Genomic DNA, 57671 nt, shown 5'->3' on the forward strand with positions numbered 1-57671 from the left:
CCGTAGATGCGGCTGGTCCATCGGTAGCTGCTCCCCAACCGGCACTATCCTCAGTCGCACAGAGCATCTTCATAGAAGTCTGCCGATCAATCTTAGTCCAAACTTGCAATTGTATTGATAGTGGCTATTGCATAACTGAAATAAAGGAGTGCTCTTAAACAATAGATACGGCATTGCCATATTGCTTTTCTATAATTGCTGTCACCATAAACTATTGTCCATATACAGAGCCGTTTCATCCTCACTTTTCTGCTATTGTTTACTTTGGAGTCAGGCTAGCGGCCACTGTACTACGGATCGTTATCAATGATTGTAGCTTTGTCGGTAAGGCACAGGAAGATACTGGAATGGAGAGCTTTTTCGGCTGATGGCAGCGCTGGCTGATTCTATGCCGTTGAAGATATAAGTATTAACGTGGGAAGATTATTTAATTTACGAAATGCGCGCAATGATCTCGGCAAGAATAGCTTTGTTTAAGGGTTTGGTCATAATGCCATCAAATTCATGTTGCTGGCCTTCTGGAGCCTGCATGGTTACCTGTGATTCGTCTGACGTTAATGCAATAACTTTGCTATTCCATCCTCGCATAGGGTTGGTGTCTTTGACAGTATTTAGAATGTCCCAGCCCGTAGGACCATGCATTTTGAGATCGGTTATAATAATATCCGTTTTATTTTCTTTCAGGTAAGTTATTGCAGCAGTTGAATCTTGATAGATCTTTACATTTTCGAAATGTTGCAATGCTTGTTTTACAAATAGATTATTAATTGCATTATCATCAATAACGACAAAACTTAAATCTTTTGATAATTTGCTCAAATTTGTGATTGGTTTTCTGTTTTTCTTTTCTTCGGTAAATGGGACGACTAATGTAAATGTTGATCCTTTACCTTGTTGACTATTAGCACTTAACGTTCCGTTTAGCTGTGCAGCCATGAGTTTAGAAATATGCAATCCCAATCCAAAACTACTTTTGGATTTTTGATCAGTCATATAATACTGTTCAAAAATATGCTCTTGATCTTTTGCAGAAATACCCTTTCCTGTATCGTTAACTACAATATTTAATTTTGATCCCTGATTTTTGGTGATATAGGCTTTCACTTCTATCGTCCCCTTATCCGTATATTTAATGGCGTTACTGAGGAGGTTGGAAACAATCTGTCGTACCCGATATGTTCCGCTTTTGATTAAGATGTCGCGATCGATATCAATGGAGCTAATAAGTTTTAGTCCTTTTTTATCTGCCTGTGACTGGAGCATTTTAATCACATTGAAGAGTAGTTGAGATGGTGAAAAATATTCAGCCTTTATTTCTAATGTACCAGACTCTAGCTTACCGAGATTTAAAATATCCTCAACGGTATCATTTATCACATGAATATCTTGTGTGATGGCATCTAATAAAATAGGATTGATCCTATTGCTTTCGGCGTTGTTTTTTAGTAAGTCAATAATGCTCACTAAAGAATTGACCGGTGTGCGTACATCATGACTTACATTGGCTAATATACTCGTCTTCTCCTTTGCTGTTTTCAAAGCGTAATCTCTGGCCGCGGTCAGTTTCCGTTCATACACCAGTGTATTGTAGTGGTATGACAAGAGGAGTGTTACCATAATTATCATGAGAATAATAGAAGCGATAACCTGCTTTCCAAAAATGGAGGAGTTTTCACGATAAAGCTTGAAATCTCGAATTTCAGCAGCTCTTAACATTCCATCTTCATGAGTTTTAATTCGTAACAATGCAGTACTAATCGTGTTGAATAAGTTGTAGTTAGATTGTAAAAGTTGCCTTTCTTTCTGCTGAAGCTCCATAAATGAACGGCGAATCTTACTGAAATCTTGGAGATGGAAAATCTCATTTTGCTCTATCAAATTTTGGATTTGGCTATGTATAGCTTTAATTTGGTTAACATTGAAATTTTGCTCCAGCTTATCTGCGACCAAGGTATCATTTTTGGCTTTGAAAATACGGGTGAATAGCTTCTCTTTTTTTCGAACTATCGTATCTTTCATGTTGACATTAAGAGCAGTATCGCGCAATATTTTGTTGACAACTGAATCTGCAAATATTCTATTATTTCCTGGACGGATGTTTTTATTTGTTTTGGTTAAGAGCGAAAGAGAGTCTTTCGCTAGAAAAATCATGTTGTCAACAGATTTTTTAATGCGTGCGAACTCGTCCGAGAGGGAAATATTTTGTTCCAAGGAAGTATTTGTGGAGAAAGTAAGTCCTTTTTGTGAAGATAATTCCGATAGTGAATCAATATAAAACCTGAGCGTATCCAAACTATTGCTGTAGTTCTTTAAATTTTTGGCACTAAAATCCACGGTGTAGGAACGAAACGCATTTCCGGAGTCGTTATATGATGAGAAGAGTTCATAAAAAAGATTTGTCAATTCATTCTTAGAGCTGTATGCTTTATTTAGACGGGATTCGGTCTTTTGGTATTCAATATATTGATAGGTAAATATCGAACCGATATAAGTCAAGGAAAGAATGAGGAAGGCAATTAAAACTGTCCTGATAATAAATAATTTTCTACTGTTTTTCACGTTATTGTTCTTTCACCCTAATAAATTAACTATAGCCTATTTTGTTTAGTTTGGAATTCAAATTTAGCACTTAAAAACCAAATCCAATTGCAAGCTTGTAGACAGGGAGCTACTTTTTGGAAATCTTATGTCATCTTTTGACTGAAAGCTAGCGTAGAGAGACCATTTTGATCATTTGCGGATGAATAGATGAAATTGCACTGTAAGGATATATGCCGGGGATTGTATAAAAGAAGGGGCTATCCAAAAATTGGATAGCCCATCTTTGTAGTGATAGTATAGTATTTTATTTAAGTTCAATCATCTTTTGATTTGCATGCTCTTCTTTTACTTCTTGAAGAATTGCAATTTCAATAGGTGCAATCAAACTTAGAATAATCAATGCAATAAAAGCTACAGGGAAAATAATTCCGATGATTACAGCTAATAGCAGGGAAATATTTAAGTATTCTTGTCCATTCTTGGATGAAACTTTTAAACGGGAGCTTTTGAAGGAATCAAAAAGATCTTGAAAAACTTTAGTAATTGTTTTACTGTTGATGCTGAATGTCGTTTTAGTTGCCATGATGTTTATTTTTTTAAATCTTTATTTTTTATTTGATGATTCAAAGATAGGACGGAAATCGCGCACTGACCACGCTCATTAGGCTAATCTCGAAACAATCTCGGTAAGCACCCGGCTTTTGTCGGTCAATTATAGACCGACGTGTTCTGTTTTTGATTTAGTAGGTCCCGATGAACCCTGTTTATACGCTGGATCATAGTTCCATTCAATATGGTCGGTTAATATTTTTCCATCTTTCGGACGTATTTTCGCTTCCACTGTATTTTTACCCAATTTTAGCTTCACGTTTTCGAAGATGTAATGTACATTGGTCTGACCAATTTTGGCGCCTTTGATAAACTGTCCATTAACTATCAATGTAGGCTCATCTCTGTTGGAATAAACTGTAACAGCTGTGATTTCATTCCCTCTATTCATCATACGGCGTTGTGTGATATATAATACAGGTTCTTTGCTCCAGTTGGCTTTGTACCAATAAAAACCATCCTTCTTCAATTTACGGTCAAAGGACACCAATCCTTTATAATTTCGGGGATTGACATTAAGTGCGGTAATCGGCGTCGCAAAATCAAAAGTATTCCAAACATAGGAGCCTAAGAAAATCGGACTTTTAGCGATTACTCCCCAATGGACTTCATGAAATTTGGTGGCATATTTTTCGGGGAAAAAGGCAGGGTTGCTCCATTGATTGCAAAAGTTACCGATTTCTTCGGCCTGATCTTCGGGAATCGCTTCGGCACCATATTCCGAAAAGATGATTCGGTAATCTTTAAATGCTTCACTGATTCGTTTTGCCCAGGAGGCGACATCATCGTCTTTGGCTGATTTATCTTCCAGTTCGCCGTTGTACCATCCAAAATAATGGTTGATGCCTTGCACGTCTGCATTGTTGTTGACCGGGTGGTCGATGACATTATAACCGCTGACAGAAACGGTATATCGGTCCGGATCTTCGGACTTTGCCAGATCATTTAATTTTGTGGTGAGATCAACGGTGTAGGCCGTAGGTGTATACACTTCGTTGTGCATGCCCCAGATATAAATCGACGGATGATTGAAATTTTGTCGAATCAGTTCTTTCAGTTGTTGTTGAGCATTATTCTCTTCTAATGTCGTTACGCGGTTCACAAATGGAATTTCGGCCCAGATCAATAATCCGATACTGTCGCATTTTGAATAGAAGTATTCCGATTGCTGATAGTGTGCCAAAAGCGGGGTAACCTCAAAACATAAAACGAGCAATTAATGGATGGAAAATATGTTGGTTTACAACACTATTGAAAGCTTATCTGACTTCATCGGATTTCCAATAGGTATATGCTGAATCGGCAAAATAAGGAACGTATCCAGAAAAAACGGCACTTCAATCATTGTCGGTTTAAGTGCCGTTTTCTTTTATATCATTGCTGCTGATGTGATATGAAGTAGTTCGTGTGGGTTATGGATAATGTATTGTGCTCCATGTTGTCTCAATTCATCTTCATCTCGAAAGCCCCATGTCACGCCTATGGCCGTTACCCCGGCATTATTGGCCGTATCCATATCCACAGATGAATCGCCTACATAAAAGCAATCTTGTTTGCTGACGCCCAGTGTTTGGAGACTGTCTAAGACAATCGCTGGATCCGGTTTAGCTGGATGACCAGCGCGATGCCCCAGAATAAGATCAAATTGAATATCGGAGAAATATTGCTGCATCAGCGGGAGGACTGCCTCGTGGTACTTATTGGACGCTACGGAGATGAGATAACCTAAGGATTTCAATTCTTGGAGCATCGGTATAATTCCGGTATATGGTTTTGTGTGTGTTATGGGTTTTTGCTCGTAATAGCTCTTAAAAACGGCAAGTAAGAGCGTTACCGTCTTTGGCGTTCGTGCTTCTTCGGGTAATGCCCTTTCGATAAGTTTCTGTACCCCATTGCCCACAAATTTCTTATAGGCTACGAGTGGATGAATGGGATATCCATACTGTTGCAGAGCTGCGTTACAACTGTCTCCAAGGTCTTGTAATGTATCTAGTAGTGTTCCGTCTAGATCAAATATAATAAGCTTCATCGGTTAAATCTAGCGAAAAACTAGGAATTATTTTTTTTTATTGAAGTTATGCAAACGATTGCTCAATATGCGCAAACGTTTGAGTTGTTTTTGGAGTCGTGATATTCAAGTCTACTTATATACATTTGGTAAACTAACAAGCAGTTATTGCCGTACCAGAATTAGATTTTATTGCCGTAACATATCCTATGATATGCCATGTAGATACGCTTTTACCAATTTAAATTTATAGCCTAAAGTCAAAATCGAATGAGAAGACTATTTTGTTTTTTATTTCTTGTGCCTATGTTTCACAGTAACCATGCGAAAGCTTGGGATAAGTGGAAGTTGCAACAAGACACTTCACAAATCAGTGAAGCGGATCAACAACTTTTGCGAGGAAGGCTCAAAGCCTTATTGCGCAAGCAAGAGGTAAAGGATAGCCTTAACAAAGGAAACGTTGAGACACTGCCTCTTGTGGGAATTCCTCAGTTATTGAAAGGACAAGTCTCTGGACTTTATGTTCAGGAATCTACTGGAGAGCCCGGAACGCCCAAAAATATGGTTATCAGAGGGATAGGAAGTCCACTGCTCGAAGCGAAGGATGCTGTCGGCGTTCAACCAGCGGTGTATGTCAATGGCATACCGATAGCACGGGATAATAATTTTACTTATTCGATTCAACAATATCAATTTAACCGTTTAGGACCAGGTACAGATAATTTTGCTGGAATAGAACTGTCTACGATTGAATCAGTTGAAGTCATCAAAGATCCTGTCTTATTGGCAAAATTAGGTCCTTTAGCAGCTAATGGTGCAATCTGGATTTTGACCAAACCCGGAAAGGAAGGTAAACGGGAAATCAGTTTTGATGGTTATGTTGGATTAGCGACTAAACCAGTCGTAACTCCGGTAAATGCGCAATATGAGAATTTATTTCGCTCGGCCTTTTATGATAAATATGCGTCGGCATCCGATAAATTAAGTTATCCGGGTTATCTGAGTGATGAGACTAATGTAAATTACTATGGGCCGGCTAATTGGGATGATGCATACTATAAAAACACACCGATTTATGGTGGTAATCTGGGTATAAGAGGCGGTGGAGACCGTGCGAATTTTGCTTTTATGGGCGGCTATATGAAAAATGCCAATGCAGCTGATAAGACAAATATTGAACGTTATAATGCCCTTTTTAATGTCAATATGGCGCCCTATAAGTGGTTTAATTTTGGGACAACCATCAATGCTAGCCGCAGTTTGCGTGACCGGAACCGCAGTTTACGAGATCGCTTTGGCGAAGCGGCTTATGTGCCGGATTTGTCCGTTCCAATTTCTCCAAATAAGAATAAGTATAGCGAATATCTTGATGTTTATAAAGGAGCATTGGATAACAATACGGTTAATATGCTCAACTTGGCTGTTAATTTGGATCTCTATCTATTACCTAACCTTAAATTCAATACAAACTTTGGTGTAGATTATTCCGAGGGTAAACGTGAAGCGTTCTTTCCAGGATCACTGATGGAAACAAATAACTATATGTCGAGTTATTTTGGTTTTAATCAGCGTTTGGTGTTCAATAATAGTTTGGACTACAATTTCAAGTTCGAAGACAAACATAAATTTGATTTTAAGCTAGGCTCTGCTTATACCCAAGATCTGTATCGCTACCATTATGGGCGTGCATATGATGGTCCCAATGATTTTATTAAGGTCAATGTGGTTGAGGGAGACTCTCAAAAGGGAAGCTATCTTACGCCGATCGGTGGACTTTATGTCAATCGCTGGTCTAATCGGGAGGATTTTAGATTACATTCGTTGTATTTGTCAGGTCATTACACATGGAATGATCGTTTGGATATTAACGCATTATTACGATATGATGGTTCGTCAACTGTACAACCAGACTCGCGTTGGCTGATGACCCCGGCATTCTCCGCCAATTATCAATTTGTAAAAGAAGGTGAAGCAGAAGTTGTTGACCAATTAAGTGTAAAGGCTTCTTGGGCGCGAATCGGCAAACCCGTCTTTACGAGTAAATATGCTGTTGGCCCCAATTATACGGCTGATTTAAATTGGGGGTCGGAGAAGTCCTTGGTTTCTTATAATGGATTTGCGGTCGCTTCCCGCCCATATTCAGAAGGATGGGTAGGTTATGGTATTCAATGGCCGTATACTGATCATGCTGAGCTGACAATTGACGGGACTTTATTGGAAAAGCGATTGGATGTAAGAGCATCATTATACCAAAAGAAAGATGTGAACCAATTGGTCAATATGCCTATCCCAGCAGAGTATGGATATTCCGGACAGATTATCAATGGTCTTACGGTTCAAAATAGAGGTGTGGATTTGAATGTGGATGGGAAAATATTGAATGATCCTGCTGGATTCCAATGGACTTCATCATTAAATCTAAATTTTAATCAAAATAAGCTAACGGCATTACCAAATGGAAAAACCGAACTGAAAGTTGGAGATCGTTTATTACGTGTTGGACAAGCCGTTGATCAATTTTGGCTATACGAAAATGAAGGAATTTATAATACGGACGCAGAAATTCCTGTTCAAAATGGCCGTAAATTGCAATTTGATGGGGTCGATTTTGCCGCTGGGGACCCACGTTGGAAAGATCAGAATGGAGACTTTGTTATTGATGAGAAGGATCGCGTATTAAAAGGAAATGCTATGCCTAAACTGGTAGGCGGTTTTACTAATCAGTTTAAATTTAAAGGGTTTGAATTGAATATGCAATGGTATTTTGCTTTAGGTCAAAAAGCACTAAATCAGCGCGCAGCATCGAAATATGATTTTATCAATACCGAAAATACCAATTCGCTGGACGGTATTCGCGAAGTATTCCATTGGCAACAAGATGTGGATATTACAAAATATCCGATCTATAATCCATGGAGTCCACTTGTTGCATACCGTGTAGACCAGGATCTATTTCTCGAAAATGCTTCATTTCTTAAACTTAGAGCATTGACCTTAGGTTATGATCTGATTCAATTAAACGGTATAAAGAATAAATTCCAAACGATGCGCCGAGCCTATGTATACATTTCGGGAATGAATCTATTGACGATATCTAAATTTTCGGGAAAGGATCCTGAACTAATTGATTTCAATGGCTACTATACAGGATATGGATTACCACTTTCTCCGATGGTCAGTGTAGGGATAAAATTGGAACTGTAAACCTTAATAATTGAATGTTTAATATGAAAAGATATAATCAATGGGGGAAGTACCTCGTGCTCATGCTGAGTATGTCGGTGTTATTTTCTTCTTGCAATAAAAAATTAGATATAGTAGCCAGTAATGTTGGTGCTGAAGGGCGGGAATGGGCATCTATATCTGACACCAGGGCACATTTAATGGGTATCTATGGCCTGATGCGAGCGGCTATGGTCGATAATTATGGGTACTGGGTTTATGGAGAAATGCGTTATGGTGACTTTAATTCCTATTCGCGGGCTGATTTACGTGTTGTTCAGGAAAATAAGCTTAAAGCTTCTTATCCGCTTATAAAGGACTTGACGGACTGGAGGCGTTTTTACGCTGTGATTAATGCAGCCTCATTATTTATTGAGCGTGCACCGGAAGTTTTGAAAAAAGATAGCCGTTACACGGAGCGGGATCTGAAATATGATATTGGCCAAGCCCGCAGTATTCGAGCGTTGATGTACTTTTACATGGTACGTATCTGGGGCGAGGTTCCTTTATTAAAGGATTCCTATGATAATGGGAGCTTTGCTGAAGTAGCACAATCTTCTGAATCTACGGTTCTTGCATTTGCAGAAGAGGAGTTGCTTAAAGCGGCTGAGGACCTGCCTTATCGATATGCCGTTGGTCAGCAAACTTATTATGGCGAGTCAGAATCTGTCTGGAGCGGAGTTTTGGTGAATAAAATCACAGCTTATTCTATTCTAGCGCATATTGCCGCTTGGCAGGGAAAATATATCAATGCGGATGTCTATTCAAAATTTGTGATTGATAATTATACACAGGCTAATCTGGCTTTGTTAAATGTGCCATCGCTTGTGAGTCCGACAGACGGTTTATTTGGTCCGAGCACACGTGCACAGATTTTAGCGATCCGTTCCTCTTATGAACTTGGAGAGGCAACGAATACAGGTCACCTTGAATCCTTGACCTTGGGTTATCCGATTGTAACGAAAGCCAAACCGGATATTTTTGTTAACCGGGATACAATCAATGCCATCTTTGATGACCCTAATGACACGCGTTTTGGTATTGACTCTGTTTCAGGACTGATTCGAACAAACTATTTCACCAATTATAACGGCGATATACCGATTTTTAGTAAGATCAAAGTGATTCGGAATGGTGAAGGAGACTCTGATTTCTCAATTTTTGGTTCAAACTTAGTGTTTACACGTTTAGAGGAGATTTTCCTATTATATGCAGAAGCCAAGACGGTGCTTAACCAACGGGATGAAGCGATAAAATATTTAAATCAAGTCAAAGCACAGCGGGGATTGAAGCCTTATATTTCATCGTCGCCAAAAGACTTGTTAGGAGAGATATTCTTGGAACGCCGGCGCGAATTGATGGGAGAAGGATGGCGATGGTATGATCAGATTCGTTTTGCCAAAATCAAGAAAAACAATTCTACTTTGAACACTTTGATTGAAAATGGTGGAATTTTTTGGCCGATATCAGCAGATGTATTATCTCGAAATTCGAAGTTGAAACAAAATTCCTATTGGAAATAACCAAAGCACTAACCATGATGAGAAGAATATACTATATAGGATGTTTTTTGTTATGCATCCTACTTGGATTTACCGCTTGTAAAAAAGGGAACACCTACTATGAAAACTATAGCCTGAAATACACCGAGTACAATGGTACGACCCTGCAATTTCTGGAGGAGCAGGGATCAACCTATGACTCCCTGTTATTGGTCTTGGAACGTGTGCCGGATTTGCGGGCAAAGCTTGGTAATGCGTCGGAAAAAACGACATTCTTTGCTTCGACAAATAACAGTTTTACTAATGCAATTGATGCGTTAAATGCCGTGCGTCAAGCCTCAAATCGCTCAAAGATGTATCTGGAAGATATTCCAAAAACCATTTTGGATACCTTGACCTATCACTATGCTTTTGATGGAATCTATGATACAGATGCTTTACGGGACTTTGTTGAAGGAAAAGAAGTACTTTCTATTGATAAATATCGGATGACCATACAATATAAAGTTACTTCCGCCTCTGGAATCGTTGGCGGCGGACAGCAGCAGCTTGTACTCAGTGATATGAACAACTCCATATTTAAAAGGTATTGGCAAGAAAGTAATACATCCGTTGTCAATATCCGAACAACCAATGGTATGCTGCATATTTTGGCACCGAGCCACAATTTTGGATTCAGCAAATTGGCCAAACTCTTAAACAACTAGCATCATGAAGATGAAATTTTATACTTCCATAAGAAATATAGGGATGTTTTGTCTGGGATTATTGATCCTGGGAGCGTGTAAAAAAAATATACCTACCGATCAAGATTCTTTAGGCGAGGATATTGTATATAATACAAAAGAGTTCACCCCGGTGCTAGGTAGAAATACTTTTTATAGCAATATTGTCAGCATTGGACAGAATACCTCACAGCCCTTAAGCTTTAAGATTGTCAATGTACGCGATTTAGATGGGGAACCTGCGACAGTGTTTAATGATAAATTTCCAGTTAAAGTTTGGAAAGAGGCCTATACAGGTTTGGAAAAAAGTATCGCGGAGATCGAAGCAAAAAGAAAAATTGAGTACCGTCCCTTATTAGAGATTCTCGAACATTCAGGCAATATCAACTTTTGGGGGCAGTCTGCCCGCTCGGCTTTTGTTAAGGCACAGCCAGACTCGGGCTATGTATTTGATATTGAAGTTAGCAATACAGGCGGACGACGTTACTTACGTAATTTTAAATTAAAGCCTTTCCGGGAGCAACCGTATGAACCGAGTATTGAGGATCCAATTACAGGTTCGTCTTCTTATCCCTATACCAATGCTATTGTGTCAAATATGATTGGCGAGCGCACAGGAAGGCCATTAGGCTCCGCCGATATTCGAGTTTATTTGAATAAAACCGAAAATACAGGAAAGGGAACAAAAACGTTGACGATCAGTTTTTTGGATTCATTAAACAATCCAATAGATCCCGCCAAGTTTAGTGAGACCGATTGGCCGAAGCTGGTTCATGGATTTAATCCAAGGGTGGTCGATAAGAAAGTAGTTTATGATGTTGCTTACCCGATTCCTTTGGCCCGCGTAGAGACAGCGTATACACTTGCCAACGGAACCGCAGCCTACTTAGTATTTGGGTATAGAAGAAAAGGGAATCTTGGCTATTTGGAATTAGGTGCGTTTGCCATTCCGTTTGCAATATATGAAGAGGGAGATTGGGAGATTCAGTTCCGATTTCCACATGAAGCGCCAAAATTTGATTGATAGTGACCGGTTAACTTAGCTTAAGAATTATGAAACAATTATGTATACTAATACTCTTTTTTACCCATGTGCTGACCAATTCGGCGATGGCACAGTCCACGATGATCAAGGGGACGGTAAAAGGGAATGATAATAAGCCTTTGGCAGGAGTATCCATTAAACTGGAATCTCCAAAAAGGGATCTGGGCAAAACGGGAGACGATGGCCGCTTCGTTATTTCGGTGCCCGCACAAGGTGTTATGTTATTTTCTTATCAGGGATATGCTACGGTTAGACAAGCCGTAAGCGATTCAAAAAAAGAATACAATATCGTGATGCAGATGACTACACATGAACTTGAAGAAACAGTGGTTGTAGGTTATCAGCAACGGAAACGGGAAACATTAACGGGGTCCGTTGTGACCATTTCAGGAAAGGAAATTCAAGATATTCCCTCAGGAAATTTTGTGGATCTTTTACAGGGTAAAGTCGCGGGGATGAATATCCAGAATAATACGGGTAGCCCTGGAATGCGCGGATCGATCGCGGTACGCGGTATTTCCAATTTTAATGTGTCTGGAAGCGGTGATAATACCTTTTTGACACCAACATCACCTTTATTTGTCATCGATGGAGTTCCTATTGATGATAACTCTGGATACGAGTACGGCTTTGAAACAGCAGGGCCTGGTGTATCGCCCATCTCGATGATTCCACCTGAAGATATCGAAGATATTACGGTAATGAAGGATGCACAAGCTACTGCACTTTATGGTTCACGTGGCGCGTATGGCGTTATCCAAGTGCGGACTAAACGAGGAAATTCAAAGATTCCGCTTGTTCAGTATCAATTTCAAGGATTTATGAGTGCCGTGCCCCCATTGCGGAAAGTGATCGGCGGCCGTGGTGAACGTATGGTGCGGATAGAACAAATTTTAATGAATGATTCGACGCTAGCAGCAGCGATTCAGCGGATTAATGATTCTCCGATGCTGGCAGATAGTTTAAATCCGTATTACAACAATTCAACAGATTGGCAATCCTATTTCTATCGCAATACCTATAATCAGACACATAATGTGAACATCTCAGGAGGTGAGCGCGTGTTTAATTATAAAGTGAATATGAATTATTACGATGAAAATGGGATCATCGCAAATACAGGATTTAAGCGATATACGGTACAATCCAATATGCAATATGAACCTAATGACCGCTTTCGCATGATGGCCAATGTGAATGCCAATTTGGGGCAAAATCGAATGGGAAGTGGTAACGCAACGATGCAAACAGGGGTTGGAAAGTCCGCCAATACAACTTCCTTGTACCCTGCTCCGTCACTCTATTCGGGTAGCATGGATGCACTATCTGCACTAAATGTAAACGATGACAATAAAACTGGAAATTACGTTGCTCAAATCGAATTGCAATATGAACCTATTAAAGGTTTAAGAGGAACCACTACCTTTAACTACAATTATACAACTGCAACAAAAGATCGGTTTACACCCGAATTATTGCTAGGAAATAGCTCCGAGGTATATGGTTATTATCAGAACAAGAGTAAGGTGTATAACCGGAACCTATTGTCCTGGGTTAAAATGTTTGGTGAAAAACATATGATCAATGTCTACGGATTCTCAGAAATGGAAATCTCGTCATCTTCTGAAAATCTAAATAAGTTCAGGGGGACTGCCAACGATCAATTCCAAACAGGCATCAGTTACGACACGCGTAAAACTTTAGGTGGTTTACTTAATAATCTTTCTAATTTCCGTTCCATCGCGTATGCTGGTAATTTCTCTTACAACTACGATTCAAAATATATTCTTGACCTTACTTACCGCGTGGATGGTACTTCTGTTACAGGAGGAACATCTCCGTGGTCATCCAATCCTTCTGTTGGTTTTCGCTGGAATTTCAAGAAAGAGAATTTTATGAAAAATCTGGATTGGTGGGACACAGGTTTCTTGCGCGGATCAGTAGGCCGTACGATTTCTCCGACGGGAACTGTGGCTGATCTATATGGATGGTATAAGGTCGATGAAGGTCGTTATAACAATAGACCGACGACGTCCCTTGATCTAAAGAATGCACCGAATACAGGACTCGTTCCGCAGACGACAACACAATGGTCTGTGGCTGCTGAACTCGGTTTTTTCAACAGTGCCTTATACGTTACGTATGAGACCTATTACAAGCAGTCCGATAAAATCTTACGTTCGAAAGCGATCGCGAACCACAATGCTTTTGAAAATGTGCTCACAAATGAAGCCGCAATGGTTAATATGGGCCATGAATTGACAATTAATGTACGGCCACGTTTTCAAAACCAGGACTGGGACTTTACAGGTACAGCAACATTTGCTTTGAATAGAGGTTTTACAACGGCATTGCCGGATGGGGCTAGACAATTAATACAAGCAGACGACTCAGGATTCGATTTGCCACAACTTTTTAGATTGGGAAGAAACCCGCTTACCTTCGTTTTATACGATTATAAGGGTGTATACAAATCGGATGATGAAGTTCCGGTGAACCCGTTGACTGGACAGCGTTACCGTGCAGGCGGGCCACTTTCAGATGGAAAATATTTTCGCGCAGGCGATCCTATTTTTACGGATCTGAATGGCGATTACATTTTAGATGAGAATGATTTAATATTCGTTGGTGATGCGCAGCCAAAAGTGACTGGCGGGTTTAGTTTATACACGCGTTATAAGAACTGGTCTTTACGTACGCAGATCAATTATACGTTGGATCGGGATATTTTGAATACCGCCCTAGCAGACCGTTTTCGTAATTATGATAGACCAACAGGGATTAAAGAGGGCGATTTGAAATATGTTCCAGGCGCTTATGTCCCATTGGATGCTTACAATGTATGGCGTCAGTTGGGTGATAATGCTGATTACCCGAATGTATCTGATTTTACACGTTTGTCACTCTATAACCCATACCGTTACAATTCGACCATGTTTCTGGAAGATGGTTCATGGTTGAAATTAAGCTCAGCGACAGTAGGCTACAATTTTAACCGGATGTGGTTGAAGCGTTATGGTTTGACTTCTGCACGACTCAACTTTACTGCGAGTAATATCTTCACCTTTAGCAATTATTCGGGACCGGATCCGGAGTTGGTGACCGGGGTAGGACGGGATGGATCCAATGGATATCCAAGCAAAAGAACCTATTCGTTGGGGGTCAGTGTACAATTTTAATATGAAAATCTCATGAAAAGAAAGTTTATATATACAGCGTTACTTGGAGTTAGTTTAGTACTAGGCTCCTGTGGTAAGGATTTCTTGAACATTACACAGATTGATAAATTGACAGGTAACAATTACTGGACCAATAAGGGGGATGTCGAGCAATATATGGGTGGAATCTATTCTACATTCCGGGAAGCAACTATGACGAATATTTTCTTTCCAGCGTCTGGAGACTTGCGTTGCGCACCGACTAATCGTACTAGTGCGACAAGTGGGTCAGGCCGGGATTATATTTCCTATTTGCGGAATAACAATCTGTCTATGATTTTTGCCCGTGAAAATGATTTTTCCTATTTCGGTTTTCCAAGAATAACCAAATGGGACACTTTTTATAAAATGGTCCAAAATGCAAATATTGTTTGCTATCAGCTGGATAATAAAGATATGCCATTTTTGTCTGAGCGGCAAAAGAGCGCCTATAAGGCCGAGGCGATCTTTCTTCGCTCTTTGGCCTACTTTTTTATGGTGCGTCTTTATGGGGATGTTCCTTATTATACCGATGTGAATACGAACCCATTGCCACGAACGAATATGGTGACTGTGTTGAAAAATATTTCGGCTGATCTTGATGCAACCTATAAAGATCTTCCCTGGACTTACGATGATCCTTCTGTGGTTGCAGTTAAAGCTATGCGAGGCAGTGCCATTGCATTGAATATGCATATCAATATGTGGATTGCTGGTTTTACAACAGAAGATAAATCCATTAACTATGAGAAGGTGGCTACTCTTGGGAAAGAATTGATGGAGGAAAACGGAGGGGCTTATGAATTATTGGATCTAAAACGAACCAAGGAAATTTTTAAAGGGCGTACCAAAGAAGGTTTATTTGAGATCGTGCAAAACTTTAACTATGGCGAGAGCTTCCATTTATCAGCTTCTTACTCGGATTACGTATTACATGCTCCAAATAAGGTAACATCGAAATCCTATATTTATTATGATCCGAAATTTATGGAAAAAATGTATCCACTGGCGGAAGCGGATCTGCGTAAGACCTATTGGTTTGATAAAGATATTTATTCGACGAATGGTGATTTCCAATGTTTGAAATTCTCCAATGTATTTATGGAAGAAGGTGAGGATAATAATCCAGATGACAATCAGATGATATTTCGTTATTCCGATCCGATCCTTTTGCGTGCCGAAGCCTTAGCAGAATTAAATCGCGACGAGGAAGCGCGTACCGTGGTCAATGTTATTCGTAAACGTGCTGATGCTTCAGAAATTTCAGTGTCCGGCGATGAGCTCAAAGATGCAATCTGGTGGGAGCGAGTTCGTGAACTGTTAGGTGAGGGTAACTTTTATTATGATTTGGTTCGGACCAAGAAGGTCATGAATACGGAGTATACTATGGCACCGATGTCGGTAGGCGCATTTAATGCTGGTGGATGGACATGGCCTATTGATAAGTCTGCAATGGCCAACAACCCATATATGCTTTTAAACAATTATTGGAATTAAGAAAGGAAGAAAGATGAAAAGTTTATTGAAACTAACTCTGTTTTTGACAGTGATGATACTAGGAGTAGTCGCTTGTAAAAAAGATGATTTTATCGATACTGGAGTTCATAATCCAAAATTCGATGGTACAGTTTGGCAGTACCTGGAGTCACGTCCCGATCTATTTGATACGTTGATGGTCGCGTTGAAGATTTCTAAACTGGATGAGGTGTTAAAAAAGGAAGAAGTGACCTTTTTTGCCCCTCCGGATCCAACAATCCTAAAAGCTGTGTGGCGGCTCAACCAAACATTATATGTCTCAGGCCAGGATACAATAACCAAACTGGAACAGATTAAACCAGAGGTTTGGCGGAAATATCTGGGACAATACATTCTCAAAGGAAAGTACTTATCGAAGGATTTTACACAGATTGATACCATCAATCTGGCGGCATACCCAGGCGGGGTTTACAAAAATTACGATGGTTCGGACATGAATATTGGTGTCTTGTACAACGATGTGCGCTCAAATGATCAGGTGATTAAATATGCAGGTTATCGCCAGCTCTATTTCAATTTCCCTTATTCAAGAACTGGTGAATTTGAGGAATATTTGACTCCGTTTATTACAGCACCTGTGGCAACATCGGATATTCAACCGGCCAATGGGGTATTGCATGTATTACAATTTTCAAAGCACACCTTGGGTTTTGTGGGAGCTCTTTTTGCCAATGAGGCATATACGACTGGCGTTTTACCAAATTAACTGATTTGACTGAATAATGATGAAACGATTAAAAACAAAAATAGGATACCAGCTTGGTTTGCTGTCCTGCCTTGCAATAAGTTCCTGCAGTAAGGATATTGCCCTCGGTACAGATCCTTATGCGGGTGGAAAAGGATCGCTTGGCATTGGATTTTATAAAAGCTATTCGGAGCCAGGGACCGCAAAACCCGGGGAATTGGTTGACTTTTATGTGAAAGGCATTGCACCATATCTTGGCAAACTTAACTTCTATGTCAATAATACGAAAATGGAAGTGGTCAGTGCAAAAGATTCTTTGGTGACTATTAAGGTACCGGATCAAATTTCTTCGGGCGATGCGAAGATCGAAGCCGATGGGCAGGTGTTTTATGGACCGCGGCTAGAGATCGATGGTAATGTCTCCAGAGACGTCAACTACGGTATGGTGAATGGTTTTTCCTCGATTGTGACGGATATTCTACCCAATGCGGGCGGTTATATTGTGACGGGAGCATTTTCCAATTTTGAAAATGAAGCCGTTGATAAATCGATTTTTCGCAACCGTATTCATTTTATTGATGGTAATGGAAAATCTTCAGCAGCAATGGCTTTTGGTGAGGGTGCAAATGGATATGTAAACTCGGTTACTAAAATGAGCGATGGGAAGTTTTTGTTAAGCGGATTCTTTAATAAATTCGATAAAACAAATGTCTTTGGTCTTGTTCAGCTTAATCCCAATGGGAGTGTTGATTCTAAAATTGTGGATGTCATTAATACAACAGGGAATCCACTTGATGGGCGAGATACGGTATGTACCTTTAATGCAGGAACTACGGGTAGTGTCTCTAAGGTCTTTGGCATATCAGAGAATCGCGTTATTGCTGTTGGGAATTTTGACGCGCACTATAAGATCGATTACACCTATTCCTCCCGTGGGAATAAACGCCAAATAGCTACAAAAGTAAAGCACATTATGCGCATGAAAGCGGATGGATCTTTGGATTCAAGCTATATGATAAATAATATAGGAGCAAATGCGGCTATTTTCGATGCGGAACTAATTGACAACGAGCGTGTAATCGTTGCAGGGCCATTTACAAGTTTCAATGGGCAACCTGCACGAGGGATCGTCTGTATTAAAGCTGATGGCAGCATAGATCCTTCCTTTAATTTAGGTGGAACAGTTGATCGTGTGTTTGACGTAAGTTATAATGCAAAACTAAAGAAAATTCTGATAGCGGGTGTGTTCAGTGGTTTAGGAACGAATGGGAAAGTAAAAGGGATCGCTGTCATGAATCCGGATGGTAGTATTGATGACCAATTTGTATTGGGCGATATAGGCACAGGAATGGTGACCTTTGCACAAATGCTGAACAATGGGCGGATTGTAGCTCAGGGGACTTTCGATAGCTATAATTCAATTAAGAGATCAAGCTTCCTGGTATTGGAAAAAGACGGTACCTTATTACAGAAATATAATAACCAGTCACCTTTTGAGGGCAGTGCAATTAAAATCATAGAATCGACCTCATCGTTGGGTTTTCCGGCATTATTGATTGGTGGAAGTATTTTGCAATATGGAGCTGATCGCGTTGGAAATGTCTTTAAGATGGAAATCAAGGATTAACCTTTTATGGAACCAGATATGAATAAGTATATAACAATAATAAAAAATACCCTTTGGGGAATTGGAGGAATGCTTTTTTTGGTTGCCTGTAATAAGGATTTTCCAAATCTACTCCAGAATTTTAATGAGGCGAAAGATAGCCCCGAAAGTAAAGATAAGGTTTTGTTGGTTATCGTGGATGGGTTGTCGGGATCTGTTGTACAGGATATTGAACCTGAAAACATGACGCTCATGACACGCAATGGATTGGTAACATATGGCAGTTTAGCTGATCCGACTACGGACTTTAAAGTAACGAATACTTCTGTTGCGGCGTCATTATTGACTGGCGTTAATAGTGATAAAACCGGTGTTACATCTGGAGATATCAGTACGTTAAATCCGCAGTATCCAACCATTTTTGAGCGCTTGAAAAATGAAGTACATCGCTCCAATTTTTATACTTCATCTTCAGCATATGGTACTTACCTTGGTAAAGATGCAACGGTACAGGTAGGAACTGATGATCAGGCTGTAGTGACCGATGCATTAAAGGGCTTACAGACCGATTCTGCCGACTTAAATGTGGTTCATCTTACAAAAGTAGAGCAAGCTGGAGTGGCGAGCGGTTACACAAGTGAGTCGACTGATTATGTCACTGCTGTTCAAAACGCAGATAAGCAAATTAAACAATTGGTAGATGCAATTAAAGGCCGAAAATCAATTTCCAATGAAAACTGGTTAGTGATCGTTACTTCAGGAAAAGGGGGCAAAACTAAAAATTCAGAGAGCGATTTTACGGCATATGGAGATAGTGAGCGGAGTACGTATACGCTGTTATACTCGCCTAAATTTGCGCGGAAAATCATCCCTCGACCGAGTGCAAAAGATATTCCTTTTGTGGGCAACGCAACACGCTACACCTATGCGGCCAATAATCAGGTGTATGGTCAGCTGACTGATCCGAACAAGTTTAATCTAAGTGCAAGTGAAGATTGGACGATTACTTTTTTTACAAAACACAACAGCCCGAATACGACTTATAACTATGCAGTTTTTCTTGCCAAACGCTCGCAGGGATTCAGCGGAAATGGTTGGAATATCTTTTCAGAAAGCGGTGGGTGGGGTTTCAATAGCTCTTTTGCGAATCAGACCTTTGGTGATTACATCAATGATGGAGAATGGCATGCGCTTACTGTTGTGATTAAACGTAGCGGTACGCAAGATTCGGTGTATACGTATACCGACGGCACAAAAAATTCGATAGCAGGTAAGGTTTCGCAAAATGTGGTTGCTAACAGTAATTTTGACAACACAAGCCCATTACGGATCGGATACAGCCCAGGTGATGGAAATACGGGCTGTGATCTTTCACTTTGTAATTTACAGATTTATAACCGTGCCTTTACCCATGATGAGGTAAAACGCTATGGCGGTGTAACACATATTGATGAATCCTTCCCATTTTGGACTAGTCTGCAAGGCTATTGGCCGGGGTATGGAGATGTTAATACCAGCAAACTAACGGAAAAAAGAGGAAAGGGTGCGGGAGATTTAGCGCTTAAGGGGCCGGTTTCATGGACAAGCTTCAATGAACTAGTTCCATTCTTTCAGCCTCCAATCGAAGGATCATTTTTTAGACAAGTTCCAAATGCGGTTGACGTTCCTTTTATGGTCTATCAATGGCTGGGGATAACTGTAGAAAGTGCTTGGAACTTGGACGGGAAAAGCTGGAGTCCAGCGTATGTGCAAATCAGAAAGTAATCATTAGAACAAACCAATATGAATAAGATATATATAATGGGAATATTTGCAGGGATGATTGCTTTGGCCTCATCCTGCAGCAAATATGGCTATGACTTTAAAGATGGTTATCAGCTTGGGGATTCCACTGCTTCCGAGATTTTAACAGATACCACAATGGGCAGACCCGATAAGAGCATGTACACACGTGCTCGGATTTACCCAGGGCTTGTTGGCGATGGTGTCAAACGCGTGATGGATACAACCGTGACATTATTGCTGAATAAGGAATATGTGAACAGAAATGAATTTAAGGTTCAGGCGACACCAGCACCTTATTATAGTACAGGTCTTTATGCACCGGCAGGAGAAGTGGTGCGGATTACTGTTCCGCAAGGAGTAATGGGACTTACAGCTCAGCTGGGGGTACATGAGGACAATATTGCGGGGAAGGATGCCCCTCGCCGTGATGCCCTTATCTATACCCGTAAAGAGCTTTTCCCAGGTGTCAACTATGTCCGTAATTTGTATGGTGGGACGATCTGGATTATCAAAGAGAAGCCAATGGCCTTACCTGTGGCACTAAAAATTGCGGGAGCGGTTAAAGCGACGGATTTTGTTCTTGGGAAAAGTACGATTGCGCAGTGGCAAAAGGATGTTATGGCCAGTGATGTCCCTTGGATGGATCTAATCGGCAAACATGTCGCATTCTCGGTGCCGCGTTCGCTTATCTCCCGATTTATTCAATCGGGTCAGGCAGATCATATTGATGAGGCGTTGGAGCTTTGGGATAAAACTTATGAGGAAGATTACTATGATTGGATGGGATTGAGTCGCAATGCTCCAGATATTATTAACCGTTATCCCGAGTTTTGGGAGCGGGGTGTCATGGATATTCATCCATCTGCAGGTTATGCGCATAGTGGTAGTCCATGGGTCATGCAGGAAGATGAATACTGGCTTGATGAGCTGATTAACCCGAATACAATTAAAAAGGGAACTTCTTGGGGAACATATCATGAGGTTGGGCACAATTATCAGGCCGTGTTTTCATGGAGCTGGAGTGATCTGGGCGAGACGACAAATAACTTGTTTATTTTTAACGCCGCGCGGAAACGTGGCAATACGAATCGGATTTCATTTCACCCGGCTTTAAAAACAGAAATACCGGCAGGACTAGCTTTTGCAAAAGATAATGTGCCGAAGAATTTTTCAAATATACCGCTTAGTTATGGTCTCAGTTCTGCCAATAACGTGGTGTTTGCACGCTTGACACCTTTTCTGCAGATTTTTGATAAAGTAAAGGGAAAAAATGGTGAATCTGGCTGGGATTTCTTCCCTTATATTTATGCAAAAGCGCGTAATGAGAACTTCTCAACATCGCTGGAACAAGCGAAGCGGGATTATTTTTATCGTCAACTCTGTCATTTTGCTGGTACGGACTTCAATCGTTTCTTTATTGCCTGGGGTATTCCTGTCAGTGCTTCGGCAAAGCGAGAAATACGTAATCTGTATCCGCCGTTGACAACAACCCTATGGGAGTATAATCCATTGACATTTACTGGTGGCGATACACCGCTTCCGACCAAATATAAATTGCCAAGCAATCTTTTTACGTTCACAGCGAATGTTGCGACGGCGACGAATGAAAGTTTGGGAACTTTTGCAGCATTAACCGATGGTAAAGCCAATACCTACTGGCATACCTGCTGGTCGGGTTGTAGTATTCCAACAACCCTTCCTGTTGAATTAACGCTAAACATGAATGAGATGAATGCCTTTAAAGGATTCTATATTCAAAATCGTCAGGGTGCTACCTATCAAACGAAAGTGAGGGTGTTGGTTAGCAGTGACAATAAAAACTGGCAGGAAATGGGAACTTATACTTTGGCTCAAAGTGCTGAAAATACGGCGCAGCGCAATGCTATGCGTGAATTTGCATTCACCAGCATTGTGGAAGCGCAGTATGTCAAGTTTGTGTTCCCGGATCAGAACCTGGGTGGAGCTGTTCACGTAGCTTTGGCCGAAATTGGTGTGTTTTATGATATTTAAGCTGAGTAATATGAAAAGAAAATATAGTCTGACAAAGCTTGTTTTGATCGCTTTAGGTGCGGTGTTCACCTTAGCAAGCTGTACAAAGTATGCAAATCCGGCGGCAGTATATGAAGATTACGATCAAGGGGTCGATCAGACCGTGAAGAGAAGGGTCTTGTTTATTTCCATTGATGGGGCTGTGGGGTTGGAGATGAAAAAGATCATGCCGACGAATATTGCAGAGCTACTGAAAACAAGTAAGTATTCATTTGAAGCAATTGCAAATGAGAATACAAAGGATGCTGCCACGTGGACGTCAATGATGTCTGGGGTAACTCAGGATAAGCATCAGATTGATGACGATTCGTATATTCCAAAACCGGACGAAAATGACCCGCATCATAATGCTTCGGGTTATCCTTCCATCTTATATCGAATTTCAACAATTTCTCCGATGACAAAAACCTATGTTGTCGCGCGTGATCAGGCAATTACGACTAAACTTTTGGTAAGCGCTGACGAGGCAACTGATGTCAATACGGATGAGGAGGTTAAAAATAATGTAATAGATCTTCTAGGAAAGAAGAATCCGGGACTGGCAGTTGTACAATTTAAAGATGTTTTACAGGCAGGTATAGCTGGAGGATTTTCTGCGGGTAATGCTGGGTATGTTGATGCGGTAAAGAAGGTGGATGGATATATCGGCGAGATTATGAAAGCCTTAAAAGCACGAAAGAACTATCCTTATGAAGACTGGCTGGTTATTGTGACAAGTAATCATGGAGGGACAGACAAAGTGTATGGCGGTGACTCCTATGCTGAGCGAAACATATTTGCAATTTTCCAAAATAATAATTTCAAACAGTTAGAACTGAAAGCAGATATCATGAAATCTATGCGTTTTTATGGTTTTTATGATGCAGGACAAACTTCTTTCGCCGGGTATGGACCTAATGCTTTTCGCGGTCGGAACAATCCAGTTTTGGCCAATGAATCTATCTATGAAGTTGCTAAAACAGGTGAATTGACAGTTGAAGCAAAGATTAAAATGAATCCGGTGGACGGTAAATTTGATTATGCCAGTAATGCTCCATTTCTAGGCAAGAATGCTGCTCGGACAGGATCGACAGCCGGATGGGCATTTTTTAAGTCAGGTAGTGCATTAACATTTTTTGTTGCGGATGGTAGCACCAATGTACAGCCGGGAATGGGACCTGTTTCGTCTGTCGGCGAATGGACGCATATTGCGGCAACAGTCACTAAGGTAAATAATGTACCTACAGTCAAAGTTTATGTCAATGGTCTAAAAACGGGTGAAGCAACTAGTACAACGATGAATCTTAATAATGTTACGAGTGCCACTGGCTTGACTTTCGGTTACTTCCCTTATATTTTTTCGGGTCTAGCCGTGGATATGCAGTTGTGCGATGTGCACATTTATAACAAAGCTATGGACGAAGCAACATTGAAGAAAAATGCCAGCCGTGTTGGAATTCCGGATGCTGAATTGACGAATCCTAATCTTGTGGGCTATTGGCCAATGGATGGGCTGGTAAACAACTCTTTTATGAATAAGGTAGCGGGAAATCCAAGTATTGCAGCACAGGGATCCTCACGGCTTATCCTTTCCGGTAATACTTTACCTTTTGTCGATCAGAATAATACCGTGTTAATTCAACCTGCAGACATGTTTACCCAAATTTTCTATTGGTTGGAATTACAGGCACAAAAAGACTGGAACTTAGACGGCCAGGTTTTCCTTAATAAGTATGAAATTGAATTCTTAAAGCCTTAAAGGATATTGTACAATGAAGAAAAGATTTAGCGAAGTAATTGGCAAATGCCTTTTGATTGGTAGCATTTTATTGGCTGTTCAGGCATGTAAAGAAGAGGAACTTGTATTTCCGCCACAGTTGGAAAATGAAGTCGTGGTCAGTGAGAAACGTCCTACTGCTCGTCCCTCTAGTTTGACTTATGTGTCGGCATTTAATCAAAATATTGAAATTTACTTTCCAAAGCTGAGTGATCGTGTGACAAAAGCAACCATCACGTATATGGATGGAACGGAGAAGAAGTTAGAACTTACCAAGTTTGAAGAGCCGGTCATTATTCATTTGAGTGAATATAAGTCCTATGATTTTGCTATACAGTATTTTACCAATGAAGGGACATCATCAAAAGTCACGACCACGGTATTAACGCCATTGCCGTATGAAGTAAAGTATAAACTTGACAATATACAAACCGAACCAATTGAAGGCGGGGTGAAATTTACTATTCCTAAGACCCTTGACCGTTCGTTGAAGTATACGATCAACTATACAATAGAAGGGGAACAAAGAATAAAGACTGTAGACGGGCCAGCTGTAGAATCCATAGCGATTGATAAACTGTTTGACGAAACAAAACCAATTTCATTTAAACTTACTATTGTTGACACTGAACTGAAAGTTGAAGCAAGTAAAGTGATTGAGCAAGCTCCTGGAGCACAAGCTATGGTTGGCGATGAAGCCGAGTTTACCGATCGATCCAATTGGATTGCGACAGTTTCAGATTCTCAGATTGATGATGGGGGGGGAGCGGAAGCGTTAATAGATAACGATATAATGTCCTTTTGGCATTCTCAGTACGATGATCCATCCATTCCTTTTCCGCATTGGTTCAAAATTGATTTTGGTAAGGCACGATTCATTTCTAAAATTGGAATGATCAGAAGATCTGGTGCAAATAATGGGTTTATCCAATATGATTTAGAAACATCATTGGATGGCATCACCTTCACAAAGGTAGCTTCAAATCTGTCATTTGACCCAACAAATAGCGATTGGCAATATTATACGTTACCTAAAGTTACCAGAGGGCGTTATGTTCGGGTGACCATGACAAAACCAAAGGATGCTGGCGATGATTTTACACATCTGGGTGAATTTAAGGCTTTTGGTTATTAAATTGAATTGTCGTTTATTTATAAGAGGGGAAATCTATTAAGATTTCCCCTCTTATATTGAAGGGAGTTTGCTATAGGAACATTCTATCAATACGAGGCAATCAGCAAAACAAGTTGTTTTTTAGTTTATTTTACCAAATAGATCAACGTTGGAAAGTGATCTGAGTAGCCATTGATAAATACTCCGCCGGAAAATGTTCGGTGCGGATAACCTTTGTTGCGGCCTTCCTGTTGCACCAAAAAGTCCCGATTGAAGATTTCTGCTTTGACAAAACGTAAGCCTTTGTTTTTATTGTCCAATAGTGGTCTTGAGATAATGATTTGATCAAAAAGGTTCCACTGTCCTTGATAACCAAGAGATCCAATTCCCTTATCGTAAAACTTCCACATGGTATTATACAAGCCCTGAGCTGGTACAGCTTGTGGATTTTTCTTTGCCTGCAATACTTCCTTTACGCTTTTATCTTTGGGATCATCATTTAAATCGCCCATGATAATAATCTTCGCTTCGGGATTTTCGCGATATAGGGAATCACATATTCCTTTGGTAATGCTGGCGGCAAATTCACGTAGTTCGGAAGATTTGTTGCCATAGCGTGAAGGCCAGTGGTTGACAATGATATGCACTGTATCGCCGGCGATAGTTCCGGATATCAATAGTTGATCACGTGTCTTGAACCCGGGATTCTCTGGCAAATGAAAGGGATACGCCTGATCGCGATATGGGGTAAAGAATTCTGGGTTATACAGAAATCCAACATCCACACCACGGCGGTCCGGCGAATCGTGATGTACAATCTTTAAACCCAAGTCACTGAGTTGTGGGTCTTTGGTCAGATCTTCGAGGACACGGCGGTTTTCAATTTCGGCTACCCCTAAAGCAATGGGCCCGAGGCTTGAACTAGGCGAACCAATGGCACGAATTGCTCGTGCCATATTTTTTACTTTTTGTTGGTATTTTGCTTCCGTCCATGTGTTGGCACCCTTTGGCGTAAACTCATCGTCATTGATGGAAGAATCTTTTACGGCATCGTATAGATTCTCCAGATTGTAGAATGCGATGGGATAAAACCGACGGTTGGTTTGTGCGAAACTCGGGTGTGCAGCAAATAAAAGGAGAAGTAAAATGCAGCTGATGTGTTTATAGTTCATCTTTTATCTATTTAGTAACTATAATCGTATTGTCTGAACCGTTTCCGCCAGTCGCACTTACGATTTTAATATTATCTAAACGGAATCCAAAAGCATTGTCGCTAGCAGAAACTTTAAACTCTACTATGCTGGTCGCTGCGGCTGGAAGATTCGGAATCGTAAAGGTGTAATATTTATTGAGATCGTTCGGAGCACTTACCGGAGTACTAGGAAGTGAATAGGTATGGCCATTCACAATAACCTTTACCATATTCAGATTGGCGTTATCCGGATCTTTGTTTACATTACTCATCAATTGAAAGCTTAATGATAGGTCAGTTTTATTTGCGGATTGAATACCTGCAATGTCTAATGAAATATCTTTATTTGCCGGAAACCATAATGAAGCGTTGACACCTGTAACAGTTCTGATATCAATAGATCCGCTTGCGTCGGTATAAGTCACCGGAGCTTTCATGTCGAAATCGGTGAAATCTGCAATTTTTGGACGGTTGCCACTTGGATAAGTGCCATTGCCAAATGTTTCACTGAATAGTGTCCCTCCGGTTTCGGGATCAGTCGGTGTTGTTCCAGCATCTGTACCGTCAAAATCAATAACATCTGTTTTGTCACGTAAGAAGAGCTGCCAACCACCATTGTAACGACCTAATATTCCGACTAGTGTTCCGTTTCCTTTAGGAAGGATCTCTTTAGCAAAGGTAGAGAAGTTGCTGTTGCGAACATCCAATGTTTTGCCATTCGCATCTTTGACGACTTCGCTAACAGTCGCCGTTCCACCTGCGAAAGCATTGACACCACCATTGTTAAAACGCACATTTTTAATGATAACCAACTTGTTGACCATCGAAGCGTCTAATTTAGAAAGATCAACTTCCAATGGCGTTAAATTGGCCGCATTAGGCCATCCGCTACCTTTTGTATGTTGTTTGAAGATTTCCCATGCAATACGGTTGGCATTGGTTCCACTGAATCCAATCTGCAGTTCGCCACCATATTTCACCATGGACAGGCCTTTTAAGCTGATATACACTTCCTGGCCTGCGCGAAAAGTTGTGTACATGCTGTTTTGATCGACACCCAAATTGATGGCTGCAGTTTCATCCTGAATGTACAGTTGTTTGTAGATATTTCCCGAAATATCGTTTCCGGTCACTAGTGCTTTAATAACCAGATCTTCGTCGATTACTTTTGGATCGTTAATGCTTGCGTATTTTTCTTTTAATGCGGCTATTGTGGTGTTGGCATTTGGACCGTCGTAGATCGGCTGAGTCAATAGGGGGGCTTCAGGATCGCGCTTACAGGCTCCTGTAAATAAGATGAGTCCAATACAGATGAGCGATAGCATCGATGCATAGACCGTTTGTATATTTTTTTTATTCATCGTTGTTGAAATTAAAATCTATAGGATACATTCATAAAGCAGTTGATTCCCTGCATGTAATAATATTTGGATGCAAACTTATTTGCTGCAGTAATATCCAGACGTGCATTTTCGAAGCCACCTGTTCGGATGTTTTTGTTGTTTAATACGTTGTTGACCGCCAAATTGAAGTTCATTGATTTGCGATTCTTCAGATAAAGAATTTTACCGATCGATAGGTCGACGGTTGCGCTATTTTTGAACTTTTCCTGGTCGGTCAGGATATGGTAGGCGCCATCGAGTTCCGGATCGTACGGATTGATGGTGTTGTAGTTAGATGCCAACTGACGAAGAGGAGCTTTAGAGAGGTACATATCGCCAGCGTAATTTAAATTAGCGCCAAAAAACCAGTAGTTTACGAAATAACGGACTCCTAAAGTTCCTGCGATCTGTGGCATTCCACCAACATAGTAGTTATTAAGGTAGACCATCTCGCGTTCATTATTGATCAATCCATTTTCGGAGTTTTGTGCTCCCATTGGGTTGTTGCTGTAATAGTATTCAGCCTTTGTTGCTGCGAGATCAATACTCCAATTGTTGTCAACTTTATAGGTCAATCCGAGCTCTATCCCTCTATTGACCTGGTTCATATCTTTTAGACCATGGTTGATAAAGGTACGGGCGACATCATTATAGTAACTTTGTCGGCTGATGAGATCTGTAAAGTTGGTCTGAAAGACCGATAAACGACCATTTAGTTTCGGCAAGGAGAAGACATAACTGATATCAGTAGAGAATATCTTGGCACTCTTGAGGTCTTCAAAAGTAAAGTCACTTACCCTCGGTGAGATATAAGCATCATTAGCCAATGGCGCTTTGGTCTGATAGCTGATCTTGGCGTTTAATAAATGACGGCCATTGAATTTGTAGGTCATTCCACCCTTGAAAGCATAGTCAAAAAAATGGTGTTCTTGCCCTTTACCATAAGAATTGGTCGGGAAGCGTCCATTTTTCATGTAGCCTACGCGTTGAAAGCTCGTGTAAGAAAGCTGTGTAGCGTAGAAAAAGTCGATGTTCGAATACGTGTATTCGTTTTGTAGCCATGCATTCGCAGACTTGATATTAATGTTGTAACGATATCCAAAAATATCATCTTTGCGTGCCTTAAAGTTGGGATTTAACAAGTCGTTTTGGCTTTGACCTGTATTTTGTCCAAAGTCACGTTCAGAGAATTTGTCAATATCCAGCACATATTCAGCGCCCAGTAGATCCGCTACAGTTTTATATTGCTGGGATTGTGATCCTTTGGCCCCGATACCGAGGGTCAGTTTAGCATGCTCGTTAATGGTTTTGTTGAGCGTTGTATTAAAGCTGCTTTCCAGAAGGTCGCTATGGCGTTTTTCAAGCATGTAAATTGCGGCGCCATCATTGATTTTATTCTCAAGCTTATTAACGAGGTATAAGTTGTCCCAGTCGACCTGCGATACTTTGGCCGATTGCCATAGGTTCGTATAGAACTGATTGGTAATGGAATCCGTAAAGTAGCTTGGTAAATTACGGTAATAATCGGGCCTTGGGTCGGGACCGTTGTACCAATTGAGCGCTGTGCTAGCATATTTGCCATAATGCAGTGATATACCTGTAGTCAGTTTTGTGTTCGGATCGATTTTCCAGATATGTGAAAGGATTGCGGTCGGGTCGTAAGCCGTTACTACACGCGAATTCCTGATTTTTCCATCTTGGTAACCCCAATTGGGGTTGTATAGGTTATTGTCGAGGAGATCGTAGGCTTCCTGAAACGAGCCTGATTGTTGACCGCGCTCTACGGGTGAACCAAAGGTAACTAGGGATAAGCTGTGTTTTCCTTGTTGGAATTGTTTTTCAATCGATAGGGCATAAGAGACATTCTTGTAGAATGTTCCTTCTACATAACCTTTATCGGCATAACGACCACCGATCAACCCTGTAAATGCCCAGCCATTGTCCATGAGACCGGTGGAATAGCTCAGCATGCCGCGGCTATAATAATTTCGGTTGGTATAGGTAGCTGTTGCCTTTGCGCCTTTCGCAAAGGTGCTTGCACGCATGTTGATGTTTTCAGAGCCGCCAATGGAGCCGAATGTAAAAGTCGAGGCATCCATGGCGTTGTCTTCGTCTCCATTGCGTGTCAAATCGTTGATTGCACCGATGGAAGCATAGTTAAATACACCACGCAACTGGTCGTTGAAATGTACACCGTTGATATATTTTTGTTCGTATCGGTTGTTGTATCCGCGAAGGCGGAAACGGAACTGTGAGAGCTGATAACCAATTTTGTTAACGTATACGTCATTGGAAAGGATAATTTTGGCCGAAATGTTTTGATCGAAAGATTCGTTATCATCATCCAATAAATCATCTGCAGCCATGCTCAGTTGCACCATATTATCATTGTCGGTACTTGGAAGAACATAAATGTCTTCCATTTTGAGCAGACCGGAGGTCGGGATTTGAACAGTAATTTTAGTTTCTTGAATATTCCCGCCCGTGATCAGGATAGTTTCCTCGCCTGAATTTAACTTCGGTAGATTGAAGTTTCCTTTGGAATCCGTAACGACTGTTTTTTGATTTTTTTCAAAGACGAGACGTACATTGGAAAAAGGTTCTTTGCTCAACTGATTGCGTACGATACCCTGTACGTTGGCCTTTTGGGCAAAGATAGGGGTACTGGCCGCCGATAAGAGCGCAAAAAGTATGTATTTTTTATACATAGCTTGAGGTTAAATAGTGAAATGTATTTAGCTAACAAATGCAACACATGATGGATGTGTTGCATTTGAAGATGTTTTTATTGTATTTTATTTTTGGCCGACAAGTGTTAAATCATCTAATCTTACACCGATCGTATTTGCTGTTCCTGCGATAGCCATTGAAAGTGTAGAATTTGCAGGTATATTGGTCTCTGCTGATAAATCGATTTCTAATGGATATTTTGTATTTGTTTTATAGCCATTTGCATCAGAAAAAACAACGGATGCAGGGGAGTAGTTCTTTCCGTTGAATGTAACAACAATATCCTTTGAGTCAAATGCAGATGTCGCAGCATTGCTATTTACTCCGAATGAAAATTTAAACTTCAATTTAGTCGCACCTGAAGTATTAATGTCGGATATCGTAAATTTTGCATCAGCGTTAGCGGGGACCCAAATGTTATTATCGCTAAAGCCGGTGTAGCGGATTGATAATTTACCTGCATCTAATGTGTATTTCACAGCCGTGTTTGCCCAGCCTGTGAATTTATCAAAATCTGTGTTAGCGGCGATCTTCTCTGCTCCAAACCCTTCCTCATATAATGTCTGTTCAACCGGATCTGTTGTACCGCCACCATTGTCCTCATCTTTGCCAATGGTGTAAGAGCCTGAAGGAACATCGGTCCAGTCAACAATACTTCCTGAAGCTACAATAGCTGTATTGTTGCCTGCTTCCTCCTGTAGAGTAATGTTATAGCTATATTTTTTACCAGCTTCGTAAGTTGTTGATGATGGTAAAGTCCACGTATAGATTTCATTGCCAATTTTGAATTCAACTTTTGCTCCAGAAATGTTGGCGACAGGCAATAAGATGGCTTCTGCTGATGTAGTGTTTGTTCCAGCTGTCGTTTTTGCTTTGATAGCCGCCGGGTTAGTGCCAGCAGCTAATGTACCTGTTGCAAGGTCGAAATTTGCAGTTGTATTGAATCCATTGTAAGTTACGGTAAGACCTGATAGGGAACTAACGCCAGTTCCGGCCGCAATCGTCAATTCAATTTTACTGAGTTTGTGGCTAAATTGTAATTGGGCGTTTGCTGTATTTTTATTGGCACCAGTTACATTATTAGCATATAATAAGTCGATTTTATTTTGTTGACTTTGATCGCTTACATTGACTGGGTAGACATTGTTGCTGATGGTTGTTTGATAAGGGTAGTAGGCAATGAAATCTACGTTGGAACCATCAGCAGGATAAGAGATTTCTTCGGTAGTGCCATTCGCTTTGAAGTTTCCGTCTCCACTCGATGTAACATACTGTTTGTTGCTTGCCAATGCATTGCTTAGGCCGCTGCCGGTTTTCATGAAAACACCGATAGCATCGTTGCTTTCCCAGTTTGCTCCAGTTGCTTTGGTCGTAACTTGATTGGAGATTGTTGACGAAAAAGTTACCGCTTTAGTAATTTCTTGTTCTGAAACAGGTGCCTTTTGGCAGGAACTTGTAATGGCTGCTGCTGCAGTCGCTAGGAATAAAAGTTGGTTTACTTTCATAATTAAAATGAATTGATATGACTAAGTCGTTTATTAATTATTTCCAAATAGAGGTGTTAATATTTGCTTTTTGAGCGTCATTGAGATCGGGGAAGAACATGAATCCTGTAGCCTTTTCAAGGTCGCTTACCGATAATCTATAGTTTTCAAAGGTTACTCCAGAAGGTGGGGTTTCATTATTTATCTTATAGGCAATGGTATAATATTCGGATCCTTTTTTCATTGCTAGTGCTTTGAAGTAATATTTGGGTTTGGCGATATCTTTGCCATCATTGTCCTGCGCGAAATCCAATACTGTATTGGTACTTGTTGTAGGCATTGCTCCTGTTACGACATACATCGTATCACACTGTGCCGTCCAGGTTCTGACTTTCGTTTCCAGGTTTGCCCAAATACCTTGGTTCAGACGTGAAGCTTGTGCGGTCATGTTGGTGAAGTAAAACGTTGTTTTATTTTGGGTTGTATTTAAGTTGCGGTCCGCACTTGGTAATTGGTGTCCTCTGTCGTAGCCGCTTGGCTTGAAACCATTAAATAAATTAGGTTGAAAAGCCGTAGAGACTTGCGGATCATATCCCCATGCATCCGTGCGATTGCCCGATCCCAAAATGCTGCTGTATAACGGATAAGCTACCCAATACGCCATTTTTAATTTTTTGTCATATAACATCGCATAGTTTCTACTGTCGCTGGCGTCCGGCATAAAATGCTGTATAAAAACCTCATCATTGCTGAGACTGTTCATCTTGGGAATTTCTAGATAGGCTTGTGAATCACCGACTCCACCGCTCGGTTTACCGTTGTCGATTTTGATGTCAAAGCTGTATCTGTTACCTGCGGTCAGTTGCTTTAGGTTTTGATTTTGTGGTACCGTCCAGGTATAGCTATCGCCATTAGAAGCAACAAACTTAATTGCCTTTCCGGTGATATCTTCACCCGGAAGGAGTAGAAATTCAATTAAAGCTGTTTTATTCGCATTTACCGTTAATTTTCCCTGAACATCTTTTTTCTCCGTTGAATTCACCGTCAATTTTCCGGATGTTAAGTCGAGTCCCCCTTGCGTGCTTATTGCTGGTAATTTAACCGTAACTTGATTTGCGTCCAGTTCAGCGGTATTGGTAATGGAGAGATGAATACTGATTTTACTCAATTGCCTTACAAAATTAAGCGGGATGGTGTTGTTACTTTTATCGATGTTTTTAGCGTTATTTGCGTACATCAGGTCTAAAGCTGCGGGATTGGACTGATCACTTAAATCAATTGGATATTGAAAATCTGTTAGCGATTTATACGGATAGTATGCGATGAAATCCACTTTTTCAGCGTTTAAGAAAATTGAATTGTTGCTTTGAAAGAGCGAACCATTAAAAGTGAACAAGTGATTGTTGACCTGGTCGATAACAGTCGCTGATTCCAACGGTTGACCTGATCTGTACATGTATACACCGATTTGGTCATTCTGTTCCCAGGTAGTTCCGGTAGCTTTTGTGTTGATTTGGCCGACGATGGTGGGGGTAAATTGTACTGCCGGCCGCTCGATTCGAGATTCAGGCTTCTGACAGGAATTAAATGTAAGCGATGCAATCATAAAGCAAGCTATTCGCAACATATGCTGTTGTGGAATAGTTATGATCTTCTTAATCATATTGATAGTTAGTGTTTGTTAATAAAGTAATTGCAAAAATACTTAAGTTAAGTTAAATTAATATGAAGTCTTTGTATTCTTTTGTGTAAATAATTATTTTATTGATGTATCAGTTTGATTTTTAGATATATTTGTTACTGTTTTTAAGTGTTTTTACTATGAATTTGATTATGTTCCGCGTATTGATGGTATTGTCTATTTTATCTATAACGCTGTTAAATAGTTGCAATGACAAAAAAGACAAGTTAATGGAGAGCGATAGCCGTGTGTTGTTGGTTTATATTGGTGCTAATAATAACCTGGTTTCAGATGCTTATAACAGCATCAATGCAATGGAAGAGGGGTTGGTTGGATTGGACGCCGATGTTTATGTATATGCATCTTTGGCGGGCACAACGCCCAAAATCTACAAAATTGTAGCCGATCAAAGTCCAGAAATTAAAAGTACAGTCATCAAATCATATGGGGATCAAGATTCGGCAAGCCCCGAAGTAATGAAACAAATCCTATTGACCATGAATGCATATGCCGGCAGTCGTCCAGTAGGGCTTGTGTTATGGTCACATGCAACAAACTGGCTGCCGAATGTTGGTGTCAAATTGATGTCGTTTAACGAAGACAGGGGAAGCAAAACTGAACTCAGGGATCTGCAAACGGTTATTCCTTCTGGGCTTGATTTTTTAATGTTCGATGCCTGTTCCATGGCGAGTGTGGAAGTCTTGTATCAGCTTCGGGAAAAAGCTAAATATACGATTGCTTCACCAGCGGAAGTGTTATCCACTAGTATGCCTTATCATTTGGTCTTGAAAGATTTATTTGATCCTAATCTAGAGCGGGGGCTGAGGTCTGCAGCGGCAACATATTTTAATTTTTATAATCAGTTAACAGGCCTCTATCAGTCTGCTACGATAGCTGTAGTGTATAATGCCTATTGGTCGGATCTTGCAAACAACGTCCATATTGCACTGAATAAATCCCCCCTGACAACGGTATATCGCGACAACTTACAGCGACTGGATTTTGACGAGAAGTCTTTATCCGCTGGTTTTGATTTTCTTGATTTTGTGCATCAGAACATGTTGCCCTCAGAGACAACAGCTATCGAGGCTACAGTTTCGAAATTGGTTATCTTTAAGGCGAATACGGCCAGGTTTCTGGGTAAACCCATTTTGCGGTACTCCGGACTGTCCTGTTATGTCCCTAATGATTTAAATAAGTGGATACATCCCTATTATAATACACTGCAATGGTCTAAAGATAGCGGCTTTAATTCTTTCGTGAAGGAGTAGGTTTAACATATATATTCTCATTTTTCCCTGAATTCAGGTAGTGAAATGCTTTCGCGACTTTAATAATTTTGTCCATAAGAAAAAATAGCACAATGTTTGCTGCTGATGTAAAACATATATTGATTTGACAAATTATTAATCGTACCGAGTTCTAATGAATGGATTTAAAGCAAAAAGAAAATTGAAAAGATTCTATGGCGTGATTTGTGCCTTTTTAATCACTTTGACATTGTCAAGTTGTTTTGACTTTGTTGAACAGATTGATTTAAAATCGGACGGTTCTGGGCATATTGCGGCGACATTAAATTTGAGTAAAAGTAAGACGAAGGTGTCTTCTTTAATGAAGATGAAAAGTATAAAGGGAATCCGAATACCTTCTCAAGCCGAAATGGAGAAGGAAATTCGATCTGCTGTTCAGTTATTGAAGCAGACTAAAGGTATTTCTAATGTAGCGTACAAGACGGATTTTACCAATTACATTGTTAATATTTCCTGTGATTTTAGCCAGATTGAATCGTTGAATGCTTTTTCGGATATCTTGGCAAACCGTTTTAAAACTAAGATATCGAATTCGAACCGATATTATTATCATGCGCAATCTCATGTTTTTGAACGCAAATTTGTAGCTTCCAATGAGTGGAAAGCAAAATTCAATCAGTTGGGAAGCGACAATACAACCCAGTTTGCAGACGCATTCTATACACAGATCGTACGTTTTGAAAAGCCTGTAATCTCTCAGGGAAACAGTTTGGCAAAGGTTGCAGGAAATAAAAAAGGGGTACTGCTGAAGTTGCCTTTTATTGATCTGGTGTATGGTAAATCGAGCTTGGCGAATAAAATCACACTAACAAAATAACCTAATAACGTGGTGAAAACCGAGACGTGCTTAGCGCATAAACTGCAAATGAACAACAAGTCCGGTTCAGCTGAAAAATTATTTATAAGATGAAATCAAAATTTATATTAGTTGCATTCGCCTGTTTGTCCTTCGGGGCAAGTGTTCAGGCGCAGGACCTAATCAAACAGGTCCCCGAAGATGTGGAAGTGGTTGCTGCTTTCAACCTGAAAGATATTGTACAGAAAGCAAATGCGAACAAACTGAACGAGTTACTTCAAAAAGCGGGTTTTTTTGAAAAAGCTGGTATTTCTGCGAACAATGATATCAAAAATTTAGGCGTCGACCTTTCTAAGCCTGCTTATTTTTATACCAGGAAAACTGATAGTATTAGTTTTACGGAATTCTTATTTTCTTTGAACAATAAGGGGCAATTTGAACAATTACTCCATGCAGCCGGTGAACCAAAAGCATTTTCAAATGGCTACAGCAGCGTCAGTCTCAAAGCGGGCAGCATGTTGGTCTATAACGATCATATTGCTCGATTTATTTCGGCGACGGCAAATCCAACTTTTTTCGACAATGATTCAATCGCTGGTCGGTATGGTATTAAGAAGGTAGACTATATCGCACGGCCGGCCGATGACGAGGACGCCTGGGCAGATACTACAGTGGTGGCAATGGATTCCGCAGCGGTCGTGTGGGATGAGGCTGTAAAGCTTCCTGAGCAGGTATCGCCTCCTGTTGCTATCGATGTAGAACCGGATACCGTTGAATTAGCTGCTGCAGAAATTCAGCCGCCGGTAGTGGATGTTGTTGGGAGTGAAGAAGTTGAAATGCATGACCCGAGTTACTATGATTCACTTTATACAGCATATGAAGATCAAAATCGAAAAAATGATTCTATCCGCAATGGCTTACTTGAAAAGTGGTTGTTGAACGAAGCTACCCGGTTGCTTGCTGGTAATTATAAGTCCCTATCAAGTGCTGATCAGGAGAAAGTTCAGAAAAACATGGGACTTATTCGCTTGTACGTTCCCCGTGTAGAGGATCTTTATCGTGGCCTTACTCCGTATACCTCACTTCCTTATTATTACATGGGGATTAAACTGGATAAGTTCAAAACCGGATATCAAGATGGTATATTGGATTTAGCGCAAGAAGGAAGTGTGCTGAAATTAAAAGGTTCTGTTGGATTGGATAAAGGGCTTGCTGAGATGACCAAAAGAATGTATGCGCGAAAACCTAATTCGAAGTTTAATAAATATTTGACCGATAAGACTTTAGGTTTCTTCAATGTGAATATTAATTCGGAAGCTTATCTGACAGAAATGCCGGCCTATATGGCAAAATATTATGGTGGTTTGCTGGGGCCGCAACAGGATGTTTTAGAATGGGGGCTGATGGCGCTCGAAATAGCACTAGATGAAAAAGCAATTGCTCAAGTAATGCCGGGCGACCATCTTGTAGTTGTTAACGGTCTTCGTAAATTCAAGAAAGACTACATCGATTATACTTATGACGATGATTACAATGCAACCGAAGTGAAAAAGACCAAAGAAGAAACACTTCCTGTATTTATTTGGATGTTTACATCAAAGGATCAACGCTTGATCAAAAAAGGCTTAGAAATGGCTGTTTCAAAGCATGTTGGCCAAGTCCATGATGGTATTTATGCATTTTCGACCAAGAAAAATGTGGATGTTCCAATGTATGTTCTTCTAAAGGAGGATTTGGTTATGGTCAGCAATGATTCACTGTCTTTAAATGATATCCGTCGAAATAAGATGAGCGGTCCTACAAACAAAGATTTCGTCAAGCTGATGAAGCAAAATAAGATGTCGGCTGCGGTGGATTTAAAAAAGCTGCCTGATATGTTAAAGGAAATGGGTGTTTCACCAGGGAAACAATGGGAAGAAATGTTGACGCAACTCAATCAATATGGCAGTACTGCAATTACTTCTAAAGGAATTGTAGGCAACCGCGCTGAAGTTGAAATGTCTACACGGTTACCGCAGACAAGCGATGGCGCCATCAGTTATTTAATGGATCAAATTATCATAGAATTAAATAAAAAGTAACTAAAAGGCGGGCAAAACAAATTTATTGCACTATTGTTTTGATTGCTTTTGTAATATTATGGTTATATTTTCATAATGTTAAAATATTATTAAGTCTTTTTGGCTTGTTTATGGTACATTTGATATTTAACAAACTACTTTAATAGACAAACTAAACGATTTATACAGCACAGTATGGGGATATTTTCAAAACTGTTTGGGAACAAAACTCAGGATTCAAAGGTAAAAGTTGTGGGAAAATTGGCCTTTTTGGAAGTGGATATGCACAACCATATTCTGCCTGGAATAGACGATGGAAGTCAATCTATTGAGCAATCCTTGACACTGTTGAAAGGACTTGGAAGAATGGGCTTTGAGAAATATGTGTGTACACCGCATATAATGGATGGTGTACATCCAAATTCAATTCGTACGATTGAAGCGTCTAAAGACAAGCTTTTAACTGGTATGAAGGGGCTTCCCAATATGCCGGAAATCCATTCCGCTGCAGAGCATATGATTGATGATGGTATTGTAAACCTCATCCAATCCAATGAGTTATGTGTGATGCCAGGTGGTTATGTATTGATTGAGATGTCTTATTTACAAGAATCCAAAGCGCTATTTCAAACGATATTGGATATACAAAATCTAGGTTATCAACCTATATTGGCACATCCAGAACGTTATAACTACTATCATTACAACTTCAACATGTATAAGCATATCAAGGATGCAGGGTGCATGTTACAGCTTAATTTGCTCTCGATTAGTCGTTATTATGGTGTTGAAGTGAAATCGACAGCCTTGACGATGATTAAATCGGGGATGTACGATTTTGTAGGAACAGATGTACATCACGAACGTCATTTGGCTGCCTTGGAGGATGTGGTGGCCAAATATCCTGTACGCGATTTATTGAAAACATGCACTATTTTGAATCCCACGTTGCAAGATCATTTTGGTAGTAGTAAGAATGTGATTGCCACAGGGTAACTTACAGATTCCTTTTAATAAAAAAGAGAGATATCTATTTGGGTATCTCTTTTTTTATTTGTGGCAATTTTGTTCTTCTAACTTGTATAGGTTCTTCAATTACGTTATTTGTAAGTATCTGAGCATACTGTGGTCGTCAATTACCCCTCGGATGATAAAGTTTATTTTGTTGCTTGCACTAGATTTTGAAGCAGTCAACAATTTTAATTGATGTTTATATCTGCACGTATGGATATTTCGAAAATTTGGCTACTTTTGGTTTTAGCATTTTTCATATGAGAGGAAACAGAATTTTTATTCAAGACTGGATAGCACACCATACTTATCAAAAAACCAACGAAATAGATAGTTATTACTTACGCGTTGCAAATGAAATCAATGATAGTTTATCGACACTATGGTTTGAGGAGCAAGAAACGAATGATCTTATCCATACAGATGCTTTAAAAACATTGAGTATCTATTTGACCTGTTACTTAGAAGATGTTATCGCAAAAACAGGAATTTTTTCTGCATTTAGAACAATCCATACGGAACTGTATAATCAACTTTTACCTTTCTATACTGATGATGCCTTGACAGATTATTATGCCGAGGATATTAATAGCGAAGATATTGCTGTATTGACTTGGTTGTTTTTCAGCGAACGTAATCCACATCTGTTTATTGATCCACGTGGACGTTTGATTCAGTTGATTACCGATTTGGCCTATTCAATTTTGGAAGAGCATTATGAGGTTGCGCCTGAAAATGAGAAGTTAAAGCTAGAATATGTTTTGGACGAAGGTGCGAGTTATTTTGACGTCCGTAATTTTATAGAGAAACTCGTTGCTACAAATTATCTGACAGCGGGCGAATATAATACCAATCTAAATCATTTGATGCAAGTTGCTGAGATTGGACGATATCAACACGACCAGAATCAATTACAACAGATGATCTATCGTGTTCGAGACAACCACTTCAATAATTATAGACTACATTTGTTTGCGTTGAAAGCATCTGAATTTGTCGCTGAGGTGGTGGGAAAGGAACATGCACTATACCGTATTGTCCAAACGCTGGGTAACCGCATCAATAGCTTTTTTGAATATGTAAAGACGGACGAGCTGTATGTGCATGTAAAGCATATCGGTACAAAAACTCCGTTTAAAATCTTTAAGGACTCCATACAGCAATTTGTTGAGCCTACAGAAACGTTATCTTTCTATATGGAAATTGTACCATGGAAAGATGCCTGGAACTTGTCTGGAATCATGACCGTGGTTAGCCCAGAAGAAGTAAATTTTGATTTACCTGAACAGTATGAGATGACGTATCGTATTGAGGCATTGAATGGAAAGGATAAGAGCTTGAAGAAAACTGAAAAGCAGCTGAAAGATATGGGTAAATTATTCCAAGCAGAGCATAAGGCAGCAGTTGTGTTTATGGAAGGAAAGGAAGTAAAGGAATTTGCGACTGATTTTTTTAAGAAATATCAGCAGAAATATCCAAGCAAAGAAGAGTCCCCGCTTCCTGAATCAAATCTGGATCTTACGGAGGATGCTAAAGTCACCGTTTTCTTTAACCCTAAAACTGGTTTGGAAGTATTCGGCGGCATAGAAGAATTTTTCCCATTGGATAATAACAATTTTGTGGAGAAAGACAACCAAAATGAAGTGCCTTACGCTCGGTATTTCTTGAATCTTTTGGTTGAAGATTTCTTTCCAAGCGAGTTGCCTAAGTATTATATTAATTTATTCAAAGCTGAGGTGGATAAGCAGTTCTTTTTCCCTGTGGACAATGAAGTACTTGATTTCTTCCTCCGTTTCTATAAACGCGGGACTTACTTCTTAGGACCATTTCCGTTGCTAAAATAGCTTGCGTAGTCTACTATAAAATTACAGGACCATAACAAAAGTCTCTTTGCTTATTGCAAGGAGACTTTTTTATTTCCAGCTTATTCCAGGATGTAGAACGTGGCAAGATTCGGTGATCACAGTATTGTTAATGGAGCTCCAATTAACCATTGTGTTAATTTAATGTGAATTCATTATAATTAATGTGTTACTACTTGTGAAACTGTGATTTATAGGTCGTATATGATGTGCGTCTCATGGTATATTTTAAAAAATTCTCACTAAACTTGTAGGATCAATTATAAGTGATGAAGAATGCCTATTGAAAATAATAATGTCCTGGATTTTAAAACATTCTTTTTACTGTACAAGGATAAAGTGTATAAATATGCTTATTTACACCTGAAAGAAGAAGCAGCTGCCGCAGATTTAGTCCAGGAAACATTCTCCCGAATTTGGAAAAAATGGGCGGAATTAGATGGAAATAAAAATCCGCAGTCTTATCTCTATACGATTGCCCGGAACCTTGTGTTTGACGAACTGCGGAAACAAAAGATCAGATTCCAATTTCAGGCTACAGATATCGATCAGACCAAATTGGTAGACAATTCGAATGAGGAAGCAATTCGGTTTAAAGATTTGGAGCGAATTTATCGTGAAGCCATTTCAAAACTCCCAAAATCGCGACTCGAAATCTTTTTGTTAAGTAAAGAAGAGTTTTTGGATAATCAGGAAATTGCAGATAGGCTTGGGATTTCCGTCAATACCGTCCGTGATCAATTGGTTAAGGGCAACAAGTTTGTTCGGCAATATATTCTTGATCATTTTGAGATTTCAATAGCCCTATTGATTTTTTTAAGAATCTTTTAGAACCGCATCGTCTTTCGGTCATCTAGGTACGTATATGTATTTAAAGATGGGCATAGATGATGAATTCCAAAATAGCTGCTTTATATAAAAAATTCCTTAAGGGAGAACTTAGTCCCAAGGAAAATGCCATATTTCTTGATTTACTGACTTCTTGTGACAAGGATGAACTTCCGGATGTCGAGGAAGTCGTTGCGCTGGACAATCGCGATTGTGAACTAAATAAAACGACTTCAGAGGATATCTTCTTTACGATTACAGGTACGGCATTGACTCCGCGCTTAATACCTATTTCGAAAAGACGTTGGTCTGTCATTTCTGCCGCTGCGTGTTTACTGTTAATCGGTCTTGCTGGCCTCTTCCAATTTAAATTTAAGGGCCAAAAAGAGATTAATCAAGTTTCTGCAATTGTTCATTTTTCCAATCCGACAAAATTTGTTAAGCAGCTTGTATTGCCCGATGGTACACATGTTTCTCTTCGGCAAGGTGCACATATTGAATTGTTGTCAGATTTTGATACAGACAGTTTACGTCGGATCAAGCTTTCGGGGGAAGCTTTTTTTGAGGTAGCAAAGAATGCTAAACAACCTTTTGTAATCGCCAGTTCCGGCGACTTTGATGTACGCGTATTAGGCACCGCATTTAATTTAAATTGTTCTGAAGGAAGTAGCAGTCTCGTGTTGAATCATGGTAAAGTCCGCGTTTCGCGCGATGGGCAGTATTCATTTGTTACCCCTGGCCAAAAAGTTGCCTATGATATGCGACAAAGGCAATTTGATGTTGCCAAAGCGGACACCAGCACCGCATCGAATTGGAAGAGTGATCTCTTGTCATTTGATCAAGTTCCACTCATGCAGATCGTAGCCGATCTAAATAATCTTTATCCAGATAGTCATCTTGAATTAATCGATTCTTTCCGGACTGAAAGTTATACGGGTTATCTACCTGCCAGTGATTTGGAAAAATCGCTCAAGATGCTCAATACCGCATTTAATCAAACAATTATCCATAAAAAGTAATTTATGAAAAGGACCAATTACTATCTAAAACTTATGGGAAGTGCACTGCTTTTTCAGTCGCTCGCACTTCATACCATGGCCTCACAATTTTCTACCAGTGAAGGAATCGGGAAAATCCTCACGCGAATGGAACAGAAATTCAACGTCAAATTTGGTTATGATGCTTCGATCTCGAACCAAAAGATCAATGAAGTCGCTGACCTTGATAAATTGAAAAAGGAGCAAATCGTTCAATTTATACAGACCATTTCGGACGGAAATCTTGAGGTCAAAAAGATTGATGAGAAGCTTTATGTGATCTCTAGGAAAACTGGCAGCGATACTAAGGTGAAAAACGATAAGCCAGTTTCTAACGCCGCCAAAGAGATCCGAGGAAAGGTTGTCGATCAAGAAACGGGACAGCCTATCGCTGGTGTGACCTTACGGGTCAAAGGCGGTATACAAGTAACAACGACCGATCAGCAAGGCACTTTTCGATTTGTTAATGTGGCAGACGATGCCATTTTGTTGGTTTCCTATATTGGTTATCAGACAAGCGAAGTCTCCGTTTCAAATGCTGAAGTTATTAAATTAGGTAAATTGTCCGAAGAGCTTGGTGAAGTTGTTGTAACGGCACTGGGGATAAAGAGAGAACAAAAGGCTCTAGGTTATGCAACACAAAGCATCAAAGGTGATGATCTGACGCGGGTAAAAGGGGTTGATGTAGGAACCACATTGACGGGACGTATTTCAGGTGTCCGTGTTTTAAATAGTACGGAGTTTAACAGTACACCTCAAATCCAAGTGAGGGGATTAACACCTATTTTGGTGATCGATGGGGTTGCCTATGAAAATCTTACCCTACGTGATGTTCCAGTAGATAATATCGAAGATATGAACGTGCTGAAAGGAGCAACCGCAACGGCCTTGTATGGTAGTATGGGGGCTGGTGGCGCCATTATGATCACGACAAAAAAGGGACTTGCGGAAAAAGGAACGGAGATATCCGTCAATAGCAATAACATGTTTTTTTCGGGTTATCTAGCTTTGCCGGAAGTACAACATGGGTACTCTTCAGGTGAAGGGGGAAAGTTTAATAATGATGATTATGTGTGGGGAGATAAACTGGATATTGGGCGTTCAGCCAAGCAATGGAATCCACAGACAAAACAACTGGAAGAGATGGAGTTGCTTTCCCGCGGCAAGGACAACTTTAAGAATTTCCTTGAACCGGGATTTATATCCAACAATTCCGTCAGTTTTACCAATCAGGGTGAACACGGAAGTATTAGAACATCGATAAATCATATTTATAACAAAGGGCAATATCCAAACCAAAAGCTGAATATGACAAATATGTCTGTTGCTGGGCAGACTAAGATTAGCGAAAAAGTTGATATAGAAACGCGCCTTGCCTATAACCGTCGTTCAGCAACAAGTAATTTTGGCGCAGGATATAATGATCAGGGATACATTTATAATATTCTCGTGTGGACTGGGCCTGAGTATAATTTACAGGATTACAAAGATTATTGGTTGATTAAAGATCAATCTCAAAATTGGATGTATAAAGCTTGGTATGATAATCCCTATTTAACGGCCTATGAGAAAGTTACCCCTGAGCTGGTCAATAAAATGAACGCTGCTTTGACCTTAAATTATAAGGTTTCTGATTGGGGGAAACTTATGGTGCGTACAGGATACGATTATTATGGACAAAGACGAGAGCAACGCAATCCAATGGGCATTTATGGTACGAGGGGGGGATATTCAGGCTTTGACAGTAAAGGAAAGTATTGGATGCAAAATCAGGATGGTTTTAGTACTACAAATGACGTAATCTTTACAGCGAAAAAGAAAGTCGGTGATTTTGGCTTCGACGGATTATTGGGTGGCGCAATTTTTTATCGACGTGACAATGCTGTTACAGCAGCGACAGTCAATGGCTTGTCGATACCAGGATTTTACTCGCTTCGAAACTCAATTGACCCAGTGTCGACTATTGAAAGTAAAACAAAGGAAATGGTCAACAGTACCTATGGACGACTTTCTATCTCCTGGCGTAATGCTGTTTTTGTAGAAGCGACCGGTCGTAACGATTGGTCTTCGGCTTTATCCAAAGAACAACGTTCTTATTTTTATCCTTCTGTTTCAAGTAGTGTCGTCGTAAGTGATTTAATAGCGAATAAACCTACTTGGTTGGATATGTTCAAGGTTCGTGGGTCTTGGGCAGTAACTAAGACGGTTCCAGTTCCATATGAAATAAATCAGGCCTTTTCAATTAGCAACAATGTTTGGGATGGATTGCCAACGGCTTCCTATCCGAATTCAATCAAGGACTATTCCATATCACCTACGCAGCGTGATTTGACGGAGTTTGGTTTTGATTTTGGTTTATGGAAAAATCGATTCTATGGTAATTATACCCGTTATTATCGTCTGTTACATAATGTAACGACTTATGCGACCATTTCGGGCTCATCAGGCTTTACGTCGCGGTTAATCAATACACAAGAAGAGAAAATGACGAAAGGTCATGAAATCACTTTGGGTACTGCTGCAATCAAAAAAGAAAACTTTCAATGGGATATTATTTTAAATATGTCTCAAAATCTGGAATTCTATCACAAGCTTGATCCTGTATATTCTGCCGACGCATTATATGTTAAAAAAGGAGCTAGAACAGACTATATTACCGTAAAGGATTGGGAGCTCTCTCCTGATGGGCAAATCGTTAACAATGCTTCCGGTATGCCAATATCTGCTAAATATGCTGCTCAGTTGTATGGTTATACTGCACCGAAATGGTTCGGTGGTTTGACAAATCAATTTCGTTATAAAGACTTCTCGCTTTCTTTGAGTGTTGACGGGCGAATAAAAGGAATGTCTTATTCAGGCATGAACGCCCGTTTATGGCAGACAGGGGCTCACCCGGATTCGGATAATCCTTATCGCTATGAAGAGGTTGTTAATGGAAACAAAACGTTTGTTGCTCCTGGTGTTAAGATCGTTTCTGGGGGAGTTACCTATGACAAATATGGTCAGATTGCTGAAGACACGCGTGTGTTTGCGCCAAATGACAAAGTGGTCTCTTATGAAACCTATTGGAAATCGGCGTATTCAGGTAGACGAAATTATTGGGATGAGACATTTATCAAACTGCGGGAGCTATCGCTCAATTACCGCGTCCCTGAGAAATTAGCCTCTAAATTCAAAGCGAAACGTGCCAGTGTCGGTGTTACTGGACAGAATTTGCTTCTTTGGACAAAGGAATATCGTTTTTCCGATCCCGATGTAGGTTCAGAAGATTTGAACTCACCATCGATGCGTTACATAGGTTTTAATTTAAATGTAACTTTCTAAAAACCAGTAAAATTAAGATGAAAATGAAAAAATTGTGTATATATATCGCCATGGGGAGTTTAATCTCATTAGCGAGTTGTTCAAAATTTGATGAGATAAACACGAATCCTGAAACTCCTGTGCAAGTGAATTCTTCCATGCTAGCGACGCGTATTATTCTGAATTTGGCAAATCAGCCGACACAAAAATCATTTATGCAGCCCTATTTGTTAACGAAGGAGATTGCATGGACGGAATTGGTTGAGGGGTATCAATATAATGGATTCGGTGAAGGGGGTATATCAATGAACGCAATCAATGATGCTCATTTCATGGGACAGTATGCTGCAACAGATGTGTTGGCAAATTCCTACAATGGGTTAATGTATTTTGCCAGAGCTGTGAAATTTTATGAGGCGACAATGAGTGTAGGTGATGTGCCTTACAAAGAAGCTTTAAAAGGGGAATCAGACAAAACATATTTTCCAAAATATGATACTCAAAAAGAGGTCTTTTTGGGCATACTTAACGAGCTAGAGAAAGCAGACCAGCTCTTTGCAAGCGGAGCAAAATTTGCGGGCGATCCCTTGTACGGCGGAGACATAACAAAATGGAGAAAGCTCGTCAACAGTTTTGCGTTAAATGTACTGATTCAACTGAGCAAAAAGGAAGCTGATGCAGACTTGAATTTAAAAGGACGGTTTCAATCGATTTTAACGAACAAGCCTATATTCACTGCGAATGCCGATAATTTTCAGTTAGTACGCTCGGATAAAAGTGGCCAGACCTATCCTTTTTATAAAATCAGTAATAGTTTCGTTATTTATCCCGTTGTGTCTACGGAGATTATAGACCGTTTGAAGCAATATCAAGATAGAAGGCTATTTTTCTATGCAAACCCATCAGCTTTGCAAATTGCCAATGGCAAACAAGTAAGTGATTTTAGTGCGTATGTTGGTATTGATCCATCCTTGGCGTTTGGCGATATTGCGGACTTGAAAAAGAAAAACGATTATTCTAAATTAAATGACCGCTATACCGAGCTCGTAAGTGGCGAGCCAACACAACAATATAGCTATGCGCATCTATGTTTTGTAGTTGCTGAAGCAGCTGCAAGAGGATGGGTTACAGAGTCTTCAGTCAATTGGTATAAAAAGGGTATTGAAGCAGCGATGAAATTCATTGCGGACAATACCCCAAATACGAGCCAGTACACACATAATATGCCATTGGATGGGACCTATATCGCCAGTGCTATTGCTTCCTATGGAGATCAATTCCCTACAACTAAAGAAGGACAGATTGAGGCAATTATGACGCAAAAGTATTTAGCTAGCTTCTTGCAAGGACGAATAAATCCTTACTATGATTATCGTCGTACAGGTTATCCAAAATGGAAAATCAACCCCGCATCCAGTTTAAATGCCGATGATCCAACCAAAATACCTGTTCGTTGGCGTTATCCAGCCAGTGAGTATAACTATAACGGACAAAATCTGGATGAAGCACTAGCCCGCCAATTTGGGGGTAAGGATGAAATAAACCAATTGATGTGGCTTTTGAAATAGACCATTTGTAAAAACAATCCCCGTAGATGAGATCAACCGTTTGCGGGGATTGTTTGTTAAAAACGTTACATAAAAAAAGGTGGCGAATGAATATATTCGCTGTAACCATTGAATTAATAAGAGAGATTACAAATTTATATATGGATAGCAGAAGAGATTTTATCAAGAAGGCTTCCTTGTTAGCCGGTGTTTTTGGTTTACAGAGCGCTATGCCAGATGCGATACAGCGTGCATTGGCAATTGAACCTATCAAAGGGAGTACTTTTTTGGATGCCGAGCATATCGTATTGTTAATGCAAGAGAATCGTTCTTTTGATCATAGTTTTGGAACGCTCCGCGGAGTTAGGGGCTTTAATGATCCCCGAGCGATTAAATTGCCTAATGGGAATCCAGTGTGGTTGCAATCTTCTCGAAGTGGAAAAACGTACTCGCCGTTCCGGCTGGATATCAAAAACTCAAACGCTGCTTGGACGGGAGATTTACCGCATTCTTGGGAAAATCAGATGGCAGCCCGTAACAATGGAAAGCATGATAACTGGATCGACGCTAAACGCCCAGGGGGGAAGAGCTTAAAAGAGATCCCTTTGACAATGGGTTATTATACACGTGAGGACATTCCTTTTTATTATGCACTGGCTGATGCTTTTACAATTTGTGACCAGCACTTCTGTTCATCCATCACGGGGACCACGACCAATAGGCATTTCTTTTGGACAGGGACCTGTGTGCCGCGTAAGGGGGCTAAACCATTAGTCCGAAATTCGGACATTTATTTTAATCGTTGGGCACACTGGAAAACTTTTCCTGAACGTTTGGAAGAAGCTGGAATTTCCTGGCGGGTTTACCAAAATGAAGTCAGTATGGAAAGTGGCTTAAAAGGCGAGGGTCTATTGGGTAATTTTACGGACAATAATTTAGAATGGTTTGCTCAGTATCATATTGAATTCAAGAAAACGCATCTCGACTTTATGCGTAAGCGTGTTGCGGAGTTACCTGCGGAGATAGAGGAGCTCGAAAAGACATTAGTCAATAATAGTACCGACAGTGTACAGAAGACCCAGAATAGACTCAAACAGAAGCAGGAGCAATTGGACAGTTATAAAAAACAGTTGACCCGTCTCACTGATCATGCTTTTGAGCAGCTTTCTAAGGAGCAGCGTGCTTTGCATGAGCGCGCGTTCCAAACCAATGAGGGCGATCCTTTCTATCGGGAGACAAGTGTGGTCACGCATGAGGGGCAACAGATTACTGTTCCCAAGGGGGATGTTCTTCATCAGTTTAGGCACGATGTGAAATCGGGCAAATTGCCAGCAGTATCATGGCTTGTAGCACCGCAAAGCTTTTCAGACCATCCGAGTGCACCTATGTATGGTGCTTGGTATGTGTCTGAACTATTGAATATTCTGACGGAGAATCCCGAAATCTGGAAGAAGACTATCTTTATTCTCAATTATGATGAGAACGATGGGTATTTCGACCACGTTCCACCTTTTGTGGCACCTAATCCTGCAGATGAGCGTTCCGGAAAAACTTCGGCGGAATTAGATTATAGTGGTGAATATGTGAGTTTAGCACAGGAGCTTGCCGATGGTGAAGAAAAAGATAATGCGACGGAAGGTCCAGTAGGGCTCGGTTACCGCGTACCTTTGATTGTGGCGTCACCCTGGTCAAAAGGCGGTTGGGTCAATTCGGAGATCTGTGATATCACTTCGACGATTCAATTTATGGAGCATTTTTTCGAGAAAAAGTTGGGTAAGCAGGTAAAAGAGGAAAATATAAGCTCTTGGCGCCGAGCCATTACAGGAGACTTGACATCGATATTTCGGAAAGCTGAGGCGTCGAATACTATTGATTTGCCTTTCCTTGATCGGAATCAGCAGATCTATGCGATTGATCAGGCGAAATCGAAACCACTACCCAATACTTTTCACGTTTGGTCGAAAGAGGATGCCGCAGCATTACGGTCTAAGGGGCATTCCACTTTACTGGCGAGACAGGAGAAAGGTCAGAAAAATTCTAGCGCGTTAGCCTATGAGCTCTATGTTAAAGAGTCATTTGCTAAAGAAGCCAACCGAATTCATTTAACACTAGAAGTTGGCAATAAGGTATTTGGTAGTAAATCGCTAAACAGTCCATTTAATGTCTATAGTGGACCGAGCTATAAGGAAGGTGTGAAATTTTGGCCATTTGCAGTTGTCGCTGGTCAGGAACTAAGCTTTGACTGGAATCTGGCCGATTTTAAAGATGGGCATTACGATCTGACCGTATATGGCCCAAATGGGTTTATGCGGGGATTTAAAGGACAGGAGGAGCCATTGTCTGTTCAAGCAACTTATGAAATCGGGAGGAAAGGCCAGTTGACAGGCAATCTTGTATTGGAGGTTCGTAATCACGGGAAAAAATCATTCCGTGTACATGTAGAAGATATTGCTTATAGTACATGGAAGAAATCGATAGTACTTGTTGCCGGTAAATCTACGAAGTGGATTGTAGAATCTCATAAAATTCATGGGTGGTATGATATTACGGTACATGCTGAGAATACCAAATTTGTGCGTCAGTTTGCGGGTCGTGTGGAAACGGGCAATCATTCGAAAACTGATCCACAATTGGGATAATCTTTTGCCAATCTACAGGTAGTTAGAAATATCTTTTGGGATAAAGAAGACTTTGTTTTTTATTCGTCATCAGTCTAATTCTTTTGTATAGTAAAGAGCGGAATGTTAATTTATTGTCTGCTATCAGTTGTAATTTCCGATATGTTCATATTTATTTTAATTTCACTTTAATTTTATGAAAATGCTTTTATGGCCAAATCAATTAAAGAAATTGCACAGGAGCTCAATGTTTCTAAATCCACTGTTTCATTAGTCATTAATCACAAAGCCGAGCGAGCTCGCATTAGTAAGGAATTGGAAAATCGCGTACTTGCTTACGTTGAGAAAGTTGGTTATAAGCCTAATGCGCTTGCAAAGAGTTTAGCAACAGGGCGATCAAATACCATTGGTCTGATTGTGGAAAATATCGGGGACTCTTTTTTTGGGCCATTTGCTTTGTATGTGGAGGAATTATTCCGAAAAAAAGGGTATCACGTCCTCTACAGTAGTACCCTTGGAGATTCACAAAATGCGCGGGATATCATCGATTCAATGTTGGAAAAGAAGGTGGAGGGGATTATTTTAGCTCCAACAGTAGATCTGGAAGCATATCAGCGAAAAATATTGGAACATAGGGTTCCACTAGTAGTCTTTGATAGAAATTCTCCAGATGTGGAGACCCATTATGTGCACATTGATAATGACGTTAGTGCAAAAAAAGCCTGTGATCATTTGAAATCTATCGGTTGCCAAGATTTTGGATTAGTAACCATCGATTCCGATCAGCCGCAAATGTTGGGGCGTAAAGGTGCCTATTTGGATTTTTGTGAAGCCTACGGTATGGAGCCTCGCATCCTGCAATTACACTATCAAGAACTGAAGCAAAAGGGGGCGCGTATGTTGAAAAATTGGGCAGCGAAGCAGACTGGGTTAGATGGTCTCTTTTTTACGACAAATTATCTGTGTATCCTTGGGTTGAAAGCACTGCGGCCAGCGGATGAAAATCACTATGCCTTTCCGATGCTTTCTTTTGATGATCATGAGTTGTTTGATATTTTAAACCCTAAAATTTCCTGTATACAACAGCCATTAGAACCTTTGGCTAAAACTTGTGTGAAAGTTTTGTTGAAGGAAATAGATCAGGGGATATCCACGCCTAAAGAATATATTATTTCAACCAAATTGATCCGGAGGTAGCATACGGCGATAGCTCGATTTTTAACCCTTGTATTGTAAAAATCATAAGACCTTCCGGCTCAATTCCTGAGGTTTGTTTTGATTTAGTATTCTTTTTTATATCTTTACTAATACGTTTTAGTAGAAATAATTTATATATCCTAAATAATGAATAAATCTTTAAGCCTTTTTCTGGGTTCATTATTGTCTTTTGGTTTGTTTTGCGCAAAACCGGTTTTGGCTCAGAAATTTAGAGGACAGCAAATGGATGCTGTCGATCTTGTTAATCCATTAATGGGTACCGAATCCAAATTTGAGTTGTCCAATGGAAATACCTATCCCTCAATCGCACGGCCTTGGGGAATGAATATGTGGACTCCGCAAACGGGAAAAAATGGTGATGGATGGCAGTATCAATATACTGCTGATAAGATCCGTGGTTTGAAACAAACCCACCAACCATCGCCTTGGATGAATGATTATGGCGTCTTTTCTATTATGCCAGTGACTGGAAAGCCTGTCTTTGATCAAGATGAGCGTGCGAGCTGGTTTTCACATAAAGCTGAGATCGTAAAACCTTATTATTATTCGGTCTATCTGGCAGATCACGATGTCACTGCGGAAATGACACCAACGGAACGAGCAGCTATGTTTAGGATTTCGTTTAATAAGACAGACGACGCTTATATCGTGTTGGACGCGTATGAAAAGGGATCTGAAGTTCAGATTATCCCTGAAAAAAATATGATCGTTGGCTATTCATCAAAATACGCCCGTGGTCCACTGCCTGCGAATTTCAAGAATTATTTTGTTTTGGTTTTCGATCAACCGTTTGCAAATGTTGCTACTTGGGAAGGGAAAGAGAAAAAGGATGGCCAGCTCCAGATCAAAGGTGACCACACTGGCGCTATTGTTGGATTCAAGGTAAAGGATAAAACGAAACCCGTTCAGGTGAAAGTTGCCTCGTCTTTTATCAGTGCCGAACAAGCCTTATTAAACTTAAATGAGTTGGGGGACAAGTCGTTTGATCAAGTTAAAGAAGATGGACGTCAGATCTGGAATTCCACGCTAGGGAAAATTAAAGTTGAAGGCGATGATATTGATCAATTGCGCACATTTTATTCGACCATGTATCGGACCTTATTCTTTCCTAACAAACTCTACGAAATTGATGCGCAGGGTAAAGTTGTCCATTACAGTCCGTATAATGGAAAAACACTTCCGGGCTATTTGTTTGGAGGAACTGGATTTTGGGATACCTTTAGAGCATTGTATCCGTTCTTAAACTTGATGTATCCTTCTATCAATAAGGAAATGCAGGAAGGTCTCTTAAATGCTTACTTGGAGGGCGGTTTCTTACCTGAGTGGAGTAGTCCTGGATACGCGGATATTATGGTTGGTAACAACTCTGCTTCGGTAGTTTCGGATGCCTACATCAAGGGAATACGCGGTTACGATATCAATAAGTTGTACGAAGCGTTGCAGCATGGTGCCAATAACGAAGGACCAATGAGTGCAGTTGGTAGAAAGGGTGTTGATTATTATAATAGCTTGGGCTATGTTCCCTATGACGTTAAAATCAATGAAAATGCGGCACGTACCTTGGAATATGCCTACGACGATTTTACAATTTATCAATTAGCAAAAGCGTTGAACCGTCCGAAAGCTGAAATTGATCTCTATGCGAAGCGTGCACAGAACTACAAGAACCTGTTCGATCCATCGACCAATCTTATGCGTGGAAAAAATAAAGATGGAAAGTTCCAGACTCCTTTTAATCCATTGAAATGGGGGGATGCGTTCACAGAAGGAAACAGCTGGCATTATTCATGGAGCGTATTCCATGACGTTCAAGGGCTGATCGATCTGATGGGCGGAGAAAAAACATTTGTGCGTATGTTGGATTCGGTGTTTGTTCAGTCTCCAGATTTCGATGATAGCTATTATGGGGGTATTATCCATGAAATTCGCGAAATGCAAGTTGCCAATATGGGACAGTACGCGCATGGTAATCAGCCCATTCAACATATGCCGTATCTTTACAATTACGCTGGTCAACCTTGGAAAACGCAATATTGGGTGCGTCAGGTGATGGACAGAATGTACAAACCAACGCCTGATGGCTATTGTGGTGATGAAGATAATGGTCAAACCTCGGCATGGTATGTTTTTTCAGCCTTAGGATTCTATCCGGTTTGTCCTGCGACCGATGAATATGTGCTTGGAGCGCCATTATTTAAAAAGGCGACGTTAACGTTTGAAAATGGCAAGACACTGATCATCGATGCTCCTAAGAATTCGGCCGAAAATGTATATGTAAATGCACTACAGATGAACGGTAAGGAGTATGGAAAAAACTGGTTAAGTCACAAAGCTTTGCATGAAGGTGGGGCACTGCATTTTGATATGGGGGCAAAACCTAACTATACTAGGGGAGCATCCAAAAATGCTGCGCCATATTCTATGACAACAGATTTACAATCAAATATCAAGGTGAAATCGAACAAAAAGAAATAAGCATTTGAGTTATGATAAACTTTAGAAATCTAAAAGTAGGCCTTACCCTCTTTGGCTTGGCCTGTTCTTGTTCGATTTTCGCGCAAGATAATTGGAGACATACAGAAAATGACCGCAAGGTTGCTGTGGATGTTGATAGTATCAGCAAAGGTGGTTATACATTGATTTGGATTAATAAGGACAAAGATTTTAGTCCATCTTTAAAAGATCGGCTCATTTCGGCTTATTTTGAAAACTATCCCAAACTAGCCAAGAAATATAATAATAAGACCCTAAAAAAAGTGTCTTTTGTTATTGATCCAGACTACAAAGGTGTTGCTGCTACGGCTGGCGGAATAGTCCGTTACAGCCCGGGATGGTTTGCCAAAAATCCAGGTGATATTGACGTGGTTACCCATGAGGTAATGCATATTGTTCAAGCGTATCCTGATGGGGCCGGTCCGTGGTGGATTACGGAAGGGATAGCAGATTTTGTCCGATTTGATGATGGAATTGACAATGCAGGTGCAAATTGGAAGCTGCCAGATTATAGCGACAATCAGAAATACACCGATTCTTATCGCGTTACTGCCAGATTTCTCTATTGGATCAATACGCATGTAAAAAAAGACTTTGTTAAAAAATTGGATGCGGCAATGCGTAGCAAAAGCTATAACGATTCATTCTGGAAAGCACAAACTGGAAAGACGATCGATGAGCTATGGACGGATTACAGTAAAAATCCTAAAATATAATTCATAGGTGATGAATATAAAACGTTTGGCTTTTTGGGGACTACTTAGTATTCCATTTGTATTAAAGGCCCAGGAAACTAAGTTAGTCCAGTACGTTAAACCGCTTATTGGTACGGCGCGGATGGGTCATACGTTTCCGGGCGCTACAGTTCCTTTTGGTGCTATACAGTTAAGCCCGGATACGGATACGCTATCTTATGCTGTCAATGGCCGCTATAATGGTGATGTTTATAAATATTGTGCCGGTTATCAGTATGATGATCCTACGATTGTGGGATTCAGTCATACGCATTTTAGCGGTACCGGTCACTCCGATCTTGGTGATATACAGATTATGCCTACCCAAGGTAAAGTTCAGTTAAATCCAGGTACAGCTGATCGTCCTCAAGACGGTTATCGATCTCCATATAGCCATACAAACGAATTGGCCGAAGCCAATTATTACCGTGTTTTACTGGATAAACATCAGATTAAAGCAGAGTTGACGACGACCACGCGAGTGGGCATACATCGGTATACTTTCAACCAGTCTGATGCGTCACATCTAATTGTTGATTTAACTGCTGGGATCTATAATTACGAAGGAAAAAATGTTTGGACTGTTGTGAAAGTACTGAACGATTCTACGTTAGTCGGATACCGTCAGACAAACGGTTGGTCGAGAACCCGTACCGTGTACTTTGCTATAAAGACATCCAAAGCTTTTAAAAATTATGGCGCTAAATATGAAGATGGGAAATCTGTCTACAATGGTTTTTGGCGTAAGTTCGATCAACGCAATAATTTCCCCGATTTAGCAGCTCATAACATGAAGCTTCATTTGGATTTCGATACAAAGGCACATGAAGCAATACTGCTGAAAGTAGCTTTAAGTCCTGTAAGTATGAAGAATGCATTGGCCAATATGGAGGCTGAGGCTCCCGACTGGAATTTTGATGGGTACGTGAAGAAAGGCCAGGAGGCTTGGGAAAAGGAACTGCATAAGATAGAAGCTGAAATGTTGAACAAGGAAGATCTTGTCAATTTTTATACAGCGATGTATCATGCCAGCCTAATGCCGACGGTTTATATGGACGTTAATGGTGAGTATAAGGGCTTGGATCAGGAGGTGCACAGCGCCAAAGGTTTTACGAATTATACTTCTTTTTCGCTATGGGATACATTTCGGGCTTTTCATCCCTTGTTGAATTTAATCAACCCTTCTCGTAATGCAGATATTGTCGCATCCATGCTGGCTCATTATGACCAGAGTGTATTGAAGATGTTGCCCATCTGGTCGCATTATGCGAATGACAACTGGTGCATGAGTGGCTATCACTCTGTGTCTGTTATTGTTGATGCCATACTTAAGGGCGTCTATAAAGGTGATGCGGAGGCGGCGTTAGCGGCATGCGTTCAAACAGCAAATACGCGTCAATATGAGGGGATCGGTGCTTATATTGATAAGGGATATGTTCCTGCTGATGTATCGGGAACATCGGTTTCTAATACATTGGAATATGCGTACGACGATTGGTGTATTGCGCAACTGGCAAAAAAATTAGGAAAGGAAGATATTTACACGACTTTTTCCAAAAGAGCTGAAAGCTGGAAATCACTCTATGATCCCGCTATTGGATTTATGCGGCCCAAGGATTCAGCGGGTAAATTTCAGGAGAAATTTGATGTGCTGGATACACATGGACAGGGATTTATTGAAGGTAATTCATGGAATTACAGCCTGTATGTACCGCATCAGCCTACCGAAATGATGGCAGTCATGGGAGGTAAACAGCGCTTAGAGACTTATTTGGATTCTCTTTTTACAATGGAATTACCGGATAAGTATTTTGAGCATACAGAGGATATTACGCGAGATGGTATTATCGGAAATTACGTGCACGGAAATGAGCCTTCCCACCATGTGGCTTATTTATACAACATCACCAAGAATCCTTGGAAAGCTCAAGCACGTGTCAGACAAATCATCCGAAATCAGTACCATAATGGTCATGCGGGATTAGGCGGTAATGACGACTGTGGACAGATGTCGGCCTGGTATCTATTTACTGCACTGGGTTTTTATCCTGTTGCACCTGGGGAAGATAGTTATTGGATTGGCAGTCCTTTGGTAAAATCGGCAAAGGTAAATTTTGAAAATGGACGCAGCCTGTCTATAGTTGCCCATAATCAGTCTGAAAGGAATATTTACGTTAAATCCGTTTCTTTAAATGGGCGAAGATTAGCTGATCTGCGACTACCTTATAGTAGCATTGTAGATGGCGGTGAACTAGTCTTCGAGATGAGTAATAAACCGAAAAAATAGGAGCATTCCGGAAGGATGAAGCGATCAGGGTTATACAAAGGCATAGCGATCAGTTGTCTATTGTTGTTTTTAATATTACAATATCTCCTGATTGTGCAATCATATGAGATCAAAAGAAGCGAACTATTTTGGAAAGAAAAAAAGGAGATTAAGGTTGTTTACGATAGACATATTGCGAACGATAAGATCTTTCCAGGCGGTCAAAAACTTATCGATTCAACTTTAATCCCTCATTTAGATCGTTTAGAAGCATATTATCAGCATGATAACTATGCTTTTTTTAATCTGAAGGATAGTATTGCAACGGAGTTGATTTCCAAACTCCTAAATCACCCTGCAATGGACAGCCTTTTTAAGATCATCAAGTCTGAAGTGAATTTGGGACAAAATTTTGGTTATGCGATTGTACTGAGAGATGTGTCGGTGACTTTCGACGCGAAGAAGTTTATTCCGATAGTTGATTATGATGTTGATCAGTATACCCTTATTGGTGGTGAAGATCAATTTATTGATAAAGACAATCTTGTGTCATCAATTGCTATAAGTGCAAATAGTAAAAGGTCAAATCGTGTAGCTTTCACATTATACGTAGGTAATATTGATAAAAATGTTTCTGCTTTAAGATCCATTTTTCCACTATTATTATTGTCTGGTTGCTGTATCATCGGAATTATTAGCGTATACTGTTGGACTTACAATAATTGGATAAAGCAGAAAA

Annotated in this window: 36 protein-coding genes (1 of these 36 running past the window's edge); 27 read left to right on the top strand and 9 right to left on the bottom strand. The window is 40.3% G+C overall.

Annotated elements, in window-relative coordinates:
- Positions 1 to 432: 432 nt before the first annotated feature.
- The 4 genes from B2W36_RS08820 to B2W36_RS08835 all read right to left on the bottom strand — a co-directional run bounded on the left by B2W36_RS08820 (position 433) and on the right by B2W36_RS08835 (position 5179).
- Positions 433 to 2559, bottom strand: coding sequence for an ATP-binding response regulator (locus B2W36_RS08820; RefSeq protein ID WP_293887505.1), 2127 nt, complete (start codon positions 2557 to 2559; stop codon positions 433 to 435).
- Positions 2560 to 2845: 286 nt separating this feature from the next.
- Entirely contained in the window at positions 2846 to 3124 is a 279-nt protein-coding gene (locus B2W36_RS08825) for a DUF4342 domain-containing protein (protein ID WP_070561781.1), read from the bottom strand.
- Positions 3125 to 3253: 129 nt separating this feature from the next.
- Complete coding sequence (locus tag B2W36_RS08830) at positions 3254 to 4333, bottom strand: glycoside hydrolase family 2 TIM barrel-domain containing protein (RefSeq protein ID WP_293887506.1); 1080 nt, start codon at positions 4331 to 4333, stop codon at positions 3254 to 3256.
- 186 nt (positions 4334 to 4519) lie between these two features.
- On the bottom strand, positions 4520 to 5179 hold the full coding sequence (locus B2W36_RS08835; RefSeq protein WP_293887508.1) for an HAD family hydrolase: 660 nt from the start codon (positions 5177 to 5179) through the stop codon (positions 4520 to 4522).
- 285 nt (positions 5180 to 5464) lie between these two features.
- Between B2W36_RS08835 and B2W36_RS08840 the strand changes: the two genes are divergently transcribed.
- Genes B2W36_RS08840 through B2W36_RS08895 form a run of 12 tightly spaced genes read left to right on the top strand, consistent with a single transcriptional unit; the run spans position 5465 to position 25401 of the window.
- Positions 5465 to 8362 carry a SusC/RagA family TonB-linked outer membrane protein gene (locus B2W36_RS08840; protein WP_293887510.1) on the top strand — a complete coding sequence of 966 codons (2898 nt, stop codon included), beginning with the start codon at positions 5465 to 5467 and terminating at the stop codon, positions 8360 to 8362.
- A 23-nt stretch (positions 8363 to 8385) separates the two neighbouring features.
- On the top strand, positions 8386 to 9903 hold the full coding sequence (locus B2W36_RS08845) for a RagB/SusD family nutrient uptake outer membrane protein (protein ID WP_293887511.1): 1518 nt from the start codon (positions 8386 to 8388) through the stop codon (positions 9901 to 9903).
- Between the two features lie 14 nt (positions 9904 to 9917).
- Complete coding sequence (locus tag B2W36_RS08850) at positions 9918 to 10589, top strand: hypothetical protein (RefSeq protein ID WP_293887512.1); 672 nt, start codon at positions 9918 to 9920, stop codon at positions 10587 to 10589.
- A gap of 4 nt (positions 10590 to 10593) precedes the next feature.
- Positions 10594 to 11631, top strand: coding sequence for a DUF5007 domain-containing protein (locus B2W36_RS08855; RefSeq protein WP_293887513.1), 1038 nt, complete (start codon positions 10594 to 10596; stop codon positions 11629 to 11631).
- 29 nt (positions 11632 to 11660) lie between these two features.
- Positions 11661 to 14831, top strand: coding sequence for a SusC/RagA family TonB-linked outer membrane protein (locus tag B2W36_RS08860; protein WP_293887514.1), 3171 nt, complete (start codon positions 11661 to 11663; stop codon positions 14829 to 14831).
- Between the two features lie 12 nt (positions 14832 to 14843).
- Positions 14844 to 16346: a RagB/SusD family nutrient uptake outer membrane protein gene (locus B2W36_RS08865; RefSeq protein ID WP_293887515.1), complete on the top strand. Its 1503-nt coding sequence runs from the start codon at positions 14844 to 14846 to the stop codon at positions 16344 to 16346.
- A gap of 13 nt (positions 16347 to 16359) precedes the next feature.
- Positions 16360 to 17091, top strand: coding sequence for a fasciclin domain-containing protein (locus B2W36_RS08870; protein WP_293887516.1), 732 nt, complete (start codon positions 16360 to 16362; stop codon positions 17089 to 17091).
- A 19-nt stretch (positions 17092 to 17110) separates the two neighbouring features.
- Positions 17111 to 18697 carry a DUF5008 domain-containing protein gene (locus tag B2W36_RS08875; RefSeq protein ID WP_293887517.1) on the top strand — a complete coding sequence of 529 codons (1587 nt, stop codon included), beginning with the start codon at positions 17111 to 17113 and terminating at the stop codon, positions 18695 to 18697.
- Between the two features lie 18 nt (positions 18698 to 18715).
- The gene (locus tag B2W36_RS08880; RefSeq protein WP_293887518.1) at positions 18716 to 20440 is read left to right on the top strand and encodes a DUF4983 domain-containing protein; all 1725 of its coding nucleotides are present in this window, start codon (positions 18716 to 18718) and stop codon (positions 20438 to 20440) included.
- 18 nt (positions 20441 to 20458) lie between these two features.
- The gene (locus tag B2W36_RS08885) at positions 20459 to 22471 is read left to right on the top strand and encodes a M60 family metallopeptidase (protein ID WP_293887519.1); all 2013 of its coding nucleotides are present in this window, start codon (positions 20459 to 20461) and stop codon (positions 22469 to 22471) included.
- A gap of 10 nt (positions 22472 to 22481) precedes the next feature.
- A complete protein-coding gene (locus B2W36_RS08890) occupies positions 22482 to 24248 on the top strand; it encodes a LamG-like jellyroll fold domain-containing protein (RefSeq protein ID WP_293887520.1) in 1767 nt (588 codons plus the stop codon).
- Between the two features lie 13 nt (positions 24249 to 24261).
- Positions 24262 to 25401 (top strand): discoidin domain-containing protein, encoded by a 1140-nt coding sequence (locus B2W36_RS08895; RefSeq protein WP_293887521.1) that lies wholly within the window; start codon positions 24262 to 24264, stop codon positions 25399 to 25401.
- A gap of 125 nt (positions 25402 to 25526) precedes the next feature.
- Here the strand turns inward: B2W36_RS08895 and B2W36_RS08900 are convergent, their stop codons facing one another.
- The 5 genes from B2W36_RS08900 to B2W36_RS08920 all read right to left on the bottom strand — a co-directional run bounded on the left by B2W36_RS08900 (position 25527) and on the right by B2W36_RS08920 (position 33831).
- Positions 25527 to 26552, bottom strand: a complete 1026-nt coding sequence (locus B2W36_RS08900) for an endonuclease/exonuclease/phosphatase family protein (protein ID WP_293887522.1) — start codon at positions 26550 to 26552, stop codon at positions 25527 to 25529.
- 7 nt (positions 26553 to 26559) lie between these two features.
- Positions 26560 to 27933, bottom strand: coding sequence for a DUF5689 domain-containing protein (locus B2W36_RS08905; RefSeq protein WP_293887523.1), 1374 nt, complete (start codon positions 27931 to 27933; stop codon positions 26560 to 26562).
- 11 nt (positions 27934 to 27944) lie between these two features.
- Positions 27945 to 30662, bottom strand: a complete 2718-nt coding sequence (locus B2W36_RS08910) for a TonB-dependent receptor (protein WP_293887524.1) — start codon at positions 30660 to 30662, stop codon at positions 27945 to 27947.
- 87 nt (positions 30663 to 30749) lie between these two features.
- Positions 30750 to 32189 (bottom strand): fimbrillin family protein, encoded by a 1440-nt coding sequence (locus B2W36_RS08915; RefSeq protein WP_293887525.1) that lies wholly within the window; start codon positions 32187 to 32189, stop codon positions 30750 to 30752.
- 37 nt (positions 32190 to 32226) lie between these two features.
- Complete coding sequence (locus B2W36_RS08920) at positions 32227 to 33831, bottom strand: DNA/RNA non-specific endonuclease (protein ID WP_293887526.1); 1605 nt, start codon at positions 33829 to 33831, stop codon at positions 32227 to 32229.
- Positions 33832 to 33989: 158 nt separating this feature from the next.
- Between B2W36_RS08920 and B2W36_RS08925 the strand changes: the two genes are divergently transcribed.
- From B2W36_RS08925 to B2W36_RS08995, 15 genes are all read left to right on the top strand, one after another.
- On the top strand, positions 33990 to 35120 hold the full coding sequence (locus tag B2W36_RS08925; RefSeq protein WP_293887527.1) for a clostripain-related cysteine peptidase: 1131 nt from the start codon (positions 33990 to 33992) through the stop codon (positions 35118 to 35120).
- A gap of 154 nt (positions 35121 to 35274) precedes the next feature.
- Positions 35275 to 35976, top strand: a complete 702-nt coding sequence (locus tag B2W36_RS08930) for a hypothetical protein (protein WP_293887528.1) — start codon at positions 35275 to 35277, stop codon at positions 35974 to 35976.
- Positions 35977 to 36065: 89 nt separating this feature from the next.
- Positions 36066 to 38036, top strand: a complete 1971-nt coding sequence (locus B2W36_RS08935) for a DUF4836 family protein (RefSeq protein ID WP_293887529.1) — start codon at positions 36066 to 36068, stop codon at positions 38034 to 38036.
- Between the two features lie 174 nt (positions 38037 to 38210).
- A complete protein-coding gene (locus tag B2W36_RS08940; RefSeq protein WP_293887530.1) occupies positions 38211 to 39011 on the top strand; it encodes a tyrosine-protein phosphatase in 801 nt (266 codons plus the stop codon).
- Positions 39012 to 39286: 275 nt separating this feature from the next.
- Positions 39287 to 40870 carry a DUF3843 family protein gene (locus B2W36_RS08945; protein WP_293887531.1) on the top strand — a complete coding sequence of 528 codons (1584 nt, stop codon included), beginning with the start codon at positions 39287 to 39289 and terminating at the stop codon, positions 40868 to 40870.
- 294 nt (positions 40871 to 41164) lie between these two features.
- Positions 41165 to 41719 carry an RNA polymerase sigma factor gene (locus tag B2W36_RS08950; protein WP_293887532.1) on the top strand — a complete coding sequence of 185 codons (555 nt, stop codon included), beginning with the start codon at positions 41165 to 41167 and terminating at the stop codon, positions 41717 to 41719.
- A gap of 56 nt (positions 41720 to 41775) precedes the next feature.
- A complete protein-coding gene (locus B2W36_RS08955) occupies positions 41776 to 42735 on the top strand; it encodes a FecR family protein (RefSeq protein ID WP_293887533.1) in 960 nt (319 codons plus the stop codon).
- Positions 42736 to 42738: 3 nt separating this feature from the next.
- Positions 42739 to 46077 (top strand): SusC/RagA family TonB-linked outer membrane protein, encoded by a 3339-nt coding sequence (locus tag B2W36_RS08960; protein ID WP_293887534.1) that lies wholly within the window; start codon positions 42739 to 42741, stop codon positions 46075 to 46077.
- Positions 46078 to 46100: 23 nt separating this feature from the next.
- A complete protein-coding gene (locus B2W36_RS08965) occupies positions 46101 to 47624 on the top strand; it encodes a SusD/RagB family nutrient-binding outer membrane lipoprotein (protein WP_293887535.1) in 1524 nt (507 codons plus the stop codon).
- An 86-nt stretch (positions 47625 to 47710) separates the two neighbouring features.
- Positions 47711 to 50242, top strand: a complete 2532-nt coding sequence (locus B2W36_RS08970; RefSeq protein WP_293887536.1) for a phosphocholine-specific phospholipase C — start codon at positions 47711 to 47713, stop codon at positions 50240 to 50242.
- A 189-nt stretch (positions 50243 to 50431) separates the two neighbouring features.
- Complete coding sequence (locus B2W36_RS08975) at positions 50432 to 51418, top strand: LacI family DNA-binding transcriptional regulator (protein ID WP_209577437.1); 987 nt, start codon at positions 50432 to 50434, stop codon at positions 51416 to 51418.
- 147 nt (positions 51419 to 51565) lie between these two features.
- Positions 51566 to 53914, top strand: a complete 2349-nt coding sequence (locus B2W36_RS08980; RefSeq protein ID WP_293882532.1) for a GH92 family glycosyl hydrolase — start codon at positions 51566 to 51568, stop codon at positions 53912 to 53914.
- Between the two features lie 11 nt (positions 53915 to 53925).
- Positions 53926 to 54648 (top strand): basic secretory protein-like protein, encoded by a 723-nt coding sequence (locus B2W36_RS08985; protein ID WP_293887537.1) that lies wholly within the window; start codon positions 53926 to 53928, stop codon positions 54646 to 54648.
- Between the two features lie 10 nt (positions 54649 to 54658).
- A complete protein-coding gene (locus B2W36_RS08990; RefSeq protein WP_293887538.1) occupies positions 54659 to 56953 on the top strand; it encodes a GH92 family glycosyl hydrolase in 2295 nt (764 codons plus the stop codon).
- A gap of 93 nt (positions 56954 to 57046) precedes the next feature.
- A protein-coding gene (locus B2W36_RS08995; protein WP_293887539.1) for a sensor histidine kinase crosses the window boundary here: on the top strand, positions 57047 to 57671 show its start. 692 nt of this gene lie beyond the right edge of the window; the window shows 625 of its 1317 coding nt (coding positions 1-625); its start codon is at positions 57047 to 57049; its stop codon lies off the right edge, out of view.

This window comes from Sphingobacterium sp. UBA3549, from assembly GCF_002376635.1.
Classification (GTDB): domain Bacteria; phylum Bacteroidota; class Bacteroidia; order Sphingobacteriales; family Sphingobacteriaceae; genus Sphingobacterium.

What these genes read in the sequence shown, in the direction of transcription:
- B2W36_RS08855 (WP_293887513.1), top strand. Translation starts at nt 10,594, where the DNA reads ATGAAGATGAAATTTTATACTTCCATAAGAAATATAGGGATGTTTTGT.
- B2W36_RS08875 (WP_293887517.1), top strand. Translation starts at nt 17,111, where the DNA reads ATGAAACGATTAAAAACAAAAATAGGATACCAGCTTGGTTTGCTGTCC.
- B2W36_RS08920 (WP_293887526.1), bottom strand. Translation starts at nt 33,831, where the DNA reads ATGATTAAGAAGATCATAACTATTCCACAACAGCATATGTTGCGAATA.
- B2W36_RS08945 (WP_293887531.1), top strand. Translation starts at nt 39,287, where the DNA reads ATGAGAGGAAACAGAATTTTTATTCAAGACTGGATAGCACACCATACT.
- B2W36_RS08860 (WP_293887514.1), top strand. Translation starts at nt 11,661, where the DNA reads ATGAAACAATTATGTATACTAATACTCTTTTTTACCCATGTGCTGACC.
- B2W36_RS08985 (WP_293887537.1), top strand. Translation starts at nt 53,926, where the DNA reads ATGATAAACTTTAGAAATCTAAAAGTAGGCCTTACCCTCTTTGGCTTG.
- B2W36_RS08990 (WP_293887538.1), top strand. Translation starts at nt 54,659, where the DNA reads ATGAATATAAAACGTTTGGCTTTTTGGGGACTACTTAGTATTCCATTT.
- B2W36_RS08960 (WP_293887534.1), top strand. Translation starts at nt 42,739, where the DNA reads ATGAAAAGGACCAATTACTATCTAAAACTTATGGGAAGTGCACTGCTT.
- B2W36_RS08845 (WP_293887511.1), top strand. Translation starts at nt 8,386, where the DNA reads ATGAAAAGATATAATCAATGGGGGAAGTACCTCGTGCTCATGCTGAGT.
- B2W36_RS08840 (WP_293887510.1), top strand. Translation starts at nt 5,465, where the DNA reads ATGTTTCACAGTAACCATGCGAAAGCTTGGGATAAGTGGAAGTTGCAA.
- B2W36_RS08900 (WP_293887522.1), bottom strand. Translation starts at nt 26,552, where the DNA reads ATGAACTATAAACACATCAGCTGCATTTTACTTCTCCTTTTATTTGCT.
- B2W36_RS08910 (WP_293887524.1), bottom strand. Translation starts at nt 30,662, where the DNA reads ATGTATAAAAAATACATACTTTTTGCGCTCTTATCGGCGGCCAGTACC.
- B2W36_RS08980 (WP_293882532.1), top strand. Translation starts at nt 51,566, where the DNA reads ATGAATAAATCTTTAAGCCTTTTTCTGGGTTCATTATTGTCTTTTGGT.
- B2W36_RS08955 (WP_293887533.1), top strand. Translation starts at nt 41,776, where the DNA reads ATGATGAATTCCAAAATAGCTGCTTTATATAAAAAATTCCTTAAGGGA.
- B2W36_RS08835 (WP_293887508.1), bottom strand. Translation starts at nt 5,179, where the DNA reads ATGAAGCTTATTATATTTGATCTAGACGGAACACTACTAGATACATTA.
- B2W36_RS08915 (WP_293887525.1), bottom strand. Translation starts at nt 32,189, where the DNA reads ATGAAAGTAAACCAACTTTTATTCCTAGCGACTGCAGCAGCAGCCATT.
- B2W36_RS08935 (WP_293887529.1), top strand. Translation starts at nt 36,066, where the DNA reads ATGAAATCAAAATTTATATTAGTTGCATTCGCCTGTTTGTCCTTCGGG.
- B2W36_RS08885 (WP_293887519.1), top strand. Translation starts at nt 20,459, where the DNA reads ATGAATAAGATATATATAATGGGAATATTTGCAGGGATGATTGCTTTG.
- B2W36_RS08905 (WP_293887523.1), bottom strand. Translation starts at nt 27,933, where the DNA reads ATGAATAAAAAAAATATACAAACGGTCTATGCATCGATGCTATCGCTC.
- B2W36_RS08890 (WP_293887520.1), top strand. Translation starts at nt 22,482, where the DNA reads ATGAAAAGAAAATATAGTCTGACAAAGCTTGTTTTGATCGCTTTAGGT.
- B2W36_RS08950 (WP_293887532.1), top strand. Translation starts at nt 41,165, where the DNA reads ATGCCTATTGAAAATAATAATGTCCTGGATTTTAAAACATTCTTTTTA.
- B2W36_RS08865 (WP_293887515.1), top strand. Translation starts at nt 14,844, where the DNA reads ATGAAAAGAAAGTTTATATATACAGCGTTACTTGGAGTTAGTTTAGTA.
- B2W36_RS08975 (WP_209577437.1), top strand. Translation starts at nt 50,432, where the DNA reads ATGGCCAAATCAATTAAAGAAATTGCACAGGAGCTCAATGTTTCTAAA.
- B2W36_RS08825 (WP_070561781.1), bottom strand. Translation starts at nt 3,124, where the DNA reads ATGGCAACTAAAACGACATTCAGCATCAACAGTAAAACAATTACTAAA.
- B2W36_RS08850 (WP_293887512.1), top strand. Translation starts at nt 9,918, where the DNA reads ATGATGAGAAGAATATACTATATAGGATGTTTTTTGTTATGCATCCTA.
- B2W36_RS08965 (WP_293887535.1), top strand. Translation starts at nt 46,101, where the DNA reads ATGAAAAAATTGTGTATATATATCGCCATGGGGAGTTTAATCTCATTA.
- B2W36_RS08970 (WP_293887536.1), top strand. Translation starts at nt 47,711, where the DNA reads ATGAATATATTCGCTGTAACCATTGAATTAATAAGAGAGATTACAAAT.
- B2W36_RS08895 (WP_293887521.1), top strand. Translation starts at nt 24,262, where the DNA reads ATGAAGAAAAGATTTAGCGAAGTAATTGGCAAATGCCTTTTGATTGGT.
- B2W36_RS08940 (WP_293887530.1), top strand. Translation starts at nt 38,211, where the DNA reads ATGGGGATATTTTCAAAACTGTTTGGGAACAAAACTCAGGATTCAAAG.
- B2W36_RS08925 (WP_293887527.1), top strand. Translation starts at nt 33,990, where the DNA reads ATGAATTTGATTATGTTCCGCGTATTGATGGTATTGTCTATTTTATCT.
- B2W36_RS08930 (WP_293887528.1), top strand. Translation starts at nt 35,275, where the DNA reads ATGAATGGATTTAAAGCAAAAAGAAAATTGAAAAGATTCTATGGCGTG.
- B2W36_RS08870 (WP_293887516.1), top strand. Translation starts at nt 16,360, where the DNA reads ATGAAAAGTTTATTGAAACTAACTCTGTTTTTGACAGTGATGATACTA.
- B2W36_RS08880 (WP_293887518.1), top strand. Translation starts at nt 18,716, where the DNA reads ATGAATAAGTATATAACAATAATAAAAAATACCCTTTGGGGAATTGGA.